Here is a 54845-nt window from a genome sequence, read left to right as displayed (position 1 = left end):
CTCGCCTGGCGCGCCATCCACCCGATGCTGCCGGCGGCTCACGACTTCCCCTACACGATCCGCGTCGTGTCGGAGATCACCGAGTCGAACGGCTCCTCGTCAATGGCCTCCGTCTGCGGCGCCTCGCTCGCCCTGATGGATGCGGGCGTGCCGCTGCGCCGTCCGGTGGCGGGCATCGCCATGGGCCTCATCCTCGAGGGTGAGCGCTTCGCGGTCCTGTCCGACATCCTCGGCGACGAGGATCACCTCGGCGACATGGACTTCAAGGTGGCCGGCACGGAGCAGGGCATCACCTCGCTCCAGATGGACATCAAGATCGCCGGCATCACGGAAGAGATCATGCGCGTGGCGCTGGACCAGGCTCAGGCCGGCCGCACGCACATCCTCGCCGAGATGAACAAGGCGCTCACTGCCCCGCGCGCCGAGCTCGGCGAACATGCCCCGCGCATCGAGACCATGCAGATCCCGGTCGACAAGATCCGCGAAGTCATCGGTTCGGGCGGCAAGGTCATCCGCGAGATCGTGGAGAAGACCGGCGCGAAGATCGATATCAACGACGACGGCCTGATCAAGATCGCGTCCGCCGACGGCAAGTCGATCAAGGCTGCCTATAACTGGATCCGCTCCATCGTGGCCGAGCCCGAGATCAACGTGATCTACGAGGGCACGGTCGTGAAGGTGATGGAGTTCGGCGCCTTCGTGAACTTCTTCGGTTCCCGCGACGGCCTCGTCCACATCTCGGAGCTGGCCAAGAACCGCGTCGGCAAGGTCACGGACGTGGTCAAGGAAGGCGACAAGGTGAAGGTGAAGTTCCTCGGCATGGACGAGCGCGGCAAGGTCCGTCTCTCCATGAAGGTGGTCAACCAGGAGACCGGCGAGGACATCACCGAGCAGCTCAAGGCCGAGCGCGACGCCGAGCGCGCCCAGCAGAAGGCTGCTGGGGAGTAATTGCATTAAGCCTGACTAAGAACAGAAAAGGCGCGGCTTCGGCCGCGCCTTTTTCTTTGCCTCGGCCCCCGCAGGCGACCCTCTTATGACGAACTCATCAAGCTCCCGACCTCCGGAATGATCCAGCTCCCTAACGGCGCTGCGCGGCCGCGGATGGAGACGATCTGGTGGTTGCGATTGGAGAGGTCGAGGCCGGCGCGGGTGGCGAGGTCTTCGGAGATCACCAATTCCACGTCGAGCTCCTTGGCGAGACCCTCCAGGCGGCTCGCCGCATTGATGGTGTCGCCCACGGCCGTGAGGCTCGTCGCCTGGCCGTAGCCCATCTGGCCGACGATGGCCGGGCCCGCATGAAGGCTCATGGCGATGCGTAAGGGATGCTCGAACTCGCTGGCATAATCCTCGTTGAGGCGGGCGAGCCCCGCCTTGATCCTGAGCGCCGCGTCGAGCGCCTGACGGGCCCCCTCTTGCGGGGTCGTGCGCAGGCCGAAGAGGGCCAGGACCCCGTCGCCGATGAACTTGTCGATATAGCCGCCCGCATCCTCAACGGCCTCGCCCACCACCTCGAAATAACGGTTGAGGATGAACACCGTGTCGAAGGGCAGGCGCGTCTCGGTGAGGCCCGTGAAGCCGCGCAGGTCGCAGAACAGCACCGCCACCTCCCGCTCCTGCCCCTGGGCTCGGCCGGCATGCACCAGAGCCGTCACGCCGTTGCGGCCCGTGGACAGGATCGGCACCACGGTGACGTGATGCGTCGGCCGGAACTGGCAGGCGAGCCTCACATTGGGCCCGGCCTTGATGCGCGCGAGCGTGCCGCGCTCCTGGGCGGCAGGCGGCGGCTGGTTCTCCAGGCCGTCGATCACCCGCACCCGGCACGTGGAGCAGCGACCCCGGCCGCCGCAGACGGAGATGTGCGGGATCCCGGCCGTGCGGCTGGCCTCCAGCACGCTGAAACCATGCGGAACGGTGGCGACCTGATCGTTGGGATAGCGGATCTGGACCCGCCGTGACCACAGATTGGCGCTGCGAATGATGCGGCCGGCGATCGTTGCCGCCAGAAGCCCGCCGAAAAAGGCATAGAGGCCGGGGCTGATCAGGGGCAGGAGGTCGGACTCGGGCGGCGCCGGGATGGGAAACCGCTCCGGCGCTTCCGCAATCTCCCGACCGGCTCCTGCAAAGCCGAGCAGGGCCAGAATGGGGATGAGAATGGCCCCCGTGTAGAGCAGCAGCGCCCAAGCGGGAAACCAGGGCTTCGGGCGCAGCCAGAAATAGATCCCGAGGCATCCATGCAGCCACGCGATGACCAGAACCGCCGCCTGACGGACGCCGAAATCAGGATTCAGCAGCCAGAGATTGCGGACCACCTCCGGGTAGCCCGAATCCTGTCCCGTCACGGCCCATTCGACCCGGGTCCCCATCACATGCCCGATCAGGAGGAATGGCAGGCTCAGGCCCAAGGCCAGCTGCGACGCCTCGCGGACGGGCATGCGCAGGGTCCGGCGGCGGTAGAGCGCCTGTAGGGCAAGCAGGAAGTGCAGGAGAAGGGAGCCGTAGAGGAGGATTGTCCCAATAGGATTGCGCCACAGGCGGTTGAACCAAGCGCGCCCGGCCTCCATCGCCTCGATGGAGACGAGCCCCAGGGCATGGTTGCTGAAATGGGTGAGGAGGAAGGCCGCGAGCACGAGGCCCGAGGCGAGGCGGATCTCCCGCCAGGGAAGTTGGGGCCTGGGCAATGCTCCCTCGGCTGCAGATCTTGTCTCGGTTTGCTTCATGGGCGGATGACCGGTCCCGATCCTGCATCAGTGGCTTGCCTGGCCTATGCAGGTGCAGCCGCACGCGCCAATGTCAAATCACAGTCGCTGGACCGGGGCGGCGAACCGTATATTCCTGGCGCCGCACAGGCAGAACCCGAATCATGTCCCACACCATCACCAGCCTCTCCGAACTCGAAGCCCTCTACGGCGAGGTCAACAAGGCCTCGCTCCTGAAAGAGGCCGACCGCATCGTGCCGGAATACCGCGCCTTGATCGAGGCCTCGCCCTTCGCGGCGCTCGCCACACGCGGGCCGGAGGGTCTCGACTGCTCGCCGCGCGGGGATGGGCCAGGCTTCGTGCGGGTCCTGGACGACAAGACCCTGCTCCTGCCCGACCGGCGCGGCAACAACCGGATCGATTCGCTTAAAAACATCGTGCGCGACCCGAGCGTCGCCCTGCTCTTCCTGATCCCCGGCATCGGCGAGACCTTAAGGGTGAACGGGCGCGCAGTGATTTCCGTCGAGACGGACTTGCTGGAGAGCTTTTCCGTCGACGGCAAGGAGCCGAAATCGGTGGTGGTGATCACTATCGAGACGGTGTTCTTCCAATGCGCCCGGGCGATCCTGCGTTCGGAGCTGTGGAACCCGGCCCGCCACGTGCCGCGGGAGAGCCTGCCGAGCGCAGGCCAGATGCTGGCGGCGCTCACCAACAACGAGGCGGGCGGCGAGGCCTATGACAAAGCTCTGCCCGAGCGGCAACGCACCACGCTCTATTGATGACTTGACCTAAAACCCCCTGCCCCCGAAAAGGCTCTTTCGTTTTTCACCAGTGAAGCTCAAGGACAATCCATGACGATCCAGCGCATCAAGCCCGGCCCGCGTATGAGCGGCGCCGTCGTTCACGGCAACACCGTCTATCTCGCAGGCCAGGTGGCCAACCAGAGTGCCGGCCAGAGCGTCACCGAGCAGACCAAGGAAATCCTGTCCATCATCGACAGCCTGCTGGCTGAGGCCGGCACCGACAAGTCGAAGATCCTGATGGCCAATATCTGGATCACCGACATGGGCACGTTCCAGGAGATGAATGCCGTGTGGGATGCCTGGGTGTCTCCCGGCAATACGCCTGCCCGCGCGACCGTCGAGGCGAAGCTCGCAACCCCCGCCTTCAAGGTCGAGATCGCCGTCATCGCGGCGAAGTAAGTTCGGCGAACAAAAAAGAAGCGGGCCTTTCGGTCCGCTTCTCATATATCCGCTACGCCGCGCTTACGGGCAGGGATGGCGCATGCCATCGTAGCCGAGATAGGTGCCCGAACCCGGATCGTAGGACTTGAACCGCTGGGCGCAGTACGCCGCGTTGCCGCCATAGACCGGAGCGGCCTGAGCCTGCGACTGAGCGATCGCACCGCCGATGATGGCACCGGTGGCCAGACCGATGGCGCCCGCGGCTGCAGCCGAGCCGTAGTCGCGGCGATAGTAGCCGCGGTCACCGTAATAGCGACGATCCCCATAATAGCGGCGTTCCCCGTAGCGCGGACCGCCACGATAGACACGGCGCTCCACCACACGGGGGCTGCCGCGATAGACGCGGCGTTCCCCATACTGTGAGTAGTCGCTGTTCACGTTGCCGTTCTGAATGGCGGCGACGAGTTCGTTGACAGGCGCGGTCTGCGTCTCGGCGGCAGACGCCGGGGCAAGGCCGACGGCGCCGAGAGCGGCCGTGGCAGCCACAGCCATGAAGAATTTACGCATGGGATTACTCCTCCAATGTCGGAAGGCGAACGCAGGAAAGCCGATGTCGTTCCGTTTCCGGGGAATTACGGGTTATCTCTCGCGGGAACGTGAGGAATGACGATCGTCGGATAGAGCTTCGGATCTGACCGATGAAGCCCGCCTTCCCTCGACCCTCCCCTGCCCGACCGGGCAGAGGTCCAGCACGGCACAGCGGTGACAGGCCGGATTCGTGAAGAAGCAGCAGCGCTGGCCGTGCAGCATCATGACCTCGTGGTTGTCGTAGATGGCTTGCGCATCCCAATCCTCCGGCAACAGAGCAGCAAGCGCCGCATGGGACGGCCCGACCGCAGTCGAGAGCGGGATAAGACCCGTCCGCTGGGCAACGCGATGATGGTGGCTGTCCACGGGAAGGGCTGCCTTGCGCAGCACCGAGAAGGAGAGCACCGCCGCACTCGTCTTCGGGCCAATGCCCGGAATGCTCTCAAGCCAGGCCCGCGCCTCCTCGACCGGCATGCTTTCAAGAAAATCGAGCGACAGGCTGCCGTGCCGCTCCTCGATGGCGTGCAGCACCGCCTGCAGGCGCGGCGCCTTCTGCTCCGGCCATGTCACGCCCTGGATCGCCTGCTCGACCTCGTCCGTGGGCGCGTTCATCATCGCGCGCCAATCGGCATAGCGCGCGCGCAGCGCCTTGAAGGCGCGTCCCGAATCCGCATTGCGGGTGCGGTGGGACAGGAGCGAGGAGATCAGCTCGCTTATCGGATCGAGGGAATGAAAGTAAGGGATCGGACAGCCATAGACCGCGCACAGACGCTCATGGATGACGAGCGCCTTCGCTTTGAGATCCTGCAGGTCCGGATTCATCCCGAGGCAAGTCGCGAATCGGCGGCGTGGTTCCACGCACTTTGTCATCACCGGCCTTGTGCCGGTGATCTCGACCAGTGAGGCGCAGCGCTTCTCATAATCGAGATGGCCGGGACAAGCCCGGCCATGACACAGGAGAGTGTCATTCCTGGCTGGAGAGGTGGATCCCCTTCTCTCGCCTTCAGCTCGCCAGGGATGACAATGTCGCGTTACAAAATAAACCGGCTCAGATCCGTGTTCTTCGCCAGCTCCTCCACCTCGCCGCGCACGTAAGCGGAATCGATTTTCACCGTCTCGCCGGAGCGGTCGGGCGCGGTGAACGACACGTCGTCGAGCACGCGTTCCAGCACTGTCTGCAGGCGGCGCGCGCCGATGTTCTCGACGGTGTTGTTCACCTCGACGGCCACTTCAGCCAGCGCATCGATGGCATCGTCCGTGAAGACGAGGTCGACGCCTTCCGTCTTCATCAGCGCGATAGATTGCTTGATGAGGCTCGCTTCAGTCTCCGTGAGAATGCGGCGGAAATCCTCGACGGTGAGCGGCGAGAGTTCCACGCGGATCGGCAGGCGGCCCTGCAATTCCGGCAGGAGGTCGGACGGCTTCGACACGTGGAAGGCGCCGGACGCGATGAACAGGATGTGGTCCGTCTTCACTGATCCGTATTTCGTCGACACGGTGGTGCCCTCGATCAGCGGTAAGAGATCACGCTGCACGCCCTCGCGCGACACGTCCGCACCGGTGCGGCCCTCGCGGCCGGCGATCTTGTCGATCTCGTCGAGGAACACGATGCCGTTGTTCTCCACTTGGCGCAGGGCCTCCTGCACGATGGCGTCCTGGTCGAGCATCTTGTCGGCCTCTTCCATCACCAGCGGATCATATGCCTCGCGCACAGTGGTGCGGCGCGTCTTGCGCTGTCCGCCGAAGGCCTTGCCGAACATGTCGGAGAGGTTGATCGCGCCCACCGACGCGCCTGGCATGCCGGGGATCTCGAACATGGGCATCCCCTGCCCTCCGCCCGATTGCAGCTCGATCTCGATCTCCTTGTCGTCAAGCTCGTTGGCGCGCAGCTTGCGGCGGAAGGAATCGCGCGTGACGGCGCTTGCCGTGGTGCCGACAAGCGCATCGAGCACGCGTTCCTCGGCGGCGATATGGGCTTTCGCCTGCACCTGACGGCGACGCTCTTCCTTCACGAGGCCGATGCCGATCTCCATGAGGTCGCGCACGATCTGCTCCACGTCGCGGCCCACATAGCCGACCTCGGTGAACTTGGTGGCCTCGACCTTGAGGAACGGCGCGCCAGCGAGCTTGGCGAGGCGGCGCGAGATCTCGGTCTTGCCGCAGCCCGTGGGGCCGATCATCAGGATGTTTTTCGGCGCCACTTCCTCACGCAGATGGCCTTCGAGCTGCTGACGCCGCCAGCGGTTGCGCAACGCAATGGCGACCGCCCGCTTGGCGTCATTCTGGCCGACGATGTAGCGGTCGAGTTCGGAAACGATTTCGCGGGGAGAAAAGGTGGTCATCAGCTGTCCAGGGTCTCAATGACGATGTTCGCGTTCGTATAGACGCAGATCTCGGCCGCAATGCCGAGCGACCGGCGCACGATGGCCTCCGGGTCCGTCTCGTATTCGGCGAGCGCGCGTGCAGCGGCGAGCGCGTAGTTGCCGCCGGAGCCGATGGCCATGATGCCGTTTTCCGGCTCCAGCACGTCGCCGGCGCCGGACAGCAGCAGGCCGACGTCCTTGTCGGCCACCAGCATCATGGCTTCCAGGCGGCGAAGATAGCGGTCGGTGCGCCAGTCCTTGGTGAGCTCGACGCAGGCGCGGGTGAGCTGGCCGGGATATTGCTCGAGCTTGGCCTCAAGCCGCTCGAACAGGGTGAAGGCATCGGCCGTCGAGCCGGCAAAGCCGCCGATCACGCCGCCCTTGGCGAGGCGCCGGACCTTTTTCGCATTGCCCTTCACCACGGTCTGGCCGAGGCTCACCTGCCCGTCGCCGCCGATGACGGTGCGACCGCCTCTGCGGACCATGAGGATCGTGGTGGCATGCATGCGGGGGGTGGCGTCTTCGGGCAAGGCAGGGCTCCGGCAGGCGGGATAAAGGGCAACCGTTTGTATCTTCACTTAAGCATTCATGGCTCGAAAACAACGCAGGTGCGTCCCCTCTCCCGAGTGGGAGAGGGGCAGGGGTGAGGGTGTGGCGCTTCACCAGTCCAGCACCCTCACCACCGCCGCAACACGTCAGTCGCAGCACCTTATCCTGCATTGGCCCTCCCTCACCCCGACCCTCTCCCATATGGGAGAGGGAGAAGCACCGGGTGGCAATTCTCCGCGCGGCTTGCTAGAACGCCTCGTCTCTTGTTCCGCAAAGGATTTTGATGATGCGCTCCGCGAGCGTCAGCCGTCGCACCGCCGAGACCGATGTCGCCCTGTCGATAGCCCTCGATGGCACCGGCAAGGCCGAGATCTCCACGGGGGTCGGCTTCCTCGACCATATGCTCGAACTGTTTGCCCGACACGGTCACTTCGACCTGACCGTGAAGGTGACCGGCGATCTGCATGTGGACCAGCATCATACCACCGAGGACACCGGAATCGCGCTCGGACAGGCCACCCTGAAGGCGCTTGGCGATAAAAAGGGCATCACGCGCTATGCCGACATCCATCTGCCGATGGACGAGACCTTGACGCGCATCGCCCTCGACATCTCGGGCCGCCCCTTCCTGGTGTTCCGCACCACCTTCCCGACGGAGAAGATCGGCGTTTTCGACACCGAGCTGGTGCGCGAGTTCTTTCAGGCGTTTGCCATCCAAGCGGGGCTGACGCTCCACGTGGAGACGCTCTACGGCGAGAACAGCCACCATATCGCCGAGAGCTGCTTCAAGGGCCTGGCACGGGCCTTGCGTCAGGCCGTGGCACTGGACCCAAGGGAAGAGGGCCGCGTTCCCTCCACCAAGGGTACGCTCTAGATCCATCAAGAGACGCCCTGTTCGGCAACCCGAGGTTCACCTCACCGGACAGGGCCCTGAGGAAACGTCGCCATGACCACCTATACCCTGCACCTCCCGCGCGATGCGCGGCCGGGTGATCCGAGCGCTTTGGATGAATCCGAGCTCGTGAAGGATGCCTTCTCCTGGGGCGCCTTCTTCTTCACCTTCCTGTGGTTCTTCGTCCATCGCCTGTGGCTCGCCGGCCTCGCCGTGCTGCTGATCGTCCTCGCCTTCGGCGGCCTCATGGCCGTGCTGGACGTGCATCCCCTCGCGGGCTCCATCGCCCAGCTCCTGCTGCAGAGCCTGATCGGCCTGGAAGCCAACAGCCTGCGCCGCTGGACCCTGACCCGTCACGGCCGCCCGGCCGTCGATGCGGTGACGGCCGCCGACCAGGACGAGGCGGAGACCAAGGCCTTCGCCCGCTGGCTCGACGCCAAGGCGGCCCCTCTGCCCCGCAGCCCGGCCCCGTCGCCCATCCTGTCCACCCCAAGGCGGTCCGAGCCGGTGATCGGCCTCTTTCCCGATGCGGAGCGTCCCCGGTGAGCGTCGTCATCATCGATTACGGGTCCGGCAACCTGCACTCTGCCGCCAAGGCGTTCGAGCGGGCGGCGCGCGAGGCGGAGCTCGACTTGGCCATCACGGTCTCGTCCGACCCGAGCGTTGTCGCCAAGGCCGACCGGATCGTGCTGCCGGGCGTTGGCGCCTTCGCCGATTGCCGCCGCGGCCTCGATTCCGTGCCCGGCATGGTGGAGGTGCTGCAGCGCCGCGTGCATGAGGACAAGCGCTCGTTCTTCGGCATCTGCGTCGGCATGCAGCTCATGGCCACGCGAGGTCTTGAGCATACGACCAGCTATGGCCTTGATTGGATCAAGGGCGACGTGAAGGCGATCACGCCAAGCGACCCGAACTTGAAGATCCCCCACATGGGCTGGAACACGCTTCAGCAGGTCAAACCGCATCCGCTCCTCGACGGCATTCCCACCGGGCCTGACGGGCTGCACGCCTATTTCGTGCATTCCTATGCGCTCTCGCCGACCAACCCGGCCGACGTGGTCGCCACTACCGATTACGGCGGGCCGGTGACGGCCATCGTCGGGCGCGACAACCTCGTCGGCGCGCAATTCCATCCCGAAAAGAGCCAAGCGCTCGGCCTCAAGCTCATCGCCAATTTCTTAAGGTGGCGCCCATGATCCTCTATCCTGCCATCGACCTCAAAGAGGGATTGTGCGTCCGCCTGATCCAGGGCGACATGGACCAGGCGACCGTGTTCAACGACGACCCCGCTGATCAGGCCGCCACCTTCGAGGCCCAGGGCTTCGAATGGCTGCACGTGGTCGATCTCGACGGGGCCTTCGCCGGCAAGCCGATGAACGCGGCGGCCGTCGAAGACATCCTCAAGCGCATAAACATTCCGGTGCAGCTCGGCGGCGGCATCCGCGACATGAAGACCGTGGAGGGCTGGCTCACCAAGGGCGTGTCCCGGGTGATCATCGGCACGGCCGCCGTGCGCGACCCAGACTTCGTGCGCGAGGCTGCCCGCCTCCATCCGGGCAAGATCGCGGTGGGCATCGACGCCAAGGACGGATTGGTTGCCGTGGAGGGCTGGGCCCAGACCTCGACCCTCTCGGCCGAAGAGCTCGGCCGGAGATTCGAGGATGCGGGGGTTGCCGCCATCATCTACACGGATATCGCCCGCGACGGCATTCTCAAAGGTCTCAACTTCCCGATGACCTTGGGACTCGCCCGCGCGGTCTCGATCCCGGTCATCGCCTCCGGAGGCCTCGCCTCCATGGCCGATATCGAGCGCCTGACCCAACCCGACTGCGCCGTCCTCAACGGCGCCATCTCCGGCCGCGCCCTGTACGACGGGCGCATTGACCCGGTTGAGGCGCTGGCACTGCTGAGAAAAGTGCCGGTTTCATCCTCCCCTTGAGGGGGAGGGTCGACGTTGCGCGAGCAGCGGCGGGGTGGGGTGGAAACACCTCATTCTGCAAGTCTCGCGCATCCACCCCATCCCGGACCTTTCGGTCCGACCTCCCCCCTCAAGGGGAAGGTGATTAAGAGTGAACCATGCTGAAAGTGCGTCTCATTCCCTGCCTGGATGTAAAGGACGGGCGCGTCGTGAAGGGCGTGCAGTTCGTCGACCTCGTCGATGCCGGCGATCCGGTCGAAGCTGCCAAGGCCTACGATGCGGCCGGGGCCGACGAACTCTGCTTCCTCGACATCACCGCCAGCCACGAGGCGAGGGGGATCCTGCTCGATGTGGTGCGGCGCACGGCGGAAGCCTGCTTCATGCCGCTCACCGTGGGCGGCGGCGTGCGGACCGTCGAGGACATCCGCAACCTGCTGCTCGCCGGCGCCGACAAGGTGTCGATCAACACGGCTGCGGTGAAGAATCCGGATTTCGTGCGCGAGGCGTCGGAAAAGTTCGGCGCGCAATGCATCGTCGTCGCCATCGACGCCAAGAAGGTGTCGGGGGAGGGCGAGCCCGCGGCTTGGGAGATCTTCACCCATGGCGGGCGCAATGCCACCGGCATCGATGCCATCGCGTTCGCCAAGCAGGTGGCGGAGCTCGGGGCAGGGGAGCTGCTGGTCACTTCCATGGACCGGGACGGCACCAAGGAGGGCTACGACCTCGCGCTGGTGCGTGCCATCGCGGACGCGGTCTCCGTGCCGGTCATCGCCTCTGGCGGCGTCGGCAACCTCGACCACCTGGTCGATGGCGTCGAGAAGGGCCATGCCAGCGCGGTGCTCGCCGCCTCGATCTTCCATTTCGGCACGCATACGATTTCCGAAGCCAAGGGCTACATGGCCAAGGCAGGATTGAAGATGCGCCTCGACGAGCCCGCGCAGGGTACGGCCGCCCGAACGGCCGACATGGCCCTGTCGTAGCTGCCGTAGGAGATTGAGCAATGACGATTTCCGGCGATGAGGATCTGATCAGGCTCCAAGAAATTGGCAGGATCGTCGCCAATGCGCTTGAAGCCATGGCGGCGGCGCTCGAGCCGGGGATGACCACGGCGGAGCTCGACATGATCGGCCGCCAGTTTCTCGAGAATGCCGGCGCCCGGCCCGGCCCGGAGCTTGTCTACGATTTTCCCGGCGCCACCTGCATCAGCGTGAACGAGGAGATCGCCCACGGCATTCCCGGCTCCCGGCGGATCGAGGCGGGCGATCTCGTCAACATCGACATTTCGGCGGAAAAGAACGGCGTGTTTGCCGACACCGGAGCGTCCTTCGCGGTTCCTCCCGTGACGAACGCGGTCAAACGCCTGTGCCGGGACGGCAAGCGCGCCATGTGGGTGGGCCTGCGCCAGGTCGGCGCCAACAAGCCTCTGGCCGGCATCGGCGAGGCCATCGGCAGCTTCGCGCAGAAGAACGGCTATACCCTGGTGCGGAATCTTGCGAGCCATGGCATCGGCCATTCCCTGCACGAGGAGCCGAAGGAAATTTCGACCTGGCCGGACCGCTCGGAGCGCCGGATCATGAACGAGGGCCTGGTCTTCACCGTCGAGCCGTTCCTGTCCCTGGGGTCGGAATGGGCCGAGGACGGCGACGATCCGTGGACCCTGTTCAGCGAGCCGCGCGCCCTGACCGTCCAGTACGAACACACCGTCGTTGCCACCCGCAGCGGCCCCCTTGTCGTGACCCTGCCCGGATGATGCGGCTATGACCTCTTTCACCCTCCAAGACCTCGCCCGCATCGTGGCCGAACGCGCCGCAGCACCGGAAGCCGAGTCCTATACGGCCAAGCTGATCGGCGGCGGCCCGGCCAAGGCGGCCAAGAAGCTCGGCGAGGAGGCGGTGGAAGCCGTCATTGCGGCCGTGCAGGGGGACCGCGAAAACCTCACGGCGGAAGCGGCCGACGTGCTGTATCATCTTTTGGTCGTGTTGCAGGGCGCCGATATTCCTCTAAGTGACGTCATGGCCGAACTGGAGCGCCGCACGGCGCAGTCGGGGCTTGCGGAGAAGGCCGCGCGCAAGCCCTAAAACGAGAGGTGGTTCGCATGGACCAGCCCAACGTGATCTCCGCCGTTGAGAGCGATGACGGGCTGTCGCCCTACCGGGTCTTCTCCCGCGACGAGTGGGCGAAGCTGCGCGCCGATGCACCGATGACGCTCACCGCCGACGAGGTGATGCAGCTCCAATCCCTCAACGATCCGATCTCGATCGACGAGGTGGCGGCGATCTACCTGCCGCTCTCGCGCCTGCTCTCCCTCTACGTCGCGGCGACGCAAGGGCTGTTCAAGGCGACCCAGCGCTTCCTGCTCGCCGAGAAGGACGCCAAGGTGCCCTACATCATCGGCGTGGCAGGCTCGGTGGCAGTGGGCAAGTCCACCACGGCCCGCGTGCTCAAGGCGCTCCTCGCCCGCTGGCCCAACACCCCGAAGGTGGATCTCGTTACCACGGACGGCTTTCTCCTGCCCAACGCGGAGCTGACGCGGCTCGGGCTCATGGAGCGCAAAGGTTTTCCGGAGAGCTACGACACCGGCAAGCTCCTGCACTTCCTGGCTGACATCAAGGCCGGCAAGCGCAACGTGAAGGCGCCGCTCTATTCCCACCTCGTCTATGACGTGGTGCCCGGCGAGGAGACGAATGTCGACCGGCCGGACATCCTCATCGTCGAGGGGCTGAACGTGCTCCAGCCGGCGCGTATGCCCAAGGACGGCACCGCCATTCCCTTCGTGTCCGATTTCTTCGACTTCTCGGTCTATATCGATGCCGACGAGGCCGACCTGCACCGCTGGTACGTGAACCGTTTCTTACGCCTGCGCCATACCGCCTTCCGCGATCCGCTCTCCTACTTCCGCCGCTATGCGGAACTGCCGGAGGCCGAAGCGATCGATATCGCAGAGGGCCTGTGGAACCGCATCAACCTGCTGAACCTGCAGGAGAACATCATACCGACCCGCCAGCGCGCGAGCCTGATCCTCAAGAAGGGCGCGAGTCATCGGATCGAGACGGTGGCGCTGCGACGGTTGTGATCCCGCCGTGAAGCACTTTGCCAAAGGTCTGTTCCTCCTCAACGTCCTGGCGCTGGCTGTCACGGCTTTGGCCGTCTGGGTTCTCGACCGGCGCTCTGCCGTCGAGATGTTCGATATCGCCACCTATGTGGGATTGGGCATGGGAGCGCTCGGAGGCCTCATGTTCTTCGGCTCGGCGCCCGGCGTGAGCGCGTCGACAGGGATGGCGGCCAGTGCGGCCGATCAACCGAGCCGAATCATGGATGCGCTTTGGGGAGACCGGACCTCAAGTGCATCGACGGGAGCCATGTTGGTCTGCGGCGGTGTCAGCTGGATTGCGATCGCGTGGCTGCTGACCGGGCTGTTAAGCGCTGGCAGCTGAAGCCAACCATTTCCCAATCTTGAGCGCTGAGCCTCTGCATGATCGGACGATGCATGGATCACGCAGCCAGTCGAAGACAAGCTCGCGCGCAGTGCCGAACAGGCCAAGGAAGCGGTATCAAAAATCCCGCTGGACCCGCAGACGCATCTCGAGAGCATCGGCTGATCCGATCAGCCATCCGGTTGCTGGATCGTTGTCGGCAAAGACGCGTCCGCGCGGATCCAGCCTGCGATAGAGACCCTCGATTCCGATATAGAAACCGCTCACCGGCAGCCAGGACAGGTTCGTGCCGACCCGCCAGTCGGTGGTATCGACGAAGCCGAGGGCACCACCCGCAGGTGTCAGGACCGTTCCATTATCTGCGTAGTCGATCACACCATAGGACCCGAAAACGGCTTGGCGGATCTGTGGTGTCCAGTAATGCAGGAAGAGGGCGGTTGCCATCCACCCGCGCCCAAGCTGGGCATTGCCGAGCACATCCACATACACATCGGTCTGATTGAGAGAAATATCCGTGACGGATGTGTTCGCGAATCCGAGATAGCTGAGCGCACCGCGTGAATACCCGGCCTGCAGCCACAACTGATCGCCTTCGGCGAAGGTCGGCAGCTTGATCTGAACGCCGCCCTGGATGGCGAAGCCGTAATCGGTGCTCACGTAGGCGCTCGCTGCGGGCCCTGCCACCAGATTGTCGCTTCGGATCTGCCGGATGGCTCCCGACAACTGCGCCTTGCCCCAATCCTGCTCGACGAGAAGCTGTCCGACCAGGTCGGGCACGCGTTCGCCTGCGGTCGAGAAGCCCTGCCCGGGAAAATCCGGACCGTTGGGCCCGTTGTAGAACTGGCGCTCGATGCCATCCTCCAGCGCGAGGCTGGCGGAAAAGCCCGCACCCCATTCCACTGTGTAGGCGAGGACCTGCGTCGAGAAATCTGAAACGAGCAGGGAGCCGAAGTTGTAGTCGTTGGTGTAAAAGTCGAAATACGACTGCGTGCGCCCGGCCGTCAGGCCTGCGAAACGAACGAAGGCCCGGTCGAGCTCCGCCGTATCCTCTCCGTAAATGCCCGTGTTGCGGGTCAGCTCGTACCGCAGGAAGGCGCGAAGGTCGCCATGTTCGGTCCTATTGCGAGCATCGATGTCGATCCGCCCCCGCGCCCGCGTCCCGAAGGCATCGTCCTCCCGCGATCCGGGTTCCAGATAGCGCATCTCGGCACGCACGCGGCCGGCGATCCGCAGGCAGGTCTCGGTTCCCGGAATGACGAAAAACCCTGTTCCATAACTTGAGCAGATCCGAACATAGCCGATTGCTGCGGCCTCACGAGCCGGCAGATCCGCCGCTCCGGCATTCGGGCAGCATAGGCCCATGGCGAGAGCGCTGCCGATCACCACCGACTGAAGCCCCGATCCGCAGACATGCCTCACGATCATGCCCTCCGTGAAAGAACGAGAGTACCGGGCCTCCCCTTGCGGAACAACCGACCTCAGGCCGACCTTTTCATAACCTTGGGCGTTGTGCCTCCAGATGGATGGAGGATGCATGACCACGCAGCCGGTCGACGAGAAGCTCAAGCGCAGCGCCGAGCATGCGCAGGAAGCGGCCGAGCAGACCCAAGAGGCCGCGGAGAACACGCAGGAAGCGGCGGAGCACACGCAAGTTGCCGCCAAGACAACCGCCACAGCGACCGTTCAGTTGAAGGACAGCGCCGACCGGCGCACGGAACTGGCCGCTAACCGCACAGTCTTTGCCGCCGAGCGCACATATGCGGCCTGGGTGCGCACGGGACTCGCAGCGCTCGCCTCCGGCATCGGCGCAAAAAAGCTGCTGGAAGGCGTTGTGCCGGACTGGATGATCATTTCCACCGGCTCGGTCCTGATCTTCTTCAGCGCCTTCTGCTTCGCGGCCGCCGTCTGGCGTCAGCTCTTCCAGGGTGCCCAGGTGCCCGAGCCCGACGTGCCGCGCATCCCGCCGTTCCTGTTCGTGGCCTTCAACGGCTTCCTGGCGCTCGTCTCGCTCGCGGCCCTGTTCAGCCTATGGTTTGGGTAGACGGGTGGGGATTGAGCGGCAACGCTTTCCTCCAGTGTCATCCCCGCGAACGCGGGGATCCATAACCACTAGCGATGCAGAAGAAGGCTCAACGCTGATCGCTCTGTCTTGAGACGTCGTGTTTATGGATTCCGGGCTCGGCTTTATCAGCCGCCCCGGAATGACAGTGAATGTCAGCTCAACAACCCCTGCTGCTGTGCCAGTTCCTTGAGGCTGGTCTGCGGCCGGGCGCCGAGATGGCTGATGATCTCGGCAGCGGCAAGGCCTCCGAGGCGGGCGCAGTCGGTGAGATCCAGGTTCTTCACGAGGCCGGCGAGGAAGCCGGAGGCGAAGAGATCGCCCGCGCCGGTGGTGTCGACCACGCGCTCCACGGGGAAAGCCGGCACGGCCCTGGTCTCGCCGCGGCTCACGATCAGCGCACCGTCCGCCGAGCGGGTGATGGCGCCGAGCACGTTTTCCTCGCGCAGCGCCGCGAGCGCGGTGTCGGCGTCCGACGTGCCGTAGAGGCTCTGCAGCTCGTGGATGTTGGCGAACAGGATGTCGAGGCTGCCGTCGCGCATGAGGCCGAGAAATTCATCGCGGTAGCGGTCGACGCAGAAGGCGTCGGAGAGCGTCAGCGCCACCTTGTTGCCGGCCTCATGGGCGATTTTCACGGCCTTGCGGAAAGCTTCTTTCGCGGCCGGCGGATCCCACAGGTAGCCTTCGAGATAGACGATGGATGAGGCGCGCACCGTGTCCGGGTTCACGTCATCCGGGGTGAGGTTCTGGCAGGCGCCAAGATAGGTGTTCATGGTGCGCTCGCCATCCGGCGTCACCAGGATGAAGCTGCGGGCGGTGGCAGGACCCTCTTGCGCCGGCGTCACGTCGTAATGCACGTCGATGGCCTTGAGATCGTGGGCGAAGAGTTTGCCCGTCTCGTCGTTCTTCACCTTGCCGATGAAGCCGGCCTTGACGCCGAAGGACGCCACGCCCGCGGCCGTGTTGGCGCCGGAGCCCCCCGACACGATGATGGCCGGGCCCATGTCTCCGTAGAGCTCTTCCGCCCGCGCCTCGTCGATGAGCTGCATGGCGCCCTTGTGGACCTTCTTCTGGAGAAGGAACGCCTCGTCCGTATGGGCGAGCACGTCAACGATGGCGTTGCCGAGGGTGAGAACGTCGATACGGGTCTGGGACATGAGCCACCGGGTTTGGGATAGGACGGGGCGCTTTCGCATCCAGGGCAGGGGAGGTCAAGCTCCTAGCGTATCGTGCGGAAAAGTGGGTCCGGTTTTCCGCGACCAACGATGCGCCACCATTAAGCGTAAGCATCGATCCCAAAAGTGCATTCCACTTTTGGGATCGATGCTCTAGCGAGGTGAGACCGGTGCCTGGGCATCGCTCGGAACCGCACAACCGGTCCCGCGCTCCCTCTCCTGTGCCTCGTCGAGCAGCGCAATCATCCGGTCGAGTTCGTCCGGGGTCAGGCCGCGGATCTCCCGCGCCAGACGGTTGGCCAGCAATGTGGCCTTGGGATCGGTATTGGCCGTGTCGATCTTCACCCGCGGATCGGAAACATCGGCAAGCCGCGTGAGTTCGTCGGCCTCGTCCCAGATGATGTGGAAGTACTGCAGCACGCCCTGGATGAGCGTCCAGGTCGGCTTGCCGCGTTCGCCGCGCTCAAGCGCCGAGAGATAGGCGCTCGAGACGCCGAGATGCGCCGCCATGTCCTTCAACATGCGCCCGCGTTCCTGGCGTAGCTGCCGCACCCGTTCACCGAAGGGAGTCATCGTCCTATCCCCCACTCCGCCGCCGGCGGAGCCTGACATAGAGTGCACCGGATCCGCCGTGCTGGGGAGAGGCCTCCTCGAAGCCGATCACCAGGTGGCGCAGGTCGGGAAGCCTCAGCCAATGCGGCACCATGCGCCGCAGCACGCCCCTTTCATCGAACAGGCCGTTGTTGACGGCAGCTCCCCCTTTGCCGGTGATCACAAGGACGAGCGCGTGGCCGGAGCCCTGCGCGCGATGCAGGAAGCTGAGCAAGGCGAAATGCGCCTCCTCCTGGCGCATCCCGTGCAGGTCGATGACGCTGTCCACATCCTTGCGGCCGCGGCGCAGGGCCTGGAGCGTCTTGCGCTCCACCGGAGCCATCGGGGGCAGGGCAGGTTTCGAGGGCGGAAGAGGGGGCAGGGCCGGCGGGAGCTTCGCCGCCACCGGGGCAGGGGCCGTGGCGGGCTTGTCCTCGGATTCCGGCTCCGGCGGCAGGGCCTTGCCCTGCATGGGCTTCACGTGCCGGGCCACATGGGACCAGAGCCGCTTCTCCTCGGGGCTGAGCTGGCGGGTGCGGCTCTTGCGGGTCATGAACGGGGTTTGGGCTGCAGGACCACGAAGCGCACGGGATGGCGCAGGAGCCCGGCGCGGCGACCCGCCTCCTCGCCGCTGCCGAAGAAGAAGTCGCCCCTGGCCGGCCCGACGATGGCCGAGCCCGTATCCTGGGCGATCATGAGGCGCCGAAGCGGCTCCGCCTTGTCGAGAGTCAGGGGCAATTGCCCGTCGAGCCAGACTGGCAGGCCATAGGCCCAGAGCGACCGGTCGACCGCGAGGCTGCGGCCGGGCACGAGCGGGTGGCCTGCCCCGCCGATGGGGCCGTCCTCGGGTGCCAGCTCCATGGCTTCGCGGAAGAAGATGTAGGATTGGTTCTGCCGCATCAGGGCCTTGGCCGGCTCCGGATGGTTCTTCAGCCAGCCCATGAGCTTTTCGAGCGTCATGGATTCGAGGTCCATCTCGCCCTGCTGCACCAGAACGCGGCCAATGGAGGTGTAAGGCCGCCCGTTGCGCCCGGCATAGGCCACCCGCATCACGGAGCCGTCGGTCAGGCGGATGCGGGCCGAGCCCTGCACATGGATGATGAAGGCCTCGCCCGGCTCGCTTAAATACACGATTGGTCTGGCAAGGGTGCCTAAGGCACCGTTCTCGATGGCCGCGCGGTCCGGATAGGGCTCGTAGCCGTGAGCCGCGCGCCGTGCCGCCTGGAGGCCTTTCTCGATTCCGGGCAGGGTCTCGCCCTGCGCGATGGTGACGAGGTCCTGGGGCCGATCAAGCAGGGGAACCCGGTAGGTGGCGTCCGGGGTGCGCGAGCCCTGGAACTCCGGTTCGTAATAGCCGGTGAGAAAACCCTGGCCGGCATGGGGAACAACCGCATGAGGCCTGAAATAGGTCTCGAAGAAACGCTTCGCCTCGGCCTTGCCGGTGTCGGGCGTCTTCAGCGCCTCGCGGCACACCGCGAGAAGATTTGCCTGAGGCGATTGCGCCGGCCGCAGCTCAGTAGACGCGGCCTCAAGCGCCCGGCAGGAGCGCAGGAAAGCCCGGAAGGCAGCGGCGTGATCGTCCGTCTCCCAGCCTGCGAGATCGTGGAAGGCGAGGGGCTCCAGGCGCGCAAGGTCCTTCAGGGCCGATCCGGCCGCGGCATCGGACATGCTCAGTGTCCAGGCAAAAAGGCAGGCGAAAAAGACCCGCCCGACATCTCTCATTGCCCCGCTTCGGTCGCCACGAGGAGCCAGTTGGGGTCGCGGCTGCCGAGCGTCCGGGCGAAGGTCCACACGTCGGTGACATCGGCCACGGTCTCAAGGCTGCCATCCACCACGGCACCGGACGTATCGCGGGTGGCGGTGATCAGCTTGGACAGAAAGCGCACCACGATCTGGGCCGACTTGCCCTGAAGCTCGGCCCCGGCCATCTCGGCCTTGTCGATGGACACGAAGGTGGTCTCCACCGTCTCACCCCGGCCCTCGCGCTCGGTGATCGCCCGCTCGAAGCCCTCGTAGACTTCCTTAGAGAGAAGATCCTTCAAGGTGGCGCGGTCACCTTGGGCGAAAGCCGTGACGATCATTTCGTAGGCGGACTTGGCCCCCTCAAGAAATTCGGCGGCGTCGAAATTCGACTCAAGGCGGACAATGCCGTCCAAAGCCTGGGCCGTGGGCGTACCGGGCTCGGCGATGCCCTTCCAGCGCTCGGCTGGCGGAACCTCGGCGGCAGGACGCGGACCGGTGGCTCCTGGAAGGCGCACCACATTGTGATCGGGCTCGGCCGGTGCATTGCCCGGGCGCAAGGGGGCATCCCGGCGTGACATGGGATCGAAGGGCGGCTGTTCGCTTCCGGTCTTCTGCCCCAGGACGGAGCGGAGGCGCCAGATCACGAATACGGCGAGAACAATGAAAATGAGGGTCGTGATGTCGAAGGAATCCTGCATCGTCGATCCGTTGTAAGCCTGCCCGCGCCCGGTTGTCGCCGGGCGTTGTGTCGAGGAGGTGAAGGTGTCATCCTTCGCATATGGGGTCTTGAGGTCGTAACATCCACCTGTGCCCCCGACAAGCGAATGAGTTGGCTCAAAATCTTGCTTCCCGCATGAGAAGCATGGTAGCGCGAAGATCCATGGCCCGCCGCCGCAGACGCTCCGCTTGACGAGGCGTTCCGCCCGGGCTCGACGAGACACCCCCTAGGGAGCATGAAACCATGGCCGAGAATGCGGCAAACAACGCAGCGCCTTCGCTGAACGCCCTTGCGCAATACTGCAAGGACTTCTCCTTCGAGAACCCCAACGCCCCCCGCTCCCTGCAGCAGCAGACGGAAGGCCCGCAGATCAACCTGCAGGTCAACGTGAACGCCAAGCAGCTTGCCGAGGCGGATTTCGAGATCGACCTTACCCTCGAGGGCGATGCCAAGATCGGCGGCAAGGACGTGCTGTTCGCCTTCGAGCTCACCTATTCGGGCGTGTTCCGCATCCAGAACATTCCCCAGGATCAGCTGCATCCGGTGGTGATGATCGAGTGCCCGCGCCTGCTGTTCCCCTTCGCTCGCCAGATTGTGGCCGATGCGGTGCGCAACGGCGGCTTCCCGCCCCTCTACATCGACCCGATCGATTTCGTGGCTCTCTACCGCCAGCGCGCCGCCGAGGTGCAGGGGCAGCCGGACGGCGCTCAGACGCTGTCGTAAGCCGACGAGCGGATATCGGTTTTTTCAGATCGGGCGAGGCAAGAGCTTCGCCCGATTTCTTTTGGGAATCAGCGCGGACCGATTTATAGCTCGGCCGTTAAGTCATACCTTGGCAAGACAATGGTCGACGAATCCCGCTCCTTCACCTCGCAGTTAAGCGACGGCTCGCGTTCGTTCGAGGTTCTGGTCCTCGAAGCGGCGCAGCCATCCCGCATGGCCTTGTTTGCCGCCGGACGGGTTGGAAATCCCCAGCGTCATTTTCCACTGCTGCATGCCCTTGCCCGGCAGGGCTGCACGGTCGTAGCGCCGCATTTCGAGCCATTGGCCTCTCCCGTGCCGCGAGAGGATGAGCTGCTGTCGCGGGCGCGCAGCCTTGAATCGGCTGTCTGTTCATTCGCGCGTGAGGGCCTTCCAATCGCTGGAATTGGCCATTCGATCGGCGCCACGATGTTGCTCGTGATGGCGGGAGGCCACGCTCAGATGCTTGGCGGGCAAAGGGTGTCCGTAGTGCCCAAAATAAATTTCGACCGCTTGGTGCTTTTCACCCCGGCCGCGGATTTCTTCAGAGCGCCGGGTGCCCTGGCGTCTGTCGATGCACCGATCCTCCTATGGGCCGGAGAAAAGGATACGGTGACACCTCCGGCGCAAGCAGCATTCCTGAAAGAAGCGCTAGAGCCGGGATCGCCGGTCGAAATTCGCCTGGTGGCAGAGGCCGGCCATTTCACCTTCATGCACGAACTGCCGCCCCACATTTCGGACCCGCACCCTGACCGGAATGGGTTTCTGACGTCTTTCACCGATGACGTCTGCCGCTTCGTGATGAACTGACGACCGGGCGCTTGGATGCTCAGGAAGCTTCCGGCTTCGTCTCGCCGAGATACTCGCGCCAGATCGCGTCCGGCCCGATAGACTGGATGAAGGCCTCGTGGGCGGCGCGCTCGGCCTCCGTCAGGCGTGAGATCAGGGTGCGTGGCTGGGCATTGCGGGCGGCGCGTTCCGCCGCCGCGGCACTCCGGCGGGCCGACGGCTGCAGCGACAGGTCGAAGCCCACCTGCCGGCCGCCGATCAACTCGATATAGACCTCGGCCAGGATCTCGGCGTCGAGGAGCGCTCCGTGCTTGGTGCGCCGGGAATTGTCGATCCCGTAGCGGGTGCAGAGCGCATCGAGGTTGTTGGCCGCACCCGGATGCTTGCGCCGGGCCATGGCCAGCGTATCGACCGCGTCGGCCAGGTTGAATTGCGTGTGTCCGGTGCGGGCGAATTCCGCGTTGAGGAAGCCGACGTCGAAGGCAGCATTATGGATGACGAGCCGGGCATCGGCGATGAATTCAACGAACTCGTCCGCAATGGCGGCAAAAACCGGCTTGTCGGCCAGGAACTCGTCGGAGAGCCCATGCACCGCGAAGGCACCGGGCGAGACCGGGCATTCCGGGTTGATGTAGACGTGATAGCTCTTGCCCGTCGGGATGTGGTTGAGCATCTCGACGCAGCCGATTTCGATCACCCGGTCGCCCTTGGCCGGGCTGGTGCCGGTGGTTTCGGTATCGAGAACGATTTCACGCAACATCACAAAAACTCTTCATCAAAAACGGTGACGCCGTCCGGGACGACCGGCGAGGCAGGCGAGAATGGAGCGCACCTGCGCCTCGGCGGAGGCAAAGCCGCGGCTGGTGTCGACGAGAAAATGAGCCCAGGCACGCTTGTCCGCATCCGGCATCTGCTTGGCCAGGATGGCAGAAAATTTCTCCGCCGTCATGCCGGGCCGGGCGAGCACGCGCTCGTGCTGAACATGAGACGGCGCCGTGACGACCAGTGTGGCGTCGCAGCGCGTCTCGCCTCCCGTCTCGAACAGCAGGGGAATGTCCAGCACGGCCATGGGCGCAAGAGCCGAAACGCGAGCGAGAAAATTCTCCTCTTCCTCTCGCACCAGGGGATGCACGATGGCTTCGAGCTGCTTCATTCGTGCCGGATCGTTCAGAACGGCTGCTCCGAGCTTGGCACGATCGACGGCACCGTCCGCCACGGTGCCGGGAAACGCCTTCCCGATCAGCGGCGCGGCGCGGCCGCGATAGAGCCGGTGCACGGCGGCATCTGCATCGTGGACCGGCACCCCGAGCTTGCGAAAAAGCTCGGCCGTGGCCGACTTACCCATGCCGATGGAGCCGGTGAGGCCGAGCACGAAGGTCATCGGGCGGCCTCAAGATCGGCGAGAATCAGCGCCCGCAGTTCAGGCGTGACCTCGGGCGTAGCGCCGAACCAGCGCCGGAAGCCGGGGACCGCCTGGTGCAGCAGCATGCCAAGACCGTCGACCGTTCGTAAGTTCTGTGCGGCAGCGGCAGCCAGGAGAGGGGTTTCCAGGGGCACATAGACGATGTCCGCCACCACGGCATTCCGGGGCGCGTGGGAGAGGTCGATGGCGAGCGGCGGCTGGCCCGCCATGCCCAGCGACGTGGTGTTGACGATGAGCTGGGCATGGGGGATCACCCGCACGAGCGCCTCCCATGCAGCGTTCTCTAAGGCAACAAAACCGCCCGGCCTGAGATCGCGGACCAAGTCTTCAGCCTTCGACCCCGTGCGGTTCGCCACGAAGATGCGTTTGAGGGGGCGGTCCTGAAGGCCCGCCACCACGGCTCGGGCGGCACCGCCGGCGCCGAGCACGAGGGCGGTTTCCACATCTTGCTCCCAGCCTTTCCCCAGGGTGGCATCGAGATTGTCGATGAACCCGAGCGCATCCGTGTTGTCGCCCCAAAGCACGCCGTCCTCGACCCAGAGGGTGTTGACCGCGCCGACGCGCTGGGCCCGCTCAGTCCTACGGGAAACGTCGAGGAAGGCCGCCTCCTTGTGGGGTAGGGTGACGTTGCCGCCGGCAAAGCCGCGCTCATGGAAGCCGCTCAAGAATTCCCCGAAATCCACAGGCGCCACATCGATCCGCTCATAGGAGCCGTCGAGGCCATAGGCTTTCAGCCAGTGACCATGGATCAGCGGCGAGCGCGAATGCTTGATCGGATGGCCGACAACGAAGGCCTTCGCCATGAATTCTTAGTCCTAAAGAGCCAGGCAGCCGAGGCGGCGCAGGGCGGCGAGAAGCGGCAGAAGCGGGAGCCCCAGGATAGTCGAGTGATCCCCCTCGACTATCTCGAAGAGATGGATGCCAAACCCTTCGAGCTGGTAAACGCCGACGCTTTTGAGCACATCCGGACCGGCGAGGTCGAGATAAAGATCGATGGCCCCGTCCGTCAGCGGCCGCAGGGTGAGGTGGGCGACACTGGAGAAGCGCTCAACCACCTGCCCGCCGATGGCAATCGCCCCGGCGGAATGAAGAGAGTGCTGCCGTCCCGCAAGACGCTTGAGCTGGAGCTGCGCCGCCTCGCGATCCGCGGGCTTGTGAAACACCTCGCCGTCACAGGCGAGCACCTGGTCGGCCCCGAGCACCACCCGCTGCGGGTGGCGGCGGCTGACCGCCAGGGCCTTTTCCGCCGCAAGTCGCGCCGCGAGCGCCGGCGGATCGAGGCTCTCGTGTGCAGCGGCGTCTTCAACGGCTCTCTCGTCGACGCCGGAATTCTGCGTCTCGACCGGGAGCTCCGCGCTCACGAGCAGGCCTAAGCGGGTGGCGCTGGTGGAAGCCAGCAGCAGCTTGTCCAAATGGGTCCAAAGGGCTGGCATGGTCTAATTCGCGCTCAGGCGCTGGCGGCGATCGCGGTGCAGATCGATGATCGCGGCCGCCGTCTCTTCGATGGAGCGGCGGGTCACGTCGATCACCGGCCAGCCGTTGCGGGCAAAGAGCCGCCGGGAGGCCGCCAGCTCCTCGGCCACGGCCTCGCGGTCCACATACGAGGTGTCGTCATCGGCATTCAGACTCAAAAGCCGGTTCTGCCGGATCTGCACGATGCGCTCCGGCGTCGCCACGAGGCCGACGATCAGGGCGGTCTTGGCCGTCTCCAGGATAACTGGGGGCGGCACGCCGGGCACGAGGGGGATATTGGCGGTCTTGAGGCCCCGGTTGGCGAGATAGATGGAGGTCGGGGTCTTCGAGGTGCGGCTCACTCCCACCAGGATCACGTCGGCGTCGTCGAGATCGTGCGGCAGGTGCCCGTCATCGTGCAGAAGGGTGAAGTTCATGGCGTCGATGCGCTTGAAATATTCTGCGTTCAGCATGTGCTGGGCGCCGGGCCGCGCGGTCGAATGGGTGCCGAGATAGGAGGAGAGCAGGGCATGGACCGGTTCGAGCACGGACAGATGCGGCGAGCCGGTGGCGCGGCAGACCTCCTCCAGGCGGCTGGCCAGTTCCTGCTCCACGAGGGTGTAGAGCACGATGCCGGGCGCGGTCTCGATCTCGTGGATCACCCGTTCGAGCTGGGTGTTGGAGCGCACGAGCGGATAGACGTGCTCGATGGCGGCCACACCTTCATATTGAGCCACCACCGCGCGGGCGACGGTGATCAGGGTTTCGCCCGTCGAGTCGGAGACGAGATGGAGATGGAAATAGCTGCGTCCCACGGCTCATAGTCTCCCAATAAGGAGTCGATCAGTGTGGATAAAACGCCCGGGCTCAGAGGTCCAGCGAAAGGCCCTGTGGGATTCGGCCCGAAGCATCAACAGGGCTCCCCGTTGTGTGAGTCTCGAATCGACCCTTTGGGAGAATCAGGCACGAATCACTCCCAAGGTCCGAATTCAGGTTTGGTTAACCTTCGTTAACGGGCTGTTAAGCTTTAAGATTTCGGAAAGGATTGTGGCGCGCCCGCCTCATCCCTTAATGAACCCTTAAGGCCACAGGCCATGTGGACCGTCTGTGGACGGGGTTGCGGCCTCGTGATTCACGGCCCAAGAGAAACAACAGATTCTAAGATTCAAAGATTCTTCTTTTATAGAGAGGGCCTGTGAGCACACGTTCCACCAAGGCGATTTTGCGCGTGCTGAACGGCGAGCCCGTCTGGCCTCTGCCGATCTGGATCATGCGTCAGGCCGGCCGCTACCTGCCGGAATACCGGGAGACCCGCAAACAGGCGGGCTCCTTTCTGGATCTCTGCTACAATCCCAGGCTCGCCGAGGAGGTGACGCTTCAGCCGATCCGCCGCTTCGGCTTCGACGCCTCGATCCTGTTCTCCGATATCCTGGTCATCCCCCATGCGCTCGGCCAGGACGTGCGCTTCGTCGAGAACGAGGGACCCAAGCTCGATCCTGTCACCGAGGCGAAGGATTTTTCGAGGCTTGCCGACGAGCTGCCGCTCGAGCGGCTTAATCCGGTCTTCGAAACGCTCGATCGCCTGAGCAAGAGCCTGCCGAAGGAGACCACGCTTCTCGGCTTCTGCGGCGCGCCCTGGACGGTGGCGAGCTACATGATCGCCGGCAAGGGCACGCCCGACCAGGCGCCCGCCCGGATCACCGCCTATCGCGACCCGGCCTTCATGGATGGGCTTATCGACCGGCTGGTGCGGGCCTCCACGGCCTATCTCATCCGCCAGATCGATGCGGGTGCGGAAGCCGTGCAGATCTTCGAGAGTTTCGGCTCCGCCCTGCCGCCCGCCCTGTTCGACCGGCTGTCGCTCAATCCGATTCGCCGCATGGTCGAGGGCCTTAAAACTGCGCGGCCGCAGGCCAAGGTGATCGTTTTCGTGCGCGGCGGCGGTGCCAATCTCCACCGCTTCGCATCTGCCGGGATCGGCGACGGGCTGGCGCTCGACTGGATACTCGATCCGGCCGTCGTGCTCCCGACGCTGCCGAACACGCTCGCCACCCAGGGCAACCTCGATCCGCTCGCGCTTATTGCCGGCGGTCAGTCGCTGGAGCAGGGGATCGATCACATCCTGAAGTCGGTGCGCGGCCGCCCGCATATCTTCAATCTCGGGCACGGCATCCTGCCGGAGACGCCGGTCGAGCACGTGGCGCAGATGATTGCCCGCGTGCGGGGAGCTTGAACGAAATGCTGTATCTGTGGCTCAAGGCGTTTCACGTGATCGCCGTCATCGCCTGGATGGCCGGCATGCTCTACCTGCCGCGACTCTTCGTCTATCATTGCGATGCGCCGAAAGACTCGATCCAGTCGGAGACCTTCAAGATCATGGAGCGGCGCCTGCTCAAGGCGATCATCAACCCGGCCATGGCCGTCACCTGGGTGCTCGGCCTCTACCTTATCTGGGACGGTGGCTGGTACACCTCGGGCTGGATGCACGGGAAGCTGCTGCTGGTGCTGATCCTGTCCGGCCTGCACGGGGTCTATGTGCGCCGTCTGAAGGACTTCGCTGCCGACAAGAACACGAAACCGGCGAAATATTATCGCATCCTCAACGAGGTGCCGACGGTGCTGATGATCGGCATTGTGATCCTGGTGATCGTGAAGCCGTTCTAAATTTTTGGCGGATGTCATCCCGGACGGCGAGGCCGATCCGGGATCGCTAGACGAGTGTGGCTCTTCTTCACCTCTCCCTCAGGGAGAGGGAGTTCACCGCTTCACGCGAAGAACGACCCCGGATCGGCTTACGCCGTCCGGGATGACGCTCGCGAGGACTTGTTTCAAAGCCTCTTGAGACTTTCCGAGAAAGCGGCTAAATAAGAATTCTCCTTCCTCCAAGACAGGTGCGCTGCACGGGCCCTCAGGGCTCTTCAGTCACGGTTCGTGAACCCGGCGGCCCTGTCGAACGTTTTCCTTAATCTCCCCGCGTCCAGCTTAATCCTGCCCGCGACCTTACCCCGAGAGTGTTCCCCGATGAGGGAAATCAAACTTCAAGACCTGAAATCCAAGACGCCGACCGAACTCATCGCCTTCGCCGAAGAGCTCGAGGTCGAGAACGCGAGCACCATGCGCAAGCAGGAGCTCATGTTCGCGATCCTCAAGCAGCTGGCGGCGCGCGAGGTGGAGATCATCGGCGCGGGCGTCGTCGAGGTGCTGCAGGACGGCTTCGGCTTCCTGCGCTCGGCCGATTCCAACTACCTGCCCGGCCCTGACGACATCTATGTCAGCCCAAGCCAAATCCGGAAATTCGGCCTGCGCACCGGTGACACGGTAGACGGCCCGATCCGTGGACCCAAGGAGGGCGAGCGCTATTTTGCGCTGCTCAAGGTCAACACGATCAATTTCGAGGATCCGGAAAAAATCCGGCACAAGGTCCATTTCGACAACCTGACGCCGCTCTTCCCGCATGAGCGCTTCAAGCTCGAGATCGACGATCCGACGCGCAAGGATTTCTCGCCGCGCATCATCGACATCGTGTCTCCCATCGGCAAAGGCCAGCGCGCGCTCATCGTAGCGCCGCCGCGCACCGGCAAGACCGTGCTGATGCAGAACGTCGCGCAGTCGATCACCACCAACCATCCCGAGTGCTACCTCATCGTGCTGCTCATCGACGAGCGCCCCGAGGAAGTCACCGACATGCAGCGCTCCGTGAAGGGCGAGGTCGTGGCTTCCACCTTCGACGAGCCGGCGACCCGCCACGTGCAGGTGGCCGAGATGGTGATCGAGAAGGCCAAGCGCCTCGTGGAGCACGGCCGCGACGTGGTCATCCTGCTCGACTCGATCACCCGTCTGGGCCGCGCCTACAACACGGTGGTGCCGTCCTCAGGAAAAGTGCTCACCGGCGGTGTCGACGCCAATGCCCTGCAGCGCCCCAAGCGCTTCTTCGGCGCGGCGCGCAACATCGAGGAGGGCGGTTCGCTCACCATCATCGCCACCGCGCTGATCGACACCGGCTCGCGCATGGACGAGGTGATCTTCGAAGAGTTCAAGGGCACCGGCAACTCGGAAATCATCCTCGACCGCAAGGTATCCGACAAGCGCACCTTCCCGGCCATCGACATCACCCGCTCCGGCACCCGCAAGGAAGAACTCCTCGTGGCGACGGACACCCTCAAGAAGATGTACGTGCTCCGCCGCATCCTCAACCCGATGGGCACGGTGGACGCCATCGAGTTCCTGCTCGACAAGCTGCGCCAGACCAAGTCGAACCAGGAGTTCTTCGACTCCATGAATACCTAATTGGAACACCTAAGGCGGACCGTCCGCCTGCGGAAATTCAGCCCCATCCTCTCACAAGAGGGTGGGGTTTTTGTTTGCGCTCAAAACACTCCCATGAGAGCCAGCACGATCAGGGTCAGCACGGCGGAAATCATAAGCGAGCCGGCACAGCCCAGGCGGTTCGAAAAGAAGAAGAACATGCGTGCTCCGTTGCCCTATGAAACCTGAGCATCATCCTCAACCCTTCGACACTGCTTTGTCCGGCGCGGGTTGGCTGACGATGCCGCTTGCGAGCACAACGCCCAGGGTCGCCATTGCTATCCCGACCAGGGCGGCAGGCTCGGGATATTCCCCGAGGACCGGAATTGCGATCAGGGCGGCGAGCACGATTGCGAGTGGGGAGACGGCAGCGGCGCGCGAAGCGCCGAGCCGGTCGACCGCGATTCCATAGAGCACGACACCCGCAACACCCGACAGAAGGCCCTGCAGGACCATCTGCAGCAGAAGAGGCGCGGCAAGCCCGTTGCCGAAGGCATGGATCAGAGGCGGGCTTCCGAACGGCAGGAGGATCAGGACGGACCAGAGTCCGATGAGGGCTGCTGCCTGCAGGGCCGACAAGCCGCTGCGGCGATAGGCATGGGTGTAGATGCCCCAGAGACAGGCGCCGGTCAGCAGCAAGAGATGCCCGCGCCAGGCGCCGTTGCCGGTGAGCAAAAGCCCGTAGCCGCCGATGCACACCACGCCGATCAGGATGAGGATGAAACCGGCAAGTCGTACGCCTCCCACGCGTTCCCCGAACGCAAGCCAGCCGATAAGAGCGACGAAGAGCGGCATGGTGCCGGGCAGGAGCGGACCGATTTCGGCGGCTGGCGCGAATTGCATGCCCAGCGCCACGATCAGGAAGAACGGAGCGCCGGAGCCGAGAAGCGCCAGCCCTTTCAAGACGCTCAGACCTTTAGGAAACAAACCGGCCCGCCAGCTGAACGGGATCAGGACAAGAGCCGGTACGCCGAACCTGAGCAGACCCACGGCTGCGGGCGGCAGGTCGTGCGTGACCGCGTGGCGGGTTGCCACAGCCCAGACTCCCCAGATCGTCACTGTGGCAAGCGCCGCAAGCCAACCGATAAGGGCAGGGCGGGCGCTGCTCCTGGGTGTAGCATGAACCATACCGGCCATTTCGAACCTCCCTTGATGCTATTGAGCATAGTCTGTCAGGTCAGAGCATGTCCTTGCGAAATGATCCTTGTTTTGACCTTATCCTTGGCAGAAGATTGCGTAAAACGGATGCCGATGATCATGCCCTATATCGACCTCGACGCTATCGACCTGAGAATCCTGGGTGCTCTGCAGGGCGACGGGCGGTTGAGCAATCAGGAATTGGCCGATCAGGTCGGCCTGTCGCCCTCGCCTTGTCTTCGCCGGGTGCGGCGTCTCGAACGCGACGGCTTCATTCGCACCTACCGGGCCGTGCTCGACCGGGAATCCGTGGGCTTAGGCCTTACCGTCTTCGTCGACATCAAAGTGGAAAAGCATTCGCGCGAGAATGCGACGGCCCTGCAGGAAGCACTCGCGGCCCTGCCGGAGGTGGTGGCCTGCCACATGGTCTCCGGCAGCGCCGATTTCATGGCCGAGATCGTCGTGCCGAACCTCAAGGCCTATGAGCGGCTGCTTACTGAGAAGCTCCTGACCCTGCCGATGATAGGCGACATCCGATCCAACTTCGCCCTAACTCGCGTGAAATCCGACACGGCCCTGCCGCTGACCCATCTCAAGCGCGAGCCCGAGATGCGGGAGCCGGATTGCTGAGGCGAGGCTTTATGCCGGGCTATCGGGCTCCGACGCCAGCATCTCCCGCACCCGCGCCTTCAACCCCACCGCATCCGTGACTGGCAGCGAGCAACGCTGGCCAGCGCAGACCAAGGCCTGGGCGTCCGCGCCTGAAGCGGCCAGGTCCTTGGCCGGGTGGTTGTCGTCGAGCGCTCCGCTCTCGCGCAGCCAGCGGACGCTGCGGTCGGGGTAGGGGACCTGCAGGGCCGCATCGTGGAGCGGTCCCGCATTGTTTCCCGTGACGAGGATGCTGACACCCCGCATGTGCAGGTCGAGGGCGTTGAGGATCGAGGTGTGGCCGAGGGGCGAGGTGCGGGCCATGCTCACGAGCCGGTTCAAGGTGTCGGCCGCCCGCGCAATATCGTCGGCGGCTTCCGTGATCTGCGCCAGCCGCACGAGCGCTTCCGCGAAGACGCCGTTGGCGTTCGGCACCGCCTCGTCATGGGTCGGCTGCGGCCGCACCACCAGGGGGTCTGCCCCCCGGGCCGTCATGGCGAGGCAACCGGTCTCCTCGACCATGAATTCATTGAGCAGAACATCCCGCCAGGTCTGTGCATCCTCGAGATAGGACGCGTCGGAGGTGGCCTCGAACAGCGCGAGCGCCGCCCGCATCATCGCGGCATGGTCGAGGGCGAAGCCCGGAAAGATCAGCGCGCCGCCACGCGAGGAATGACCGAGCTGCCCGTTCCGGCTCATGGACTCAGCCACGAACCGATAGGCCCGTTGCGCCAAGCCGATCCAGTCCGGACGGCCGAGCAGGGGCGCAGCCCGCACGAGGGCGCCGATCATCAGCCCGTTCCAATCCGTCAGCACCTTGTCGTCGAGGCCGGGCCTCACGCGCGCCTCGCGCCGCCCCAGGAGTTTTGCCCGCAGGGCGGCGAGCCGTTGTTCCACGGGGTCGGGGGCCTCACCGGAGATGAGCCGGTTCGGGATATTGTGGCCCTCGAAGTTACCCTCCTGGGTAATGTCATAGACTTTCGCGAAGAAGGCGGCGTCCTCCTCACCCAGCTCCTCGCGGATCTCGGCGAGGCCCCAGACATAGAAGCGGCCTTCTTCGCCCTCCGAATCTGCGTCTAAGCTCGACGCGAAGGCACCCTCCGGCGTGGTCATCTCCCGTTCGAGCCAGGTGACGATGCCCTCGGCGGCCTGCCGGAAAAGGGGGCGGCCGGTTTCCGCAAAGCCGAGCGCATAGAGCTCCAGCAACTGCGCATTGTCGTAGAGCATCTTCTCGAAATGCGGCACGAGCCAGCGCTCGTCGACGGAATAGCGGGCGAAGCCGCCGCCGAGATGATCCTGGATGCCGCCGAGCGCCATCCGCTCCAGGGTCAGCAAGAACCGATGCCGCGCCGCGCCGTCATTGGTGCGCCCGGCATAGCGCAGGAGATATTCGAGGATCGGCGGGTTGGGAAATTTTGGGGCGCCCTGCAACCCGCCATGCTCCGTGTCGATGAGCTCCGTCAGGCGCAAGGCCATCCGGTCGAGGTCATCCAGGCCGAGCACGCCGCTGTCGCCGGCCTCCACCTTGGCGAGGTGCTGCTTGATGGCGTCCCGGTTCTTCAGAACCCGCTCCGGCTCCGCATGATAGAGGCGGCTGATCTCGCGCAGCACCTGACCGAAGCCGGGACGGCCGAAGCGCGGCTCCTTGGGGAAATAAGTCCCGCCCCAGAACGGCTCACCCTCAGGCGTCAGGAACATGGTGAGCGGCCAGCCGCCGGGCTCGCCGAGAAGATGCAAGGCGCTCATATAGACATGGTCGACATCGGGCCGCTCCTCCCGGTCGACCTTGATATTCACGTAGAGGTCGTTCATGACCGCGGCGGTGTCCGGATCCTCGAAGCTCTCGTGCGCCATCACATGGCACCAATGGCAGGCGGCATAGCCGATGGAGATCAGGATCGGCTTGCCCTGCCGCCTGGCCTCGGCCAGGGCCTCGGGTCCCCATTCCCACCAATGGACAGGATTGTCCCGGTGCTGCAGGAGATAGGGGGACGAGGCGTCGTTCAGGCGGTTCATGGGTCCTGCTCCTGATTCCCGAGCGGCCCTCTGTTTGAGGGCTTGCCGTTCTTAAATCCTCTGCTCCTCACGAGGTTCACGCTTATGCGGTCTGATAACACGATCTTCGCCATTGCCTCCGGTCACGGCCGAGCCGCCGTGTGCCTGATCCGGATCAGCGGGCCGGAGAGCCGCACGATCCTGGAGCGGATGACGGGCGGGGTGCCGGAGCCCCGGCGGGCGGTGGTGCGGACCTTGCGCGATCCTCAGACCGCTGATCCCCTCGATCAGGCCCTCGTGCTCTGGATGCCGGGGCCGGGGAGCTTTACCGGCGAGGATCAGGCCGAACTGCACATCCATGGTGGCCTCGCTACCCGCGCTGCCGTCCTGCAGGCACTCTCTTCCATCGAGAACTGCCGTCCGGCCGAGGCCGGCGAGTTCACCCGCCGGGCCTTTCTTAATGGGCGGATGGATCTCTCCCAGGTGGAGGGGCTCGCCGACATCATCGATGCCGAGACGGAGGCCCAACGCCGGCAAGCCATGCTCCAGCTCGGTGGGCGCCTCGGCAATGCCGCCGAAGGGTGGCGCGAGAACATCCTTCAGGTTCTGGCCCTGTTGGAAGCAAGCCTGGACTTTTCCGACGAAGGCGACGTGCCGGAGGATCTGGAGGCGGAGATCCTGCGGATGATCGACGGGGTGCAGGGGGAGATTGGCCGGGCGTTGGCCAATCGCAGCGGCGAGCGGCTGCGCGAGGGCCTGACCGTTGTGCTGGCCGGCCCGCCCAATGCAGGCAAGTCGACCCTGCTCAATGCGCTGGCCCAGCGGGATGTGGCCATTGTGTCGCCCATCGCTGGAACGACCCGCGACGTGATCGAGGTCCATTGCGACCTTGGCGGCCTCCCGGTAATCATCGTCGATACAGCGGGCCTGCGGGAGAGCGCCGACCTGATCGAGCAGGAGGGCGTCTCCCGCGCCCGCGCCAGGGTGCAGGATGCCGATCTCGTGCTCTGGCTTGTGCCGCCGGACGGGGAGGAGAGCGCGCCTCCCGCGGCGCGGCGCCTGCTGAAGGTGGGGACGAAAGCGGATGTGGGCAGTATTCGACCCGATTGCGACCTGATGATCGCAGCTGCGACCGGGGAGGGGCTGCCGGAGCTGATCGCCCGCCTGGAAGTGGAAGCCGCAAGCCTGATGGGGCAGGGGGATGCGGTGATCACCCGCGAGCGTCATCGAAAAGCCTTGGACCGTGCCCAAGGATGCCTGATCCGCGCGCGGGATATGCTGGCGAGCCGGGGACCTCTGGAACTTGCGGCAGAAGAGGTCCGGCTTGCCGCTCGCGCCATCGGTGAGATCACCGGCCGGGTGGATGTGGAGGATGTGCTCGATCGCCTGTTCTCCAGCTTCTGCATCGGCAAGTGACCTGTTGCGGTAACCTTTTCGCGAATCTGTGAGACTCCCGATTTCGGCTGTTCACGAATCGGTGCAAGGGTGCTGAATCCGCCCTGCATAGGCTGTGGACCGGCTGTGCAGGACTGGGGATCGTCCAAAATGTTTCACGTGAAACATTTTGCCCTTTTGACCTTGGATCCGTGGCTGCGTAGACCCCTGTTTATGGAGACCATCATGAGTTCTTCGTTCGACGTGATCGTCGTGGGCGGTGGCCATGCCGGAGCCGAGGCGGCTGCGGCCGCTGCGCGCCTGGGCACACGGACGGCTCTCGTTACGCATAAGCTCTCGACCGTTGGTGCCATGTCATGCAACCCGGCCATCGGCGGCCTTGGCAAGGGCCATCTCGTGCGCGAGATCGATGCTCTTGACGGCATCATGGGCCGCATCGCCGACAGGGCCGGCATCCAGTTTCGCCTTCTCAATCGCCGCAAGGGGCCGGCCGTACGCGGCCCCCGTACCCAGGCCGACCGCAAGCTCTATGCCCGAGCCATGCAGGCGGAGCTTCTGAACACACCGAACCTCATCATTGTGGAGGGTGAGGCCGACGACCTTATCGTTCAGGAGAACCGGATCGCTGGCCTGCTGCTCACCGATGGGCATCGGCTCGCGGCCGGTGCGGTGGTCATTACCACCGGCACCTTCCTCTCCGGTCTGATCCATATCGGCGAGAAGAAAATCCCGGCTGGCCGCATGGGCGAGCGCCCGTCGCTCGGCTTGCCCAAGACCTTTGCCCGGCTCGGCTTCACTCTCGGCCGCCTGAAAACCGGCACCCCGCCCCGCCTCGACGGCCGTACCATTGATTGGGCCGGTGTCGACAAGCAGGCAGCCGACGACGAGCCGGTGCCGTTCTCCCTGCTCACCACCCGCATCACCAATCCGCAGATCGAGTGCGGCGTTACCCGCACGACGGCCAAGGTACACACGCTCGTTCGCGATAACCTGCACCGTTCGGCCATGTATTCGGGCGAGATCCAGGGTACCGGGCCGCGCTATTGCCCGTCCATCGAGGACAAGGTGGTGCGCTTCGGCGACCGTGATGGGCACCAGATTTTTCTGGAGCCGGAAGGCCTCGACGATTGCACCGTTTATCCCAACGGGATTTCCACCTCCCTGCCGGAGGATGTGCAGCTTGAATTTCTCAAGCACATTCCCGGCCTGGAAAAGGTGCATATGCTCCAGCCGGCCTATGCCATCGAGTATGACTATGTGGATCCGCGTAACCTCACGGCCGGGCTCGAGACCAAGGCGGTGCAGGGGCTTTTTCTCGCCGGCCAGATCAACGGCACCACCGGCTATGAGGAGGCGGCCGCTCAAGGGCTGGTGGCCGGCCTCAATGCCGCGCGCCGGGCAGCCAGCGAGGCAAGCATCGTATTCGACCGGGCCGAGTCCTATATCGGCGTGCTTGTCGACGACCTGATCACCCGTGGGGTGAGCGAGCCCTACCGTATGTTCACGTCCCGGTCCGAGTACCGCCTGAGCCTGCGCATCGACAACGTGGACGAGCGTCTGACTGGCAAGGGACTGGAGATCGGCTGCGTCGGTTCGCAGCGCGAAGAGCATTTTCGCCGGTCTCAAGAAGAGATCCGGGGCACCCGGCAGCAGCTTCAGACCTTAGCCGTGACGCCTAAGGAAGCGGCGGGGCATGGGCTGGAGCTGAACCAGGATGGCATTCGCCGCTCGGCCTACCAGCTTCTCTCCTACCCCAATATCGGTTGGTCCGACCTGGAGCGGATCTGGCCGGACCTCGCTTCCGTCAGCGGTTCTGTCCGCGAGCGCCTGGAGACGGATGCTACCTATGCAGTCTATCTCGACCGGCAGCAGGCAGATATTGCCGCTTACCGGCGGGACGAGAGCGTGGTGCTGGAGGAGAGCATCGATTTTCAGGGGCTGCCTGGGCTTTCAAATGAGATCAAGTCCAAGCTCGACAGGGTGCGTCCCAAGACCCTCGGCCAGGCCGCCCGCATTGAGGGCATCACGCCTGCGGCTCTAACCCTTCTAGCCGCTCATGCCCGCAAGGCGCCTAACCGCGCTGCCCGTAACATCGATCCGGTGCAGGCATGACCTCAACTGTCACCGCATCCAGCCTAAATGTTTCACGTGAAACATTCGAGAAGCTTGAGCTGCTGGAGCGAGAGCTTCGCCGCTGGCAGGTGATCAAGAACCTCGTCGGCCCGGCCACGCTCGACCAGATCTGGGAGCGTCACATCGTCGATTCGCTCCAGCTTCTGGACCTCGTCCCTGATGCCAAAACGTGGCTCGACCTCGGCTCCGGGGCCGGTTTTCCCGGTCTGGTTCTTGCCATCGCAGGGGCGGACAGGGGGCTGAAGGTACACCTTGTCGAGAGCAACTCGCGAAAATGCACCTTTCTCCGCCACATCGTGCGGCTGACTGGCTCGGCCGCAACCGTGCATGAAGCGCGGTTGGAAGCCGTCGTTCCAGGCTTCATCGGCAAGGTCGACGTGGTCTCGGCCCGTGCTCTCGCGGCGCTGCCGCAGCTGCTGGACTGGACCGCGCCATTGTTGAAAGCGGGGACAATCGGCCTCTTCCCCAAAGGTCGCGACGCCGAGATTGAATTGACCGAGGCCCGGAAACAGTGGACATTCGAGGCGGAGACCCTGCCGAGCTCGACCGATTCCAGCGCCAGGATTCTCCGCATAACCTCCATCGAGAGCCATTCATGATGACCGACCGCAACGGACCCGAAGCAGGCGCGCGTGGGGTGAAGCCGCGCGTTCTCGTGCTCGCCAACCAGAAGGGCGGCGTCGGAAAGACTACGACGGCGATCAATCTGGGCACTGCGCTGGCCGCGATCGGCGAGAGGGTGCTGATCATCGATCTCGACCCGCAGGGCAACGCCTCGACAGGTCTCGGCATCGACCGCAAGAACCGGCAGACCTCGACCTATCACGTGCTCGCCGGCGAGGCGTCCTTGGAGGAGAGTATCACCGAGACGGTAGTGCCTGGATTGTCGGTCGCCCCGTCGACTCTCGACCTCCTCGGTATCGAACTGGAGATCGCCAACGAGCGGAACCGTGCCCATCGCCTTCGCTCAGCGATTCAGGAACTTTCGGTCGCTGAGGTAAGCGAACCATTTACCTATATTTTGATCGATTGCCCGCCATCGCTTAATCTTCTGACCATCAACGCCTTAACCGCTGCTGACGCCGTCCTGGTGCCGCTTCAGTGCGAATTTTTTGCTCTGGAAGGCCTCAGCCAGCTGCTCAAGACGGTCGAGCAGGTCCGTTCGGCTCTCAATCCGGAGCTGACGATCCACGGGGTCGTGCTGACCATGTTCGACCCGCGCAACAACTTGTCCGGTCAGGTCGTGGCTGATGTGCGCCAGTTCATGGGCACCAAGGTTTACGAGACCATGATCCCGCGCAACGTGCGCGTGTCCGAAGCGCCGTCCCACGGCAAGCCGGTTCTGCTCTACGATCTGAAATGCGCCGGCTCGCAGGCTTATCTGCGTCTGGCCTCCGAAGTCATCCAGCGCGAACGCGCCCTGCGCGCTGCGTGAAAAAGTTGAGAAGACGAAAATGGCTAAAGAAGTAAAATCGCTGGGCCGTGGATTGGCCGCCCTCATCGGTGAGGTCGGCGAGGAGATGGGCACCCTCGAGCGCAAGGGCTACACGCCGAAATCCGTGCCCGTGGAACTCCTGCGCGCGAACCCGCGCAATCCGCGCAAAGTGTTCGACGACACAGACCTGAGCGAGCTGACCCAGTCGATCAAGGATCGCGGCATCATCCAGCCCATCGTCGTGCGGCCCTTGCCGAACCACAGGGACGAATACGAGATCGTGGCCGGCGAGCGCCGCTGGCGCGCGGCCCAGAAGGCGGGGCTACACCGGGTGCCGGTGGTGGTCGTTCAGATCGACGACAAGACCTCGCTCGAATACGCCATTCTCGAGAACGTTCAGCGGGCCGATCTCAACCCCATCGAGGAGGCGGAGGGCTACTCGCGCCTGATGGCCGAGTTCTCCTACACCCAGGAGAATCTGTCGAAGATCATCGGCAAGAGCCGCAGCCATATCGCCAACATGCTGCGCCTCGCCGAGCTGCCGGCTCCGGTGCGCAAGCTGCTGATCGACCGCAAGCTCACGGCCGGCCATGGCCGCGCGCTTCTTTCCGTGAACGACCCGATTCAGGTGGCCAAGCGCGTCATCGACGAGGGCATGAGCGTGCGCCAGGTGGAGGAGATCGCCCAGGGGGATTCGGGCGGTTCGTCTAAGGCAGCAGTGAAAGCTTCTAAGCCCGGACCGACCGAGAAGGACCCCGATACCCGCGCTCTCGAGAAAGCCCTGCAGGACGTTCTCGGCCTCACCGTCAGAATCGACCACAAGGGCCAGGGCGGCGAATTGCGCATCAAATACAAGACCTTGGACCAGCTCGACGGGCTGTGCCGGCGGTTGAATCCGTAAAGACTCGTGCCTGAAATGGGCAGGGCATGACTGGACCCAAACCCAAACGCCGTCAGGAAGTTCACTCATCCGATCCATTGCCAGGATATTGCTATGCAATAACATGGGACCGGATGGATTTAGGATGGCCCATGATGGTTCCCTTCGGCGATCTTCAGGTGGAAGCGATCTTCAAGGCTTACCCTCCGGCGGTCAGACAACCGCTGCTGCAGGTGCGGGATCTCATTCTGGCGACCGCGAGTGAGATACCTTCCGTTGGAGAGGTCATCGAGACCCTGAAGTGGGGGCAGCCCGCTTACCTGCCCTCGCGGTCGAAGATCGGAACGACGATTAGGATCGATGCAGTGAAGGGAGAGGCAGCGCATTATGCGGTCTTTTTCCACTGCCAGACGACCCTCGTCTCCACATTCCGGGAACTCTATCCGACGGAGTTCACCTTTCAGGGCAATCGTGCATTAGTCTTCGAAGCCGGGAGCCGATTGTCTGTCGATCCCTTCAAGCATTGCGTGGCCATGGCGCTGACCTACCACAAAGACCGGGCGAGCTGAGGCAAGGTTTCAGTGCGGCATCAAACTAGGGCAGCCCAGGTTCAGCGCCTCGCCGCTCTTGCAATATCGAGCAAAGTCTTGGCCGCGATGGTGTCGGCGAGATCGGCCATGCGGCGGGTCTGGAGCAGGTTTGTCTGCAGCAGGGAGATCGCGTTCTTCAGGCTGTCGCCGGTCCAGCGCTGAAGGTGGCGCTCGACCAAGGGCTTGCGCCGGAAATGCAGGCTGCGCATGGTTTCCATGACGGCCGGGATCGAGCGACCTTCCTCGATGGTGAGGCGTGCGGTCAGCAGCATCAGGGCATGGCGCAGAGCCGCTCCGAGCAGCACGCTCGCATTCACGCCCTCGGCCGCGAGGCGCCGGGAGCCGGTCTCAAGGCCCGTGCCTTCGCCGGCGAAAGCCGCGTCGATCACCGCATCCATGGCGAGGCTCGACACGTCGCTCATGATGGCATCCACGTCGGCGAGCGTGATCTCCCGCTGGCCATGGGCATAGAGCATCAGCTTGTTGAGCTCGCCGCGGGTGGCGAGGCGGTCGCCGCCGAGGCTCGCGATCAGGGCCGTACGCGCCTCGCGCTGGATCGAAAAGCCATTAGCTTTCAATGCTTCGTCGACCACTGTGCCGAGATCGCGACCGGTATCCGCGTAGCAGGGCAGGGCCAGCGCCTTCTGCGAGCGCTCGCAGAGAGTGCGCAGGGGTGACGATTTCTGCAGATCGCCGCCTTCGATGACGATCACCGTGTCCTGCAATTCGCCTTTCAGGACGGCGTCGACGGCCGGCGCGATGTTGCGGGAGGTGGATTTCACCCAGATGGCACGCTTGCCGCCGAATAACCCCATGGTGCCGGCCTCGTCCGACAGGCGGCCCGGATCGGCCGCGATGTCGTCGCCGTCAATGCGGATCATCTGGAACGGGTCGGAGGCGTCATCCACGGAGCGCTCGGCCACCATGCGGGCGCGCTCGTTGATGAGGCCCATGTCGGGCCCGTAGAACAGGAACACACCGATGCGCGGATCGGGGCGACGCAGCGCCCCCTCCACGTCACCGGCTTTGATGGCCACCATGATGTCAGGTTCGGGTGGCGAGGACCGCCGACAGCCGGGTTCTCACCTGATCGGCGAGATCCTTGGTGAGCCTGATCTCCGCGTCGCGCGCCGCCCGGATGTTGGCGAAGCGCTGCGGGAAACGGTCGAAGCTGGCGCTGGAGGTGGCCGTACCCTGGGTGATCACCGTGGCTCCGTCGAGGGTTGTCAGCGTATAGGTCAGCGTTCCGCCGACGATGACGGAGCTTGCCGTACCGTATTGTGTGTCGACGACCGGGCTCGTCTGCGATTTCGTGAAGGCGAGACGCAGATTGTAGCGCTTGGGCGTCGCCGATCCCGAGCCGTTCAGCGCATAGATCAGCTCGCTGCGCAGGTAATGGCCTGCATTGGCCAGCTGAGGCGGCCATTCCACCTCCGGCACGTCGATGGAGGCAAGCTCCGTCTGGAGCGATTGCCCCGAAGCCGTCGGGCCATGAAGAGGCCGGAAGCAGGCGGACAGGCTTAAGATAAGGCCTGCCACAAGAGCGATGTGGGCGAGGCCCTTCAGGTTAAGCGACGACATTCACGATCCTCTGGGGAACGACGATGATCTTGCGGGCGGGCTTGCCCTCCATGGCCTTCTGCACGGCCTCGAGAGCAAGCACGGCAGCCTCGACTGTAGCCTGATCGGCGTCGCGGGCAACCGTCACGTCGGCCCGCTTCTTGCCGTTCACCTGCACCGGCAGGGTGATCGTGTCCTCGACCAGCAGCGAGCGGTCCACCTGCGGCCAGGGGGCATTGGCCACGAGACCGGATTGGCCCAAGGATTCCCAGCATTCCTCCGCCAGATGCGGCATCATGGGGGCGAGCAGCTGCACGAAGATGCGCCCGGCCTCGGCAAAGGCTGTGCCGACACCCGGCTCGTTGGTGCTCTTCGCCTGGTTCGCCAGGTCCTGCAGCGAGTTGGCCAACTCATAGAGATGGGCGACGCAGCGGTTGAAACGCAGGCGCTCCACATCCTCCTCGACGGCGGCGAGCGCCTTGTGCGCAGCCTTGCGCACGGCGAGCGCAATCGGATCCTCGGCAGAAGCGCCGTTGGGGCCTGCCATACGGTCCGCGACCTCGCCGATCAGGCGCCACACGCGCTGGATGAAACGGCCCGCACCCTGCACGCCTTCCTCGGTCCAGATCACGTCGCGCTCCGGCGGGGAGTCGGACAGCATGAACCAGCGCGCGGTATCAGCCCCGTAGGATGCGATGATCTCGTCTGGATCGACCGTGTTCTTCTTCGACTTCGACATCTTCTCGATCGAGCCGATCTCGATTGGGGCGCCGGTCTCCACATGGAAGGCTTTTCGCGCCGCGCCTTGCGTCTCGAAGCGCACATCGGAGGGCAGCACCCAACCGCCGCTCTGATCCTTGTAGGTCTCGTGCACCACCATGCCCTGCGTGAACAGGCCGGCGAAGGGCTCGTCGAGGCCGGCGTGTCCCGTCTTCTTCATCGCGCGGGTGAAGAAGCGCGAATAGAGCAGGTGCAGGATCGCATGCTCGATGCCGCCGATATACTGATCGACCGGCAGCCAGGCATCGACCGTCGCGCGGTCCGTCGGCTGATCCGTCAGGGTTGGATCCGTGAAGCGGGCGAAGTACCAGGACGAGTCCACGAAGGTGTCCATGGTGTCGGTCTCGCGCCGGGCCTTGGCGCCGCATTGCGGGCAATCCACGTTCTTCCAGCTTGCATGACGATCAAGCGGATTGCCCGGCACGTCGAAGGACACGTCCTCCGGCAGCACCACGGGCAGCTGATCCTTCGGCACCGGCACGCCGCCGCACGTCTCGCAATGGATGACCGGAATCGGGCAGCCCCAGTAGCGCTGGCGCGAGATGCCCCAGTCGCGCAGGCGGAAGTTGACCTTGCGCTCGGCGACCGCGTGATTGCCGCGGGTCTCGCCTTCCAGGCGGCGGGCGACCTCTTCCTTGGCTTCCTCGATGGTCATTCCATCGAGGAAGCGGGAATTGATCATCCGGCCTTCGCCGTCATAGGCCTCATCGGTGATGATGAAGCTGGCGGGATCCTGGTCCGGCGGGCAGACCACGGGGGTATTGCCCAGCCCATACTTGTTGACGAAGTCCAGGTCGCGCTGGTCATGCGCCGGGCAGCCGAAGATGGCGCCGGTGCCGTATTCCATCAGGATGAAGTTCGCCACATAGACCGGCAGCGTCCAGCTCGGGTCGAACGGATGCTCGGCGCGGATGCCGGTGTCGAACCCGAGCTTCTCGGCCTTGTCGATGGCCTCCTGGGCCGTGCCGACGCGCTTGCATTCCTCGATGAAGGCCGCCAATTCCGGGTTCTTCTCGGACGCGGCCTTCGCCAGCGGATGATCGGGCGCAACCGCCATGAACTTCGCGCCGAACAGGGTGTCGGGGCGCGTGGTGTAGATCTGCAGCTCGGTCTCGCCGTTCGGCACGGTCTCCGGCTTCAGGGCGAAGCGCACCAGCAGGCCTTCGGAGCGGCCAATCCAGTTGCGCTGCATCAGGCGCACCTTCTCGGGCCAGCGGTCGAGCGTATCGAGCCGCTCGTCTAGGTCCTGAGCGAAATCGGTGATCCTCAAAAACCACTGGGTCAGCTCGCGCTGCTCGACCAGGGCGCCGGAGCGCCAGCCGCGCCCGTCGATCACCTGCTCGTTGGCGAGCACCGTGTGGTCAACCGGATCCCAGTTCACCTTCGCGGTCTTGCGGTCGACGAGGCCGGCTTCCAGGAAGTCCAGGAACATGCGCTGCTGGTGCCGGTAATAGCTCGGATCGCAGGTGGCGATCTCGCGGCTCCAGTCGATGGCGAGACCCATGCTCTGCAGCTGCGCGCGCATCGTGGCGATGTTGGCGTAGGTCCATTCCTTCGGGTGGACCTTGTTCTGCATGGCGGCGTTTTCGGCCGGCATGCCGAAGGCGTCCCAGCCCATGGGATGGAGCACGTTGAAGCCGCGGGCCCGCTTGTAGCGCGCCACCACGTCACCCATGGTGTAGTTGCGCACGTGGCCCATGTGGATGCGTCCCGACGGATACGGGAACATCTCGAGCACGTAATATTTCGGACGCGGGTCGTCGTTGTTGGTCTTGAACAGGTCGCGGTCGTTCCAGACCTTCCGCCATTTCAGCTCGGCTTCCTTGGCGTTGTAGCGCTCGGGCCTCATTTTTCTCAAATCATCCGTCGTTTAGGGATTCAAGCGGCTTGCGCCGCCACGTTGCGGCGGACTAGGACACAGCTCTCCCGCGCGGTCAACGGTCTCGCGTATGCGAGAATGTCTTGAGAGGGTCCCATGAGCGAGAACGACGCTGTCGCAGGCTTGAGGCAGGTGAGGGAGAGTATTTCGCGCGCCGCATCCGACTATGGCCGGGAGCCGTCCTCCATCACCCTGGTGGCCGTCTCGAAGACCTTTCCCGCAGAGGCCATCGAGCCGGTGCTCGCCGCCGGCCAGCGGGTCTTCGGCGAGAACTACGTGCAGGGAGCCAAGGCCAAGTGGCTTGGCCTCCGCGAGCGTTACCCCGACGTGGAACTCCACATGATCGGCCCGCTCCAGTCCAACAAGGCGCGTGAGGCGGTGGAGCTATTCGACGCGATCCACACCCTCGACCGCCCGTCCTTAGCGGAGGCGCTCGCCAAGGAGATGGCCAAGCAGGGCAAGCGGCCACGCCTCTTCGTGCAGGTGAACACCGGCGAGGAGCCGCAGAAGGGCGGGGTGACCCCTACCGAGGTCGATGCCTTCCTGGAGGCCTGCCGCACCAAATATGGCCTCACGGTCGAAGGCCTCATGTGCATCCCGCCGGCCGAGGACCCGCCGTCGCCGCATTTCGCCCTGCTCAACACCATCGCCCAGAGCCACGGCCTAAAAGTGCTGTCCATGGGCATGAGCGCCGATTTCGACGCGGCCATCCAGTTAGGGGCCACCCACGTGCGGGTGGGCAGCGCGATCTTCGGGGCGAGATCGCTCCAACCCAAAGTCTGATGACTTTTGGTTGATAAAGATAAGGCGTGTTGGAGATATAGTATATCTCTCAGCTAAGTTGCTTTACTATCAGAAGCTGATTGGCAAACGAGCGGTTAAGTATGCGAAGCTCAGGACGATTATTGCGGCTCGGTGGCCATTTGGCCCTTTACACAGGTGGCTTCTCATTCCTTCTGATGGGAATGTGGTTCACTGCGAAAGAAGCTACTGTAGTAGCTCCTCAGCCTTCTATTTTGAATTTATTTCATAAGGCGAGTAGACCATCTTTAGAATACGCAGACTTTGTCTCAATTCTCTTGACAGGATTGGGATTAATGATCGCTTTGGGTGCGTTTTTCATAGCGATCATGGCTGTTTGGGGTTATAAAGAAGCAAAGGAGTTGGTGGTAAGGACAGCCGAAGATAGGGCCAAGGCTGAGGCAATAGAACAGCTTCCTAGGCTTTTAACTCCGGAACTGATCATCTCAGCATTGAAAAGTGATCCTAGTCTTCTCATAACAGCGACTAGAGAAACGAACGAAACTCTTTTCGGAGACGTTGATCAGAACGAAGCCGAAGAAATTGTGGAAGCTCTAGATGGTGATGCAGATGAACGTACTTGAGAAAATTAAGTCGTTTCAGAACGACGCGCCAGTAAACATTGAGGGTTTGATTAGATCTTTCGGGGTTTCTCTGGATAAAAAAGCTGTTCTACATCCTGAAATTGCCGGTCAAATTGAACGCGTAGATGGCGACCGATTTCACGTGGCGGTAAACGTAAATGACCATTACTACAGACAGCGTTTTACTATGGCGCATGAGCTTGGCCATTACCTTATGCATAGAGATCTTCTAGGTGAGGGTACGGATGACAATCGAGCTTACCGCAGCATAGATGCTGGCAAGTTTCACAACACAAGCATTTTGCCTCAACATGAAACTGAGGCCAATCGTTTTGCTGCTAATCTCCTCATGCCGGCACATCTTGTAAAACGGTACTTTTACGAGCTAAATGGAGAATTAGAGAGGCTCTCCAAAATATTTCAAGTATCATCAGAGGCAATGAGACACCGACTAGCAAGTCTCGACCTTAAACCTAGGGCTTTCGCTGAGCGGGTTGGATAATCATTCAATTTCTCTAAACCTGAACTAGGTACCAGCGGCCGCTCTGCAGAAAGCTTAGGAATCTTACAAACTACAGCTTTGCCGATCTCATCGTAGCGCGGCATGCATCCTTGCGGGTTGAATTGCATCTACAGCGCATCTTGGTTAAGCTTGCGACCTAGATCCACGTTCGAACCAGGGAGGGCTGCATGTTGGAAGCGATGCATCTGCGCATGTTCGGCCCCTGGCATGCCCTGCAGCAGCTTGTTGCAGGGCCGGCCATCGAACGGATCTGACGGCTTTTTTCTCACCGTCCTCATCTCATTCTGGTCAGCTCTGAACGGCTTGTCGCGCCTCTCGCCTCGCATGGCTCAAGGCACGTCCGACACGTTCAAGACTTTCGCGCTCCCCATGGCCTCAGGCCCAAGCGCGCCGCACCGATGAGATCCAAAAAATGACTTCCCTGAATCTTCGCAATGTCGGCGTCATCGCCCACACGCCCCTGTTCCAGAACCTGACCCTCGTCATCGGCGAGGGCGACCGTCTCGGCCTCGTTGCCGCCAATGGCGCGGGAAAATCGACGCTTCTCAAATGTCTCGCCGGCCACATGGAGCCGACCGAGGGAGACATCGTCGGTTCGCGGGGCTTGCGTGTCGCGCTGGTCGAACAAGACGTTCCTGCACATCTGCTCGACCTGACGCTGCACGACATGCTGCTTACCGCGCTCCCGGCTGACGAGCGTGTAACCCAGGAATGGCGCGTCGACATGGTGCTCGACGAGTTCGAGGCGCCGGCCGATCTGCGCACCTTGCCCATGCGCGCTCTCAGCGGTGGCTGGCAGCGCCTTGCGCTCATCGCCCGGGCCTGGTCACGCAGCCCGACATGCTGCTCCTGGATGAGCCGACAAACCACCTCGACCTCGAGAAGCTGTTCAAGCTCGAATCCTGGATCAATACGGCGGGTTATACCGCGCCCATCGTGGTGGCGAGCCACGACCGCGATTTTCTCGATGCCTGCACGAGCAAGACGCTGTTCCTGCGGCCCGAGGAATCCATTGCCTTCGGGCATCCCTACCGGCGCGCCCGCGACCTGCTGGAGGCGCACGATGCGGCAGCTCAAGTGCAGCGGGAGAGGACCTTGCGTGAAGTGAAGCGCCTGCGCCAGAGCGCCTCGGCGCTGCGCAATGTCGGCATCAACAGCGGCAGCGATGCCGCGCAGGTGAAGTCGGCGCAGATCAGGCGCCGGGCTGAAGCGCTGGAGCAGAGCGCCCGCATTGTTCACAAGGAACGGCCGGGTGAAATCCGGCTCGGCAATCGCGGCACCCATGCGCGGGTGCTCATGGCGCTGGAGAACGTGACGGTGCACACGCCCGATGAGCGCAAGCTCTTCACAATCCCCAAGCTCGAAGTGGCGCAGGGCGAGCGCATCGTCGTGCTGGGCCGCAACGGCGCGGGCAAGTCACAGCTCATCGGCTTGCTGCACCGGGCAATGCTGGCGCCCGACGGTTTGCCCGGCATTCGGGTGAACCCGAGCCTGGCGCTGGGCTACGTGGATCAGGACATGCAGCAATTACCCGAGAAGGTAACGGCGCACGACTTTATCCTGTCGCGGTTCCGCCTCGGCGATCAGCGCAGCCGCGCGGTTCTGGCGGAGGCAGGCTTCTCCATTGAGTGGCAGGCACTGCCGATTGCAAAGCTCTCGCCGGGCCAGAAGGCTCGGCTCGGCCTTTTGGCGCTGCGCCTCTCCGAGCCGAACTTCTATTTGATGGACGAGCCCACCAACCACGTGGACATTCCGGGCCGCGAGCAACTGGAAAGCGAGATCCTCGAGGCTGAGGCTACCTGCATCGTTGTCTCCCACGACCGGAGCTTCGTGACCGCCATCGGCACCCGCTTTCTGCTCATCGACAGGAACAGATTGCGGGAGATCGACGGGCCAGAGGAGTTTTACAGGACGATGCTGGGGTGAGATGCGCCTGCCCATCTCTCGACGTCATGCCCGGCCTTGTGCCGGGCATCCACGTCTTCTCCTTGCGCTGTCCGCTCAAGCATCCGTCCCGCAAATCACGGATGATTCACTGTGGGATGCAGGCGCGATTTCCCTCCCCCTTGTGGGGAGGGATCAAGGGTGGGGGTGCGAGCGCTGAACTGGACCAGCTTAACGCCGGCACCCCCACCTCCAACTCCTCCCCACAAGGGGGAGGAGGGCTTTGCGGTGCGCCACGATCTTGAACCCCGCCGTCTATCCAAGTCGCTGCAGAACGGCCCGCGCCATCACATCGGCGCTGCCGGGAGCGAATTCGAGATAGAGATACGGATCGATCAGCTCCAATTCCATCAGCATGAAGCCGCTGGATCTCACGAGGCCGTCGACGCGGGCATAAAGCGGTGTCTGCGGCAGAAAATCGATATAGCCCTGCGCCGCTTCGATCAGATCCCGGCTCACTTCGACGCGCTCATAGGTGATGCCGTATTGCGGATTGGCCCGCCACTCGCCGGCTTTCAGCACACGGCGGACTGCGTGGGAGAACGCGCCGTCGATGAAGGTCATGGTGGTCTCGCCAAGCGCGCCGATATCCTCCTGGAATTCCTGCAGCAGCATGTCGCCGGCTGTACCTTCAACGGACCATTGGGCGCGATCAGCCCGATCGAGTTTCTGGATGCCATGTCCATTCTGGCTCGAGACCGGCTTGAGTACGGCCGTTCTCCAGCCCTCCTGTTCCATCACCTGCGCGACAGTGTCCGCACTTGAGTCGGTCACGCGGATGGTCTTCGGAACCGCAAGACCCACCGCAGCCAACTCCAGCAGATAGGTCTTGCGGAAATTCCAGCGCAGCAGTTCAGGCGGGTTGAGCAGCCTTGCGCCCCTGGCTTGGAGCGCATCGATCCAGGCAAGGAAGCGCCCGGGGTCGTCGTAGTAGTCCCAGCAGCACAGGGGCAGCACCGCGTCGGTCGCGATGAAGGTCTCCAGCGGCGTCGTCTTCCAGGGAAGATAGGTCGCTTCCATCCCTTCAGCCCTCAAGGCGCCGAGCAAGGCCTCAAGGTTCGGCGTCGGATGCGGGTATTCGGAACAGGTGGCGATCAGGATCATGCGATCATCCAACGATCTTGATGCGCGTGTGTGGCCCGATCCGCTCCAGAAGCCTGCGGATCATGCGGCGCTCCACGGCCACGCAGCCCTCCGTGGGCAGGAAGCCCGGGCGGGCCAAGTGCAGGAAGATGGCGCTGCCGCGGCCTTTGATGATGGGGCCACGGTTCCAGGCGATATCGACCACCACGTCGTAGAGATGATCGTCCCGCCACATCTTTTCGTGGCTGGTGGAGCAGGGCAGGGGGACGAGGCGGTTGTAGCGGCGGTCCCTCGCGTCGTCGGACCAGCCGTCGCCGAGCCGGATCGCTTTCAAAGGCAGGCCGGTCCGGGGGCGCGGACCATGATCGGCCCGGTAGAAGGCCTGCAGGATCCGGAAGCGTCCGACCGGCGATGCGCCGTCGCCCTCCCGCTTCGCATGGCTTGTGCCGGAGCGGCCGAGTGCGCACGGAATCACGAGATTACCCGCCTGCAGGCGCCCGCGCCGGTGGTCGAGCGGGGAGCGGAAAACACGGATAACATTGACGCGAGAGTGTTTCATCGGCAGTGGAAGGGCCTGGGGAACCCCTTGTTGTCAAGCTGGGAATGACTACTCTTATGCGTCGAGGATGATCCGAAGCTCAAGGCTCGCGCGGCTGTAAAGGCCAAGTTGCGATTTTTCGATCCGGATCATGAGCGGCGACAAGGGGTTTACGAACCGCTTCAGGTTTGTGGGTTCTTCGCGTTTGAAGGCCGCTCCAGCAGACATGCAGTTCATCGTGTGAAGGGTTTCAGATGTCGAATGCCAGCCGCCTCCTCGTTGTGGATGACGATCAGGATCTGCGCGACACCCTGGCCGAGCAGCTCGGATTCCATGACGAGTTCCAGGTCACCATCGCCGAGACGGCCACGGGGGCTATTGAGGCCGTGAAGGGCGACCGGATCGATCTCGCCATCATGGATGTGGGCCTGCCCGACATGGACGGGCGCGAGGCCGTCAAGGTCATGCGCCAGAACGGCTTTCGCAGCCCCATCATCATGCTCACCGCCCAAGGGTCGGAAACCGATACCGTGATGGGCCTGGAGGCGGGCGCCAATGATTACGTGGTAAAACCCTTCAAATTTGCCGTGCTGCTCGCCCGCATCCGCGCGCAGCTGCGCCAGTACGAGGCGAGCGAGGATGCGGTGTTCCAGATCGGGCACTACATCTTCCGTCCCGGCTCCAAGATGCTCACCACCGAGAAGGGCTCCAAGCTCAAGCTGACGGAAAAGGAGACGGCGATCCTGCGCTATCTCTACCGCGCCGGCCAAGCCGTGGTCGGGCGCGACACCCTGCTCACCGAAGTGTGGGGCTACAATTCCAACGTCACCACCCACACGCTGGAAACGCACATCTACCGCCTGCGCCAGAAGATCGAAACCGATCCGTCCAACGCCAGCATCCTGGTCACGGAACCGGGCGGCTACAAGCTGATCCCGTAAAACAATCATCATGGCGCTCGAAGACGACATCGCTACCTTAAGCCAGGCTCCGCTGTTCAACCTGCTGGAGAAGGACGCCCTGCGCCTCGTTGCCTTTGCGTCGGAAACCCGCAGCTATCGCGAGGGCGATGTGCTGTTCAAGAAGGGCGACCGTTCAGACGGCGGCTATGTGGTGACCCGCGGGTCCATCGCACTCGACGCTGCGGAGGACGGCTCGCCGGCCGTCTTTGTGGCCGGCCCCGGTGCGCTGGTCGGGCAGGCCGCCCTGTTCGCCCGCATCGAGCGCCGCGCCACGGCCACGGCGCAGGAGCCCTCCACCATCATCCGCGTGACGCCGAGCCTCATGCGCAGGGTTCTGGAGGAGTTCCCGGATGCCGCCGCGGCGATCCATGAGGTCATGGTTGAAGAGCTGACCCGCCTCACGGAAGGCCTGGAGCGTGTGCGCCAGCAGCTCCTCGCCATCGATGGCGAGGAGAGCCCCGCCGTCCCGCAGAATGACAAGTGAGGGGTTTGCCCCTCACGCCGCCTTGACGTCGGACAGGAAGACATCGACCTCCCGGCTGAGGTTCTCTGCATAGCGGGCGAGTTCCTGCGCCGCGCCCAGCACCTGAGTTGCCGCAGCGCCCGTTTCGCCTGCACCGTGCTTCACGCTGTCGATGCTCTCCGTCACCTGACCGGTTCCGCGGGCAGCCTCCTGGACGCTGCGGGAAATCTCGCTGGTCGTTGCACCCTGCTCCTCCATGGCGGCTGCAATGCCCGTGGAGATGCCGGAGATCTGGTCGATCACAGTCTGGATCCCGTGGATCGCGCTGACGGCTTCGTGGGTCGCGCCCTGGATCTGGGCGATCTGCGCACCGATTTCCTCGGTGGCCTTGGCCGTCTGGGTCGCCAGGTTTTTCACCTCGGACGCCACCACGGCGAAGCCCTTGCCTGCCTCGCCGGCGCGGGCCGCCTCGATGGTGGCGTTGAGCGCCAGCAGGTTGGTCTGGCCCGCGATGGTGCTGATCAGCTGCACCACGTCGCCGATGCGCTCGGCACCGCTGGAGAGCGCCTGCACGATGCTGTTGGTTCGCTTGGCGTTTTCAACCGCTTCGAACGAGATCTGGGACGACCGGGTGACCTGTCTGGCGATCTCTCTGATCGAGATAGACATCTCCTCGGTCGCGGCCGCGACGGTCTGCACGCTGCCCGACGTCTGCTCGGCTGCGGCCGCTACGCTGACGGATTGCTGGTTGGTCCGCTCGGCCGTGGCCGTCATGGTCTGGGCGGTCGCTTCCATCTGCGATGCGGCAGCGGCAAGCCCTTGCGTCAGAGCCGACACATTGGCCTCGAACTGACGGGTCAGGCCATCGAGCTTCAGGGCACGCTGCATCTTCGCGTCGCTCTCAGTCGCCTGTTCGACCGCGAGCCGCTGACGTTCGACCGTGTTCTCGCGGAAGATCTCCACCGCGCGGGCCATCGCGCCGATCTCGTTCTTCCAGGCGAGATAGGGAACCGTCACGGAGGTGTCGCCATGGGCCAGGCCGTTCATGGTCCCGGCGAGCTTCGGGATCGGCCGGAACAGCATCCGGGCCGAGAGGATCGCAGCCAGGGTCAGCACGAGGACGGCTGCCAGGGACACCATGCCCATCTGCCACATGAGACGGCTGGCCGAGGCTTCAAGCGCGGTGACCTGAAACCCGCTTCCGAGTACGCCAAGAACCTGTCCGCTCTGACCGAAGACAGGCAGGTTCACCAGAAGGTAGTCATGCCCGAGAATTTTCGCCTGGCCCACATAGGTGCCGCCTGCTGAGACGATGGGGAAGACCACGCCTTTGCGGTCCATGGCCGTGCCGACGGCGCGCGTTCCATCGGGATTGCGCATGTTCGTGGCGCGGCGGACGAAGTCTCCGCTCGTCTTGTCCTTCACGAACAGGGTTGCCGGCGCCTGCGTGGCCTCGGCGATCCGGTCGGCGAGCTCGTCGCTGTAGAACACCGCATCGTCGTTCACCGTGATCCCCGTGACGGCACCGGTGCTGTCCTTCTTCACTGTCAGGCTGTCGATGGAGCCGCGCAGGATGCCGACGAAGGTCCGCACATTGGATTGCAGCTGAGCCAGCGCCTTGCTCTGGACATCCGAGCTGGTCTGAAGAGACACGGCTGCAAACAGAGCGGCGGCGGTCATCACGACGAAAGCCACCATGGCGGCCGTCGTGAGATGGGAAAGTTTGCGGTGGGCGAGAAGCTGCACGGTTGTTGACCCTAGGGAAAGTGATGCAACCTCTTTCGCAAACGGCGGTTAACATCTGGTCAAAAGTGATCGCACGCGAATTCTCCTCGGTCACTTTCGTGATCCTGAGCCTTATGCACGGGTGCCGAAGGAGATTCCGGTCGCCCGCCTCATCGGAGACGAGGATTGGAAGCGCGCGATCCTACGATTTCAGGATCTCTTCGATGAGCGAGACAACCTGGGCTGCTTCCTCGAATGTCGCCAGACGGCTGGGGCGACCGCCCAGAAGCAGGGCAAGCTCCGCGATTTGCTCGGCATCGGCCCGCTCAGGCGCGATATCGCCGCTCTCGTGAGTCAGGCGGTACCACTCGCTCATGACGGCCGAGCTTCGTGAGCCCTTCACCTCGAAGCGATTGAACTCATCTTGGTCGCCGTCCACGGCGGCATCGATAATCATGGTCGCGGACGCGAACTGGAGAATGGCCCGGACCTGTGTTTCCGTGCCCATGGGGCCACGCTCAATGGCGCAGTCCGTGAGGCGTCCCTGGCCGAACAAGCGCAGGGCCAGAAAGGCGAAGTGGGAAACAACCTCCCTGGTAAAGCCGCCCTGCTCAGGACCAGCGAGCCACGATGCGGCGCCCTGCTGCCATTCCCTGGGCCATCGCCGGAAGCGCAACGTCAGATGGGCCGACAGGTTTTCGCCAAGGGCTCCGGTTTCGACCAGCTCCTTGAGGCGGACGGCCGCGGGAGCGGTTGCGAAGGGAAAGTTGACGGCGGCCGGAATGCCCGCCCGCGCAACCGCGTCGACGCAGACCCGGGCTGCTTCCGGCGAGGCTGCGAGCGGCTTCTCGCACAGAAGCGCCTTGCCGGCACCCGCCACTGCCCTGACGATCTCCTCGTGGGTGAGCGGAGGCGTCGCCACATAGACGCAACGGACGGACGGATTGTCGATAAGCTCGGCGATGCTGCCGGCCATCGGGATTGTCGTCTCCGCTGCTGCGGGGTCGTAAGCTGCAACGATCGCGAAGGCGGGATTTGCCCTAATGCTTTCCGCGAGGCGCCGGCCCATCGTGCCGAGGCCCACAATTCCAATGCCGTACATGACCAAGAATCCGCCGAGAGTGTGAGGGTTGACGCGTGGCTTACAGCTCCAGCACCGCCGTCACCGGCGCATGATCTGAGGGACGCTCCCAGCCGCGGGTGTCGCGGGTGACGTCGATGGTGCGCAAGCTATCCTTCAAGCCCTTCGAGAGCCAGATGTGGTCGAGTCGACGACCCTTGTCGGCCACGGCCCAGTCCGGCGAGCGGTAGCTCCACCAGGAATAGATCTTCTCGGGCTCGGGGCGCAGTACGCGCATGGCGTCGATCCACTCCGCCTCCTGGCGCAGCTCCTCGAGGGCCTCGGTTTCCACGGGCGTATGGCTCACCACGTCGAGAAGCTGCTTGTGGCTCCAGACGTCGTGCTCGAGGGGCGCCACGTTGAGGTCGCCGACGAGGATCGCAGGACCGGCAGTGGGCTTGGACTTGCTGCCCCATGAGCGCATCTCGGCCATGAAATCGAGCTTGTGCCGGAATTTCTCGTTGAGATCCGGATCGGGAATGTCGCCGCCGGCCGGAACGTAGAAGTTATGGATCGTCAGCCCCGCGGCGGCCTTCGCCTCCCGGCTCAAAGTCACCGTGATGTGGCGGGCATCCGGGCGGCCGCACATCTCCATCACGCTCGTCTCGGAAAACGGATAGCGGGACAGGATGGCGACGCCGTTATAGCCCTTCTGGCCCATATGGACCACGAAGGGATAGCCGAAGGCCTGCAGGTCCTTCAGGGGCAGCTTGTCGTTCGGGCACTTGGTCTCCTGCAGGCACAGGATGTCCGGGCGGCGCTCCTTCAGGAAGCGGCCCACCTGATTGATGCGCAGGCGAACGGAGTTGATGTTCCAGGTCGAGACAGTCAGTTGCACGGAGAAAGGCCCCTTGGAAGACCCTATCCGGCTACGACAGATTTCGCCCGGAGGGAAGGGCGGGCTTTACCGGTTGTTGCCGGCGCCGATGACGGCCTCGTACTGGATCTTGAACAGGTCCTGGTCGATCCGGCTGCCGCGCTCGGCTTTGCCCAGCACCACCACGGTCTGGAATCCCTGGGCGTCGACGATGCGCCACTGGTTCAAGGTCTCCACCTGGGGATCGAAATACAGCGTGATCCGGGAGGTGCCGCCGAGCGTGGAGGTATCCTCCAGGTTGATCCGCACCGCATTGCCGTCATTGGTGATGCCGGTGATCTTGATGTCCTGGCCGAGATTGACCCGCTCGCGCAGGAGGAATTTCAGGGGCGTCTGCGAGATCGAGTAGAGATCCTGGGTGGCGAGCTTGCGGTCGCGCACCGCCACCGAGCGGCCATCGGCGACCACCTGCAGGGTGGCCGGCGGATCGTATTCGAACCGCACCTTGCCGGGCCGCTGGAGATAGAGCGTGCCGCCCTGGCGGCGCCCGTCGCCGCCCACTTGGGTGAAGTCCGCCACCATGGTGCTGAGATTCGTGAAGAAGGCATTGGCCCGCTCCACCACAACGCTGTTGGGCAGCGGCTGGTTGAGGGCCACCGGAATGGCCGAAGCGGTCACGATGGGCTTTGGCGTGATCGTGATGGGCTCGGTAGTTGTTTCAGGCTCCTCCGTGACCGGGCGGCTCGGCGGCAGGGGAGCCGTCGCGGCGAGCACCTGCTCCGCGTTGGCGGGTCTGGCGATCACCGGCCGGGCCGGTTGGGCCGCAGGGTGCAGGGATCCCGCATGACGGAAGGACGCGGTCGGCAGGGGCGCGGCCGTGCGGCTGAAACCCTGAACGGCCGGCCGCGCAGGCGGAAGGATCATCTCGATGGGAAGCGTCTGCCCCATGGCCGGCAGGATGCCCGCACAGGCGGACAAGGCCGTGACCAAAACGACGAGGGGGAGGGGACGCATCCTAACGAATCTCCTGACCGAAACCATCATGACGGCTGCTTGGCCATTGCACATGGCTCAACAATGACGCAGGGCCGAGGTCAAGGTTCCGATGCTAGAGCTTAATCGCCTCCTACTCCCGGAGATTCAAGCAGGATTTCGCGTTTGCCGGCGTGGTTTGCGGGTCCGACGATGCCCTCCTGCTCCATCCTCTCCATGAGCGAAGCCGCCCGGTTGTAGCCG

General features: G+C 64.0%; 58 protein-coding genes and 1 pseudogene (1 of these 59 running past the window's edge). 31 read left to right on the top strand and 28 right to left on the bottom strand.

Annotation, left to right across the window (positions count from 1 at the left end; translation table 11 throughout):
* Positions 1 to 948, top strand: partial view of a polyribonucleotide nucleotidyltransferase gene (gene pnp, locus VB618_RS06425; RefSeq protein ID WP_329795766.1) — the final stretch only. 1218 nt of this gene lie to the left of the window's left edge; the window shows 948 of its 2166 coding nt (coding positions 1219-2166); its start codon lies off the left edge, out of view; the stop codon is at positions 946 to 948.
* Between the two features lie 83 nt (positions 949 to 1031).
* Here the strand turns inward: pnp and VB618_RS06420 are convergent, their stop codons facing one another.
* On the bottom strand, positions 1032 to 2678 hold the full coding sequence (locus tag VB618_RS06420; RefSeq protein WP_329795765.1) for an adenylate/guanylate cyclase domain-containing protein: 1647 nt from the start codon (positions 2676 to 2678) through the stop codon (positions 1032 to 1034).
* 182 nt (positions 2679 to 2860) lie between these two features.
* Here VB618_RS06420 and VB618_RS06415 point away from each other — a divergent pair, with 182 nt between their 5' ends.
* Both VB618_RS06415 and VB618_RS06410 read left to right on the top strand, forming a co-directional pair.
* A complete protein-coding gene (locus tag VB618_RS06415; protein WP_329795764.1) occupies positions 2861 to 3475 on the top strand; it encodes a pyridoxamine 5'-phosphate oxidase family protein in 615 nt (204 codons plus the stop codon).
* A gap of 72 nt (positions 3476 to 3547) precedes the next feature.
* A complete protein-coding gene (locus VB618_RS06410) occupies positions 3548 to 3898 on the top strand; it encodes a RidA family protein (RefSeq protein WP_329795763.1) in 351 nt (116 codons plus the stop codon).
* 63 nt (positions 3899 to 3961) lie between these two features.
* Here VB618_RS06410 and VB618_RS06405 read toward each other — a convergent pair whose 3' ends face one another.
* The 4 genes from VB618_RS06405 to hslV all read right to left on the bottom strand — a co-directional run bounded on the left by VB618_RS06405 (position 3962) and on the right by hslV (position 7337).
* Complete coding sequence (locus tag VB618_RS06405; protein WP_329795762.1) at positions 3962 to 4447, bottom strand: BA14K family protein; 486 nt, start codon at positions 4445 to 4447, stop codon at positions 3962 to 3964.
* A 72-nt stretch (positions 4448 to 4519) separates the two neighbouring features.
* On the bottom strand, positions 4520 to 5290 hold the full coding sequence (locus VB618_RS06400) for an endonuclease III domain-containing protein (RefSeq protein ID WP_329795761.1): 771 nt from the start codon (positions 5288 to 5290) through the stop codon (positions 4520 to 4522).
* 209 nt (positions 5291 to 5499) lie between these two features.
* Positions 5500 to 6810 carry an ATP-dependent protease ATPase subunit HslU gene (gene hslU, locus VB618_RS06395; RefSeq protein ID WP_329795760.1) on the bottom strand — a complete coding sequence of 437 codons (1311 nt, stop codon included), beginning with the start codon at positions 6808 to 6810 and terminating at the stop codon, positions 5500 to 5502.
* Positions 6810 to 7337, bottom strand: a complete 528-nt coding sequence (gene hslV, locus VB618_RS06390) for an ATP-dependent protease subunit HslV (protein ID WP_329796145.1) — start codon at positions 7335 to 7337, stop codon at positions 6810 to 6812. The genes hslU and hslV overlap by 1 nt, the downstream gene beginning before the upstream one ends.
* A 329-nt stretch (positions 7338 to 7666) precedes the next feature.
* Between hslV and hisB the strand changes: the two genes are divergently transcribed.
* The 9 genes from hisB to VB618_RS06345 all read left to right on the top strand — a co-directional run bounded on the left by hisB (position 7667) and on the right by VB618_RS06345 (position 13621).
* Complete coding sequence (gene hisB / locus VB618_RS06385) at positions 7667 to 8254, top strand: imidazoleglycerol-phosphate dehydratase HisB (protein WP_329796144.1); 588 nt, start codon at positions 7667 to 7669, stop codon at positions 8252 to 8254.
* 72 nt (positions 8255 to 8326) lie between these two features.
* Positions 8327 to 8818, top strand: a complete 492-nt coding sequence (locus tag VB618_RS06380) for a DUF2628 domain-containing protein (protein ID WP_329795759.1) — start codon at positions 8327 to 8329, stop codon at positions 8816 to 8818.
* Complete coding sequence (gene hisH / locus VB618_RS06375; protein WP_329795758.1) at positions 8815 to 9465, top strand: imidazole glycerol phosphate synthase subunit HisH; 651 nt, start codon at positions 8815 to 8817, stop codon at positions 9463 to 9465. The genes VB618_RS06380 and hisH overlap by 4 nt, the downstream gene beginning before the upstream one ends.
* Positions 9462 to 10208 carry a 1-(5-phosphoribosyl)-5-[(5-phosphoribosylamino)methylideneamino]imidazole-4-carboxamide isomerase gene (gene hisA / locus VB618_RS06370; protein ID WP_442931697.1) on the top strand — a complete coding sequence of 249 codons (747 nt, stop codon included), beginning with the start codon at positions 9462 to 9464 and terminating at the stop codon, positions 10206 to 10208. Before hisH ends, hisA begins: the two co-directional genes overlap by 4 nt.
* Positions 10209 to 10345: 137 nt before the next feature.
* Positions 10346 to 11167: an imidazole glycerol phosphate synthase subunit HisF gene (gene hisF, locus VB618_RS06365; RefSeq protein ID WP_329795756.1), complete on the top strand. Its 822-nt coding sequence runs from the start codon at positions 10346 to 10348 to the stop codon at positions 11165 to 11167.
* Between the two features lie 20 nt (positions 11168 to 11187).
* A complete protein-coding gene (gene map, locus VB618_RS06360) occupies positions 11188 to 11937 on the top strand; it encodes a type I methionyl aminopeptidase (protein WP_329795755.1) in 750 nt (249 codons plus the stop codon).
* 7 nt (positions 11938 to 11944) lie between these two features.
* On the top strand, positions 11945 to 12265 hold the full coding sequence (locus VB618_RS06355; RefSeq protein WP_329795754.1) for a phosphoribosyl-ATP diphosphatase: 321 nt from the start codon (positions 11945 to 11947) through the stop codon (positions 12263 to 12265).
* 17 nt (positions 12266 to 12282) lie between these two features.
* Positions 12283 to 13260, top strand: coding sequence for a type I pantothenate kinase (coaA, locus tag VB618_RS06350; protein ID WP_329795753.1), 978 nt, complete (start codon positions 12283 to 12285; stop codon positions 13258 to 13260).
* A 7-nt stretch (positions 13261 to 13267) separates the two neighbouring features.
* On the top strand, positions 13268 to 13621 hold the full coding sequence (locus VB618_RS06345) for a hypothetical protein (RefSeq protein WP_329795752.1): 354 nt from the start codon (positions 13268 to 13270) through the stop codon (positions 13619 to 13621).
* Between the two features lie 117 nt (positions 13622 to 13738).
* On the opposite strand, the gene VB618_RS06340 is transcribed toward VB618_RS06345, so the two are convergent.
* A complete protein-coding gene (locus tag VB618_RS06340; RefSeq protein WP_329795751.1) occupies positions 13739 to 15046 on the bottom strand; it encodes a porin in 1308 nt (435 codons plus the stop codon).
* Positions 15047 to 15155: 109 nt separating this feature from the next.
* Between VB618_RS06340 and VB618_RS06335 the strand changes: the two genes are divergently transcribed.
* Positions 15156 to 15662 carry a YidH family protein gene (locus VB618_RS06335; protein WP_329795750.1) on the top strand — a complete coding sequence of 169 codons (507 nt, stop codon included), beginning with the start codon at positions 15156 to 15158 and terminating at the stop codon, positions 15660 to 15662.
* 173 nt (positions 15663 to 15835) lie between these two features.
* Here VB618_RS06335 and VB618_RS06330 read toward each other — a convergent pair whose 3' ends face one another.
* The 5 genes from VB618_RS06330 to VB618_RS06310 all read right to left on the bottom strand — a co-directional run bounded on the left by VB618_RS06330 (position 15836) and on the right by VB618_RS06310 (position 19887).
* Complete coding sequence (locus tag VB618_RS06330; RefSeq protein ID WP_329795749.1) at positions 15836 to 16837, bottom strand: adenosine kinase; 1002 nt, start codon at positions 16835 to 16837, stop codon at positions 15836 to 15838.
* 171 nt (positions 16838 to 17008) lie between these two features.
* On the bottom strand, positions 17009 to 17428 hold the full coding sequence (locus VB618_RS06325) for a helix-turn-helix domain-containing protein (RefSeq protein WP_329795747.1): 420 nt from the start codon (positions 17426 to 17428) through the stop codon (positions 17009 to 17011).
* Positions 17429 to 17432: 4 nt separating this feature from the next.
* Positions 17433 to 17999, bottom strand: a complete 567-nt coding sequence (locus VB618_RS06320) for a Smr/MutS family protein (protein WP_329795746.1) — start codon at positions 17997 to 17999, stop codon at positions 17433 to 17435.
* Entirely contained in the window at positions 17996 to 19114 is a 1119-nt protein-coding gene (gene mltA / locus VB618_RS06315; protein WP_329795745.1) for a murein transglycosylase A, read from the bottom strand. The genes VB618_RS06320 and mltA overlap by 4 nt, the downstream gene beginning before the upstream one ends.
* A gap of 50 nt (positions 19115 to 19164) precedes the next feature.
* Positions 19165 to 19887 carry a Tim44/TimA family putative adaptor protein gene (locus VB618_RS06310; protein ID WP_329795743.1) on the bottom strand — a complete coding sequence of 241 codons (723 nt, stop codon included), beginning with the start codon at positions 19885 to 19887 and terminating at the stop codon, positions 19165 to 19167.
* Between the two features lie 263 nt (positions 19888 to 20150).
* On the opposite strand from VB618_RS06310, the gene secB reads away from it, so the two are divergent.
* Both secB and VB618_RS06300 read left to right on the top strand, forming a co-directional pair.
* Positions 20151 to 20630: a protein-export chaperone SecB gene (secB, locus tag VB618_RS06305; RefSeq protein WP_329795742.1), complete on the top strand. Its 480-nt coding sequence runs from the start codon at positions 20151 to 20153 to the stop codon at positions 20628 to 20630.
* Positions 20631 to 20750: 120 nt separating this feature from the next.
* Positions 20751 to 21458 (top strand): alpha/beta hydrolase, encoded by a 708-nt coding sequence (locus VB618_RS06300; RefSeq protein WP_329795741.1) that lies wholly within the window; start codon positions 20751 to 20753, stop codon positions 21456 to 21458.
* Between the two features lie 19 nt (positions 21459 to 21477).
* Here the strand turns inward: VB618_RS06300 and dnaQ are convergent, their stop codons facing one another.
* The 5 genes from dnaQ to VB618_RS06275 are packed head-to-tail and all read right to left on the bottom strand — an operon-like array spanning position 21478 to position 25127.
* A complete protein-coding gene (gene dnaQ / locus VB618_RS06295) occupies positions 21478 to 22197 on the bottom strand; it encodes a DNA polymerase III subunit epsilon (protein ID WP_329795740.1) in 720 nt (239 codons plus the stop codon).
* Between the two features lie 15 nt (positions 22198 to 22212).
* The gene (coaE, locus tag VB618_RS06290) at positions 22213 to 22818 is read right to left on the bottom strand and encodes a dephospho-CoA kinase (protein WP_329795739.1); all 606 of its coding nucleotides are present in this window, start codon (positions 22816 to 22818) and stop codon (positions 22213 to 22215) included.
* The gene (locus tag VB618_RS06285; RefSeq protein ID WP_329795738.1) at positions 22815 to 23663 is read right to left on the bottom strand and encodes a shikimate dehydrogenase; all 849 of its coding nucleotides are present in this window, start codon (positions 23661 to 23663) and stop codon (positions 22815 to 22817) included. The genes coaE and VB618_RS06285 overlap by 4 nt, the downstream gene beginning before the upstream one ends.
* Positions 23664 to 23675: 12 nt before the next feature.
* Positions 23676 to 24293 (bottom strand): Maf family protein, encoded by a 618-nt coding sequence (locus VB618_RS06280; RefSeq protein WP_329795737.1) that lies wholly within the window; start codon positions 24291 to 24293, stop codon positions 23676 to 23678.
* A 3-nt stretch (positions 24294 to 24296) separates the two neighbouring features.
* Positions 24297 to 25127, bottom strand: coding sequence for a pyruvate, water dikinase regulatory protein (locus VB618_RS06275; protein WP_329795736.1), 831 nt, complete (start codon positions 25125 to 25127; stop codon positions 24297 to 24299).
* Between the two features lie 380 nt (positions 25128 to 25507).
* On the opposite strand from VB618_RS06275, the gene hemE reads away from it, so the two are divergent.
* The 3 genes from hemE (at position 25508) to rho (ending at position 28599) form a co-directional block, all read left to right on the top strand.
* Positions 25508 to 26545, top strand: coding sequence for a uroporphyrinogen decarboxylase (gene hemE, locus VB618_RS06270; RefSeq protein WP_329795735.1), 1038 nt, complete (start codon positions 25508 to 25510; stop codon positions 26543 to 26545).
* An 8-nt stretch (positions 26546 to 26553) separates the two neighbouring features.
* The gene (gene hemJ / locus VB618_RS06265; protein WP_329796143.1) at positions 26554 to 26976 is read left to right on the top strand and encodes a protoporphyrinogen oxidase HemJ; all 423 of its coding nucleotides are present in this window, start codon (positions 26554 to 26556) and stop codon (positions 26974 to 26976) included.
* Positions 26977 to 27333: 357 nt separating this feature from the next.
* Positions 27334 to 28599: a transcription termination factor Rho gene (gene rho / locus VB618_RS06260; RefSeq protein ID WP_329795734.1), complete on the top strand. Its 1266-nt coding sequence runs from the start codon at positions 27334 to 27336 to the stop codon at positions 28597 to 28599.
* 216 nt (positions 28600 to 28815) lie between these two features.
* On the opposite strand, the gene VB618_RS06255 is transcribed toward rho, so the two are convergent.
* On the bottom strand, positions 28816 to 29754 hold the full coding sequence (locus VB618_RS06255; protein ID WP_329795733.1) for a DMT family transporter: 939 nt from the start codon (positions 29752 to 29754) through the stop codon (positions 28816 to 28818).
* A 120-nt stretch (positions 29755 to 29874) separates the two neighbouring features.
* Here VB618_RS06255 and VB618_RS06250 point away from each other — a divergent pair, with 120 nt between their 5' ends.
* Positions 29875 to 30384, top strand: a complete 510-nt coding sequence (locus VB618_RS06250) for an Lrp/AsnC family transcriptional regulator (protein ID WP_329795732.1) — start codon at positions 29875 to 29877, stop codon at positions 30382 to 30384.
* 9 nt (positions 30385 to 30393) lie between these two features.
* Here VB618_RS06250 and VB618_RS06245 read toward each other — a convergent pair whose 3' ends face one another.
* Complete coding sequence (locus VB618_RS06245; RefSeq protein ID WP_329795731.1) at positions 30394 to 32418, bottom strand: thioredoxin domain-containing protein; 2025 nt, start codon at positions 32416 to 32418, stop codon at positions 30394 to 30396.
* An 84-nt stretch (positions 32419 to 32502) separates the two neighbouring features.
* Here VB618_RS06245 and mnmE point away from each other — a divergent pair, with 84 nt between their 5' ends.
* From mnmE to VB618_RS06215, 6 genes are all read left to right on the top strand, one after another.
* The gene (gene mnmE / locus VB618_RS06240) at positions 32503 to 33813 is read left to right on the top strand and encodes a tRNA uridine-5-carboxymethylaminomethyl(34) synthesis GTPase MnmE (RefSeq protein ID WP_329795730.1); all 1311 of its coding nucleotides are present in this window, start codon (positions 32503 to 32505) and stop codon (positions 33811 to 33813) included.
* A gap of 204 nt (positions 33814 to 34017) precedes the next feature.
* Entirely contained in the window at positions 34018 to 35904 is a 1887-nt protein-coding gene (gene mnmG, locus VB618_RS06235) for a tRNA uridine-5-carboxymethylaminomethyl(34) synthesis enzyme MnmG (RefSeq protein ID WP_329795729.1), read from the top strand.
* Positions 35901 to 36524: a 16S rRNA (guanine(527)-N(7))-methyltransferase RsmG gene (gene rsmG, locus VB618_RS06230; protein WP_329795728.1), complete on the top strand. Its 624-nt coding sequence runs from the start codon at positions 35901 to 35903 to the stop codon at positions 36522 to 36524. The genes mnmG and rsmG overlap by 4 nt, the downstream gene beginning before the upstream one ends.
* Positions 36521 to 37360 (top strand): ParA family protein, encoded by an 840-nt coding sequence (locus VB618_RS06225; RefSeq protein ID WP_329795727.1) that lies wholly within the window; start codon positions 36521 to 36523, stop codon positions 37358 to 37360. The genes rsmG and VB618_RS06225 overlap by 4 nt, the downstream gene beginning before the upstream one ends.
* Before the next feature lie 19 nt (positions 37361 to 37379).
* Positions 37380 to 38261, top strand: a complete 882-nt coding sequence (locus VB618_RS06220; protein WP_329795726.1) for a ParB/RepB/Spo0J family partition protein — start codon at positions 37380 to 37382, stop codon at positions 38259 to 38261.
* A gap of 131 nt (positions 38262 to 38392) precedes the next feature.
* Positions 38393 to 38809: a DUF1801 domain-containing protein gene (locus VB618_RS06215; protein ID WP_329795725.1), complete on the top strand. Its 417-nt coding sequence runs from the start codon at positions 38393 to 38395 to the stop codon at positions 38807 to 38809.
* Positions 38810 to 38850: 41 nt separating this feature from the next.
* Here the strand turns inward: VB618_RS06215 and holA are convergent, their stop codons facing one another.
* Genes holA through leuS form a run of 3 tightly spaced genes read right to left on the bottom strand, consistent with a single transcriptional unit; the run spans position 38851 to position 43019 of the window.
* Positions 38851 to 39870 (bottom strand): DNA polymerase III subunit delta, encoded by a 1020-nt coding sequence (gene holA / locus VB618_RS06210; RefSeq protein WP_329795724.1) that lies wholly within the window; start codon positions 39868 to 39870, stop codon positions 38851 to 38853.
* Positions 39871 to 39874: 4 nt separating this feature from the next.
* A complete protein-coding gene (lptE, locus tag VB618_RS06205) occupies positions 39875 to 40411 on the bottom strand; it encodes an LPS assembly lipoprotein LptE (protein WP_329795723.1) in 537 nt (178 codons plus the stop codon).
* Positions 40398 to 43019, bottom strand: coding sequence for a leucine--tRNA ligase (gene leuS / locus VB618_RS06200; protein WP_329795722.1), 2622 nt, complete (start codon positions 43017 to 43019; stop codon positions 40398 to 40400). The genes lptE and leuS overlap by 14 nt, the downstream gene beginning before the upstream one ends.
* A gap of 126 nt (positions 43020 to 43145) precedes the next feature.
* On the opposite strand from leuS, the gene VB618_RS06195 reads away from it, so the two are divergent.
* From VB618_RS06195 to VB618_RS06180, 4 genes and pseudogenes are all read left to right on the top strand, one after another.
* Positions 43146 to 43832, top strand: coding sequence for a YggS family pyridoxal phosphate-dependent enzyme (locus tag VB618_RS06195; RefSeq protein WP_329795721.1), 687 nt, complete (start codon positions 43146 to 43148; stop codon positions 43830 to 43832).
* A 140-nt stretch (positions 43833 to 43972) separates the two neighbouring features.
* A complete protein-coding gene (locus VB618_RS06190; RefSeq protein ID WP_329795720.1) occupies positions 43973 to 44434 on the top strand; it encodes a hypothetical protein in 462 nt (153 codons plus the stop codon).
* A complete protein-coding gene (locus VB618_RS06185) occupies positions 44409 to 44936 on the top strand; it encodes an ImmA/IrrE family metallo-endopeptidase (protein ID WP_329795719.1) in 528 nt (175 codons plus the stop codon). Before VB618_RS06190 ends, VB618_RS06185 begins: the two co-directional genes overlap by 26 nt.
* A gap of 433 nt (positions 44937 to 45369) precedes the next feature.
* A pseudogene (locus VB618_RS06180) lies at positions 45370 to 46883 on the top strand (ATP-binding cassette domain-containing protein).
* Positions 46884 to 47156: 273 nt separating this feature from the next.
* Here the strand turns inward: VB618_RS06180 and VB618_RS06175 are convergent.
* Both VB618_RS06175 and VB618_RS06170 read right to left on the bottom strand, forming a co-directional pair.
* A complete protein-coding gene (locus tag VB618_RS06175; RefSeq protein ID WP_329795718.1) occupies positions 47157 to 48005 on the bottom strand; it encodes an ATP-grasp domain-containing protein in 849 nt (282 codons plus the stop codon).
* 4 nt (positions 48006 to 48009) lie between these two features.
* Entirely contained in the window at positions 48010 to 48543 is a 534-nt protein-coding gene (locus VB618_RS06170) for a L,D-transpeptidase family protein (RefSeq protein ID WP_329795717.1), read from the bottom strand.
* 233 nt (positions 48544 to 48776) lie between these two features.
* On the opposite strand from VB618_RS06170, the gene VB618_RS06165 reads away from it, so the two are divergent.
* A complete protein-coding gene (locus tag VB618_RS06165) occupies positions 48777 to 49463 on the top strand; it encodes a response regulator transcription factor (protein WP_329795716.1) in 687 nt (228 codons plus the stop codon).
* Between the two features lie 10 nt (positions 49464 to 49473).
* Entirely contained in the window at positions 49474 to 49968 is a 495-nt protein-coding gene (locus VB618_RS06160) for a Crp/Fnr family transcriptional regulator (RefSeq protein WP_329795715.1), read from the top strand.
* A gap of 12 nt (positions 49969 to 49980) precedes the next feature.
* On the opposite strand, the gene VB618_RS06155 is transcribed toward VB618_RS06160, so the two are convergent.
* The 5 genes from VB618_RS06155 to VB618_RS19785 all read right to left on the bottom strand — a co-directional run.
* Positions 49981 to 51693 (bottom strand): methyl-accepting chemotaxis protein, encoded by a 1713-nt coding sequence (locus VB618_RS06155; RefSeq protein ID WP_329795714.1) that lies wholly within the window; start codon positions 51691 to 51693, stop codon positions 49981 to 49983.
* A gap of 181 nt (positions 51694 to 51874) precedes the next feature.
* Positions 51875 to 52774, bottom strand: coding sequence for a Gfo/Idh/MocA family protein (locus VB618_RS06150; RefSeq protein WP_329795713.1), 900 nt, complete (start codon positions 52772 to 52774; stop codon positions 51875 to 51877).
* Positions 52775 to 52814: 40 nt separating this feature from the next.
* A complete protein-coding gene (xth, locus tag VB618_RS06145) occupies positions 52815 to 53630 on the bottom strand; it encodes an exodeoxyribonuclease III (protein WP_329795712.1) in 816 nt (271 codons plus the stop codon).
* A 66-nt stretch (positions 53631 to 53696) separates the two neighbouring features.
* A complete protein-coding gene (locus tag VB618_RS06140) occupies positions 53697 to 54623 on the bottom strand; it encodes an outer-membrane lipoprotein carrier protein LolA (protein WP_329795711.1) in 927 nt (308 codons plus the stop codon).
* A gap of 101 nt (positions 54624 to 54724) precedes the next feature.
* On the bottom strand, positions 54725 to 54845 hold a 121-nt coding region (locus VB618_RS19785; RefSeq protein ID WP_442931712.1), incomplete at its 5' end, for a DNA translocase FtsK.

The sequence above is a fragment of the Microvirga sp. CF3062 genome (assembly GCF_036314045.1).
In the GTDB taxonomy this organism is placed as follows: Bacteria; Pseudomonadota; Alphaproteobacteria; order Rhizobiales; family Beijerinckiaceae; genus Microvirga.
The sequence above is the reverse complement of the archived record's forward strand: the minus strand, read 5'-3'. Positions and strand labels throughout refer to the sequence as shown.

What these genes read in the sequence shown, in the direction of transcription:
- coaE (WP_329795739.1), bottom strand. Translation starts at nt 22,818, where the DNA reads ATGACCTTCGTGCTCGGCCTCACCGGCTCCATCGGCATGGGTAAGTCG.
- VB618_RS06170 (WP_329795717.1), bottom strand. Translation starts at nt 48,543, where the DNA reads ATGAAACACTCTCGCGTCAATGTTATCCGTGTTTTCCGCTCCCCGCTC.
- VB618_RS06255 (WP_329795733.1), bottom strand. Translation starts at nt 29,754, where the DNA reads ATGGCCGGTATGGTTCATGCTACACCCAGGAGCAGCGCCCGCCCTGCC.
- VB618_RS06335 (WP_329795750.1), top strand. Translation starts at nt 15,156, where the DNA reads ATGACCACGCAGCCGGTCGACGAGAAGCTCAAGCGCAGCGCCGAGCAT.
- VB618_RS06195 (WP_329795721.1), top strand. Translation starts at nt 43,146, where the DNA reads ATGAGCGAGAACGACGCTGTCGCAGGCTTGAGGCAGGTGAGGGAGAGT.
- holA (WP_329795724.1), bottom strand. Translation starts at nt 39,870, where the DNA reads ATGGTGGCCATCAAAGCCGGTGACGTGGAGGGGGCGCTGCGTCGCCCC.
- VB618_RS06330 (WP_329795749.1), bottom strand. Translation starts at nt 16,837, where the DNA reads ATGTCCCAGACCCGTATCGACGTTCTCACCCTCGGCAACGCCATCGTT.
- VB618_RS06310 (WP_329795743.1), bottom strand. Translation starts at nt 19,887, where the DNA reads ATGCAGGATTCCTTCGACATCACGACCCTCATTTTCATTGTTCTCGCC.
- rsmG (WP_329795728.1), top strand. Translation starts at nt 35,901, where the DNA reads ATGACCTCAACTGTCACCGCATCCAGCCTAAATGTTTCACGTGAAACA.
- VB618_RS06225 (WP_329795727.1), top strand. Translation starts at nt 36,521, where the DNA reads ATGATGACCGACCGCAACGGACCCGAAGCAGGCGCGCGTGGGGTGAAG.
- VB618_RS06355 (WP_329795754.1), top strand. Translation starts at nt 11,945, where the DNA reads ATGACCTCTTTCACCCTCCAAGACCTCGCCCGCATCGTGGCCGAACGC.
- VB618_RS06160 (WP_329795715.1), top strand. Translation starts at nt 49,474, where the DNA reads ATGGCGCTCGAAGACGACATCGCTACCTTAAGCCAGGCTCCGCTGTTC.
- hisA (WP_442931697.1), top strand. Translation starts at nt 9,462, where the DNA reads ATGATCCTCTATCCTGCCATCGACCTCAAAGAGGGATTGTGCGTCCGC.
- hslV (WP_329796145.1), bottom strand. Translation starts at nt 7,337, where the DNA reads ATGCATGCCACCACGATCCTCATGGTCCGCAGAGGCGGTCGCACCGTC.
- VB618_RS06320 (WP_329795746.1), bottom strand. Translation starts at nt 17,999, where the DNA reads ATGACCCGCAAGAGCCGCACCCGCCAGCTCAGCCCCGAGGAGAAGCGG.
- mnmE (WP_329795730.1), top strand. Translation starts at nt 32,503, where the DNA reads ATGCGGTCTGATAACACGATCTTCGCCATTGCCTCCGGTCACGGCCGA.
- VB618_RS06400 (WP_329795761.1), bottom strand. Translation starts at nt 5,290, where the DNA reads ATGAATCCGGACCTGCAGGATCTCAAAGCGAAGGCGCTCGTCATCCAT.
- VB618_RS06380 (WP_329795759.1), top strand. Translation starts at nt 8,327, where the DNA reads ATGACCACCTATACCCTGCACCTCCCGCGCGATGCGCGGCCGGGTGAT.
- VB618_RS06185 (WP_329795719.1), top strand. Translation starts at nt 44,409, where the DNA reads ATGGTGATGCAGATGAACGTACTTGAGAAAATTAAGTCGTTTCAGAAC.
- VB618_RS06410 (WP_329795763.1), top strand. Translation starts at nt 3,548, where the DNA reads ATGACGATCCAGCGCATCAAGCCCGGCCCGCGTATGAGCGGCGCCGTC.
- hisF (WP_329795756.1), top strand. Translation starts at nt 10,346, where the DNA reads ATGCTGAAAGTGCGTCTCATTCCCTGCCTGGATGTAAAGGACGGGCGC.
- coaA (WP_329795753.1), top strand. Translation starts at nt 12,283, where the DNA reads ATGGACCAGCCCAACGTGATCTCCGCCGTTGAGAGCGATGACGGGCTG.
- VB618_RS06405 (WP_329795762.1), bottom strand. Translation starts at nt 4,447, where the DNA reads ATGCGTAAATTCTTCATGGCTGTGGCTGCCACGGCCGCTCTCGGCGCC.
- VB618_RS06165 (WP_329795716.1), top strand. Translation starts at nt 48,777, where the DNA reads ATGTCGAATGCCAGCCGCCTCCTCGTTGTGGATGACGATCAGGATCTG.
- VB618_RS06215 (WP_329795725.1), top strand. Translation starts at nt 38,393, where the DNA reads ATGATGGTTCCCTTCGGCGATCTTCAGGTGGAAGCGATCTTCAAGGCT.
- VB618_RS06220 (WP_329795726.1), top strand. Translation starts at nt 37,380, where the DNA reads ATGGCTAAAGAAGTAAAATCGCTGGGCCGTGGATTGGCCGCCCTCATC.
- VB618_RS06140 (WP_329795711.1), bottom strand. Translation starts at nt 54,623, where the DNA reads ATGCGTCCCCTCCCCCTCGTCGTTTTGGTCACGGCCTTGTCCGCCTGT.
- hslU (WP_329795760.1), bottom strand. Translation starts at nt 6,810, where the DNA reads ATGACCACCTTTTCTCCCCGCGAAATCGTTTCCGAACTCGACCGCTAC.
- hisB (WP_329796144.1), top strand. Translation starts at nt 7,667, where the DNA reads ATGCGCTCCGCGAGCGTCAGCCGTCGCACCGCCGAGACCGATGTCGCC.
- VB618_RS06250 (WP_329795732.1), top strand. Translation starts at nt 29,875, where the DNA reads ATGCCCTATATCGACCTCGACGCTATCGACCTGAGAATCCTGGGTGCT.
- VB618_RS06285 (WP_329795738.1), bottom strand. Translation starts at nt 23,663, where the DNA reads ATGGCGAAGGCCTTCGTTGTCGGCCATCCGATCAAGCATTCGCGCTCG.
- lptE (WP_329795723.1), bottom strand. Translation starts at nt 40,411, where the DNA reads ATGTCGTCGCTTAACCTGAAGGGCCTCGCCCACATCGCTCTTGTGGCA.
- mltA (WP_329795745.1), bottom strand. Translation starts at nt 19,114, where the DNA reads ATGTCCGATGCCGCGGCCGGATCGGCCCTGAAGGACCTTGCGCGCCTG.
- leuS (WP_329795722.1), bottom strand. Translation starts at nt 43,019, where the DNA reads ATGAGGCCCGAGCGCTACAACGCCAAGGAAGCCGAGCTGAAATGGCGG.
- VB618_RS06150 (WP_329795713.1), bottom strand. Translation starts at nt 52,774, where the DNA reads ATGTACGGCATTGGAATTGTGGGCCTCGGCACGATGGGCCGGCGCCTC.
- VB618_RS06415 (WP_329795764.1), top strand. Translation starts at nt 2,861, where the DNA reads ATGTCCCACACCATCACCAGCCTCTCCGAACTCGAAGCCCTCTACGGC.
- VB618_RS06340 (WP_329795751.1), bottom strand. Translation starts at nt 15,046, where the DNA reads ATGATCGTGAGGCATGTCTGCGGATCGGGGCTTCAGTCGGTGGTGATC.
- rho (WP_329795734.1), top strand. Translation starts at nt 27,334, where the DNA reads ATGAGGGAAATCAAACTTCAAGACCTGAAATCCAAGACGCCGACCGAA.
- VB618_RS06280 (WP_329795737.1), bottom strand. Translation starts at nt 24,293, where the DNA reads ATGCCAGCCCTTTGGACCCATTTGGACAAGCTGCTGCTGGCTTCCACC.
- mnmG (WP_329795729.1), top strand. Translation starts at nt 34,018, where the DNA reads ATGAGTTCTTCGTTCGACGTGATCGTCGTGGGCGGTGGCCATGCCGGA.
- dnaQ (WP_329795740.1), bottom strand. Translation starts at nt 22,197, where the DNA reads ATGTTGCGTGAAATCGTTCTCGATACCGAAACCACCGGCACCAGCCCG.
- VB618_RS06300 (WP_329795741.1), top strand. Translation starts at nt 20,751, where the DNA reads ATGGTCGACGAATCCCGCTCCTTCACCTCGCAGTTAAGCGACGGCTCG.
- map (WP_329795755.1), top strand. Translation starts at nt 11,188, where the DNA reads ATGACGATTTCCGGCGATGAGGATCTGATCAGGCTCCAAGAAATTGGC.
- VB618_RS06175 (WP_329795718.1), bottom strand. Translation starts at nt 48,005, where the DNA reads ATGATCCTGATCGCCACCTGTTCCGAATACCCGCATCCGACGCCGAAC.
- secB (WP_329795742.1), top strand. Translation starts at nt 20,151, where the DNA reads ATGGCCGAGAATGCGGCAAACAACGCAGCGCCTTCGCTGAACGCCCTT.
- VB618_RS06245 (WP_329795731.1), bottom strand. Translation starts at nt 32,418, where the DNA reads ATGAACCGCCTGAACGACGCCTCGTCCCCCTATCTCCTGCAGCACCGG.
- VB618_RS06325 (WP_329795747.1), bottom strand. Translation starts at nt 17,428, where the DNA reads ATGACTCCCTTCGGTGAACGGGTGCGGCAGCTACGCCAGGAACGCGGG.